Source organism: Flagellimonas sp. 2504JD4-2, assembly GCF_053642935.1.
In genome coordinates this window covers 1-57,671 of record NZ_JBSIOV010000003.1, presented here as the reverse complement: position 1 = coordinate 57,671, position 57,671 = coordinate 1, and the positions used below count along the sequence as shown (strand labels likewise).

The following is a 57,671-nucleotide window of genomic DNA, read 5'->3' as shown; positions in this document are numbered from 1 at the left end:
GCTCAAGTCCAATGGCCATGTCCAAAACGTTGTTCACATTAGCAACGGGAGCAGCTGAAGCGGTTATCAATATTGCCATGGACACAAACCCGCCCAACGCAATGGAAACTATGGTATCCCACTTTACATCTTTTAGTTCGGAGGCAGAATTCCATTTTTCCTTTGTCAATGAAGCATGTAGAAACAGATTATAAGGTACAACAGTTGTTCCGACCAAAGCGATTACGGTAAGTAGACCTCCTTCTGGTAAGTTTGGGACAAACATTCCTTTCAATATTCCACCTATCGACGGTTTGGTAATAATGGCACTAAGCACAAAACATACCCCCATTAGGCCAACGAGCCCGACGAAAACTTTTTCCAAGGTTTTGTAGTTACTCAACCATAACAATAGAAAAGCAAAAGCACCAATGATCAAAGGATAAAAGGGTTCAAAGGTTCCTTCTCCAAAAAGTCCCTGTAAGCCCAATGTGGCTCCACCTATATTGCCACCTTCATATGCAGCATTTCCAACTAAGATGGCGGCAAGCACAATGCCCAAAACAATGTTCCTTATCCATGGAGACTTGAGTTCGGTCTTAATGACATCCACTAGTCCAGTCTGTGAAACCACTCCTATTCTCCCAGCCATTTCCTGAAGTACAATTGTTGCCAAAATAGAGAGTAAAACGGCCCAAATAAGTGTGTATCCAAAGTTTACACCCGCTAGGGTACAGATAGTTATTGTTCCCGGTCCCACAAAGGCTGCTGCGACCAATACCCCCGGCCCTATTTTTTTAAACATGCATGTGTGTTTTTCATGGTTGAAATTAAAGTGTTTTGTTAGAAATAGTGCATTTCATCCAAAAAAATGTATTTCGTCTAAAAATAGGGTGTTTTACATCGAACATTTATACGATTACGAAAAAGTGAAAGTTATAATAGTCCCAAATCATATTATTGACCAAAACTTGACCTAATTCTCATGACTTGTAAAGATTGTGAAAAAAGTATCGGGCGTGAGCAATACAACGCATCCATGGACTCTTTGGGCGTTGCACTCTGCGAACGACATACCCGACTTATCAAAAAAATAATCCTAGATAACAATACTCCGCTAGAAGCGATACAGCTCTTCTATGCCCTTAAGGAAGCAGGAGCACACCCTATGCTCGAATGGTGGGATGGAAAAAAATCCGTGGATATAGCCATTTCACGTGTGAAGCTCAATATTGAAATAGACAAGGATTATGACACGATTACACACGAACAGGCCATCAGTGATCTAGAAGAAGCCATGCATTCCTTCAAAAATGGTTTTACCACCATACGCATACCACATTTGGCGGTTAAGTACTACTTGGAGGATACCGTACAAAATATTCTTGGAATCATTGCCGGTTTAAAAGCGAACATCAAGGCAATCTAGTTCGAATACAATAACTGCTCAATGTCAGTTTGCTTGTATTCCAGAATATTTATGGCAATAGTTCTATCACCAATGTTCTCTAGATCATTGGTGTAGTCTTTTCCTTTAAACTCCCAGTATTCGGTATCGCCAGGTTCCAGTTTGATCATGCTGATCTTACCGTTGCCATGACGGGTCAAAGCCAACCCGCCTGTAACGCACACCCAATTGTAATTGGTATTGTGCTTTCTAAAAGGAATACGCTCACCTGGTTCGAGTCGGATATCCCATAATTTAACCGATTCGTTTTCAAAAACTAAACGTTCTCCTAGGGACTCTTTTATTTCTTGATGAAGCAGCTCATCTATCATTTCTTGTTCCCATGGGTCAAAATTACCGGCAGGGTTCAACTCCACACATTGCATAGCTCAATTCTGTAAAAAACGGCCGCAAATGTACAATCAAAGCTATTTTAGAAATGTTTAATTGTAAGATTTAACTTAATTTTTCAAGTATTTTAAGTTTTTGGATGGTTTTTTTAACACATTGATTATTAATCCCTTAAATAAGGTGCTTTAACCTTGTCAATCATTGTTGATATCTCATCGTACGGATTTGATACTATGACGATTAGGTTACTCATCCAATAAATTGTGCGTCTGTCCATTATAATTTTCATCTCTCCCATTGCATTCTACTTTCGCCTTTACCAAACCAAAAAGTTATGTCAGAAAACCTAATTATCAATTTCACACCAACAGGTATGATTCCCACAAAGGAAATGACTCCTCATGTTCCTGTCAGTGTTCCAGAAATTGTGGAAAACGTATTGGAAGTTTCGGAAATAGGTATCACAATGGTCCATTTGCATGCAAGGGATGAAGCTGATGGAACCCCAACCTACAAAAAAGAAATTTACGGTCAGATAATCGAGGGGATACGAAAATATGCCCCAGACCTAGTAATCTGCGTATCGTTGAGCGGGCGGAACTTTTCCAAGCTTGAGCAGCGAGCTGACCCGCTGTTTTTGGAGGATAAGCTAAAGCCAGATATGGGCAGTCTAACCTTAAGTTCACTGAACTTTAACGCGACAGCCAGCACAAATTCCCCTAAAATGATTCAGGATTTGGCAAGTATTATGCTGGAACAAGGAATTGTTCCTGAATTGGAGGTATTTGATATAGGTATGATCAACTACGCAAAGTATTTACATAAAAAAGGATTGCTTAAACCTCCTTTTTATTTCAATTTGCTTTTAGGAAACATAGCTTGTGCGCAGGCGAATCTTCTGAACGCTGGGGTCATGCTGAATGATCTTCCCGAGAATTCCCTGTGGAGTTTGGCCGGTATTGGAAGCGAGCAATTGAAGATGAATTCAATCGCAATCGCGACAGGTGGAGGTGTTCGAGTAGGTGTCGAGGATAATATTTGGTACGATACCAAGAGAACAAAATTGGCTTCCAATCCTGATTTGATCAAAAGAATACATACCATCGCTGCAGCAAACGAACGTGAGGTTATGTCCCCTCATGAATTTAGAGAAAAGATGAACTTACAAAAATGCCTTTCCGAATATGGACGGCCATGTGTTAAAGTATGACGGTCAAGGAAGACACCAAGCTCTATAAGCTAAGGCTGTTATTTGTAAAATTTAAGCACGGGCTGTTTCTGCTCACTTGTAGAAATTTTCTCGCCCGGTTTGGGATAGACCTTGGACCATATTATTGGGTTCAAGAAGGGATAGGTGGTATAGAACCTCCTAAAATAAGAGGAAATGAAAGTGATTTCGAATTCAAAGTACTGTCTGTTGACGATGTAAAAAATCTTAAAAAAACGTCGTTTGTCAATGTAGAAAGCGGAATTAGTAGATTGGGCAATGGCCTAAGGTTCATCGGTGTCAAAAACAATGGCGAAGTAGCGGCATTTATGTGCATAGAGAACAATGACCTAACATTTAGGAAAAGAGTATTCCGCTTGGAAGATGATGAGGCTTATTTGCTAAATATGTATACATATCCCCCTTATAGAGGATTAAATTTAGCTCCTTATTTGAGATACAAAAGTTACGAGCTACTGCATGAAGAGGGAGTCAACAAAATTTACAGTGTTACGGACTATTTCAATAAATCATCCGCGAAATTCAAACGAAAGTTAAATGCCAAACCCCTGACCCTTTACTTTGCAGTGGTTTTGTTCAAGAGGTTCCACAGAACTTTCAAAATCAAGGATTATACCGGTAAGATCTCAACCTAACCAGCCTTCACGGTCCAAACTACGGTACTGTATGGCTTCCGATATATGGTTTTTGGTAATGTCATCACTGTTTTCCAAATCGGCAATTGTACGAGCCAATTTTAATATGCGGTCATAGGCTCTTGCAGAAAGGTTCAGTCGCACCATGGCTTTTTCGAGTAGATCCATGGATTCGTTGTTCAAAGCACAAAATTTTCTTATTTGCTTAGTATTCATTTGAGCGTTGTAATACACATTTTCAAGAGCTGAAAATCTCTTGGTTTGGATATTTCTAGCTGCCACCACTCTCCTTCTGATCATATTACTTGATTCTGCTCTCGTGGCATCAGTCAATTTCTCAAAAGGAACTGGGGCAACCTCTATGTGGATATCAATCCTGTCCAATAGAGGTCCTGAAATTTTGTCCATATACCGTTTCATGTCCGCTGGTGATGATGTCATTGGTGCGTCCGGGTCATTAAAATAGCCGGAAGGACTTGGATTCATGCTGGCAACCAGCATAAAACTGCTAGGGTATGTTACCGAAAATCTCGCTCTGGATATTGTTACCTCTCTATCTTCCATGGGTTGTCTCATAACCTCGAGAACCCTGCGTTCGAATTCGGGCAATTCATCCAAAAAAAGAACACCGTTGTGACACAATGAGATCTCCCCAGGTTGCGGATAGCTTCCACCACCTACCAAGGCAGCACTACTTATGGTATGATGAGGGCTTCGAAAAGGTCTTTGGGTCATTAACCCCGTATTCTTCAGTTTTCCAACAACACTATGGATTTTTGTCGTCTCCAAAGCTTCATCCAAAGTCATGGATGGTAAAATGGAAGGTAACCTTTTGGCAAGCATAGTCTTTCCTGCACCAGGTGGGCCAATCAGGATAATATTGTGACCACCGGCCGCGGCAATCTCCATACCCCGTTTTATACTTTCCTGACCCTTTACGTCGGCGAAGTCCAAATCAGGGAAGTCAAGTCGTTTATCAAATTGGGTTTTTGTGTCAATCTTTGTTTGAGGTAGTTCTTTTCCACGGTCAAAATAGCCTATCACCTCACTTATATTCTCGACGCCGTACACTTCAAGTTTATCCACAATAGCAGCTTCCTCCGCATTTTCTTTTGGAAGGATAAATCCTTTAAATCCCTCTTCCCTTGCTTTTATCGCTATGGGCAACGCTCCTTTTATCGGCTGCAGTCCTCCATCCAAGGAAAGCTCACCCATAATAATATACCTTTCAATATCTTCCGATTTGATTTGATCCGATGCTGCCAGTATTCCCAATGCCAATGTAAGATCATAGGCAGAACCCTCTTTTCGCAGGTCGGCCGGGGCCATGTTGATAGTTATTTTTCTTCCCGGGATTTTAAAACCGTTGTTTTGAAGGGCAGCAGCAATTCGGTAGTTGCTTTCCTTGACAGCATTATCAGGAAGGCCCACAAGATGGTAGCCAATTCCTTTGTCAACATTTACTTCGACAACAATGGTCTGGGCCTCAACACCAAATACGGAGCTCCCATACACTTTTGTAAGCATAGAAAAGTAGTTTACTATGCCTAAAAAGTATGATAGACTTATTTAACCATAAACCGCCGTTTGACGGATACTGGGTTTCCATTTGATGTAAACCCCTCCAGCACCAATTCGTACTCGCCCGCCACATCGGAGGTGTAAAAAACAACTTCCTCTTTTAAATTGGAAAGATGGAGATTAGGGTTCCAAAGCAACTGATTTCTAAAGTCTGGGGTTCGGTCTTGTTTATTACTTTCAGTGTAGCGCTGATTAAAGTAATTTTTTTGAGGTTGAGGTTTAAAAAGTTCCACATTTTTAATGTGCGGTGCATAGAATTCATTATAGAAACCGCCATCAATCGTTTTAAAAAACAACACTCCTTGAAAAACCTGGGAGCCAAGCATTACTTTATCCCTAGAAAAACTGATGCTCTCTATTTTTTTTGCACTGTAATCCATGAAATCTTCATGACGCTTTAGAAAAAGCCCATCGACAAAAACCATAGGTAACAGACTAAGATTGGTATAGCCCTCATCCGGTCTAATTTCAAAAACACGCTCGTCATTGTTCGACCTTCTAATGGAAACTTGATCAACAACCTCTACTATTGTTTCCTGGATGCTATTGAACCTGGTGTAATCGTCCAAATGATAGTTAGCAGAAAACTCCCTATAATATGGTGCCAAGTGTTGGGCGGGTAGAATGGAATCTGATCGCATTTCCCTATAGGCATTCTCAATTTGGTTTTGAATACTTTTTTGCAGGATATAGTCCCTCATTTTTTTGGAAAGTTTGAACTCTGTATAATCCATCTCAATAGATGCAAGTTGATGGGTGTCCAGGCTTATTTCATACTTGTCCCACTCATCCGAAAGTATCTGTATCGCTGCATTGGCATTATCGTACTCCCGTTCTGTTATAAACTTAAAACGTCCATTCGCATCCGAAGTGGCCACTTTCAACAAAAAACTATCCCCTGGTAAAGAAAGTGAAACCCGCTGTCCGGCAACCGGTTGCTTACTATCTTTATCAATTAGAGTTCCTGATATTACCTCTCCCCTTAACTCCGGCAAATGTGCAATTTTGGACCCTGACCCTGCACTATTGGTCCCTTTGACCACATAGTTGTTAAAAAACGAAAGGGAAGAAATCTTCTCTGGTGAAGGGAATGAGTCTACCTTTCTCACTGAAATGGCATAATCTCCCTGCTGCGCAACCAAGTTGGCCGAAGAAACGCTAACAACCACTTTTTCCCTAGTTCCAACCTCAGCGTTGTTCAATTTTACATCCAAAAATGGACTTTCAACCACATCATTATTGATAGTTTTTACACCCTGAACTAATGCTTGGGCTACCTGAGCTTCTTGCAAAGAATCTCTTTTTGGTTCCAAATAGGATTCCGAAGTACCTTGGTACGGGTTGATGACATGCACATTTGTTTGAAAAAAACCGGATGCTTCAAAATTTTTCATCCATTCTGAATATCCCAATAACTTGTAACTTCCTGTTGGCACCGAAGTTGGAATAAAGAAGTCGCCATATCCAGACCCATCATTTAACCTGACCTTATGGGTGAAAACGGATTTCCCATCTTTATCAATGAGGGCCACGTAACCAATTTTACTTATATCACTTGCTGCTTTTGTGCTTTTATTGATGCAATAGAGCTTATACCTAAGATATTCCCCGGAGAAAAGCAAAGATTCGTTATGGTGAACGTATACGCGCTCTTTAGGCATATTGGCAAAAGAACTTGCGCTTTCCAAATTGGAAAACTGGCCAAAACCGGCCAATGCACTTAACAACAGTATGGTTAATACAATTCTAGTTTTTTTCATAATTCATATTTATTCTGTCCAAAACTCAGGAATTTCGGAAGGGCCCAAAATTGTGCAGTCCCCGCAGACCTGCGGCACTGTAATATATGGTCCCCCCGGCTGAATTTCACCATTATTATCTTCGATATATTTTATTAAATCCCATCGGATAAGATCCAGTAAGCCAATAATTGGTGCATTTTCACGGCATGGATTTACATATGGGGGTAACGCCTCCCCTGGGTAAAAATCTTCATAGTTGAAAAAGATGCGTCTTTCATCCACAGCAGATACATTAAAGTAGCCCAACACTTTTTCGTCAGGATTGTCTACTGATGCGATATTGCCCTCCAAAAACCCTGGTTGCGTTTCCGAAAAGAGACTTTCATTGGATGAAAACTCGTTCAACGTCTCCAAGAAATTAAAAGCTTCGGGACTATGCGCAAATTGTCTCACCAAAATGGTATATCTATAAGAAAGGATAAAGTCATTACTTGCTATAAATCTTATCATGAAATTGGAAATCCTGCCCATTTCCAGATCTTCTGTGTCCGTAAGGATAAAATTATTTGAAATATTCGTGGGGTAACAAACACGCTCATCCAAAGAACGAGGAACAATTATTACACTTGGAGGCTCAGTAGTTTCCACTACTTCAAGTTCTTCTGGAATCCATCTAGGAGCAATTACCTTATAGGTTTCCTCATATTCATAACTGTAAAAATTATTTGTTTCCGAAGGATTTGAGGTATTTACGAATATTCCCATTCCATCTTCACCCAAGTCATTTGTGATGCGTTGGGCATAAAGACTATCGATGTCGTTGGCTGAAGGTAGCCTCATCAAAGATGAGCTATATCTTCTTCCCGTAGCGGACGTTATCAATAATTGGTAGTCGGTATCCGGAACAGTGGCAAAAGCAACGTTGGAGCGATAATTTCCTGAACCGGTCTCCACAAAAGCATACGTATTGCCGTTGCTATCCGAAACCGAAATTGATGCCCCGGACTCTCCAGATGGTCCATCATCCTGGAATCTGAAAGTTCTTGTCAATTTAATCTCCTGTTGCTTCATTTCATCTGTTATTGTGGCATTGACCACAAATGCATCTTCAAAATCAATAAACTCCGTATCAAAAGGTTCTATGCAACTGGTCAATGGCCAAGCTGCAAAAAGAATCAGTAATTTTCCATATTTCTCAAATCCATTCCTCATTCAATCCAAAAATCCGGGACCTCACTGGTCCCAAGAACACTGCAATCTCCACAAACCCTGGAGACAATAAGATAAGGTCCCTCGTTAGGGTCCTCCGAATCATTATCTCCTGCGTACACCCCTGCTCCGATTTCCAAAATTGGACGCAAAACACAGCCTCCCATGTTGGCTATAACAGGAGCACTCGGATCGCAAGGTTCAATGTAGGGTGGCAATGGTTCCCCTGGGTAAAAATCATTATAATTGAAAAAAATGCGTTCCTCCGAAACACTGCTTACGTCAAAAAAACCAAGCACGCGCTCATCTTCATTATCATTGGAAAACACATTACCCTGTAAAAATCCAGGTTGGATTTGTGAAAAAAGACTCTCGGAACTTGATAACTCATTCAGCCTTTCATAAAAAGTAAATGCCTCATTCGATTGCACATATTGTCTGACCAAAATACTATAGCGATGAGAGAGAATATAATTATCCCTTGGAATAAATCGAACCAGAAAATCACTTACCCTATCCTCTTCCAGATCATCAGTTGAAGTTAGAATTATGGTATTCGAAATGTCTGTTGGATAGCATATTTGTTCGTTAGTTTCATTTGGGATCTTAACCACATTACATCCACTATCTGGTTCAGGATCTCCAATTAATGCAATCAGATTCCACTCTGGTGCAATAACCCTATATGTTTCCTCATATTCGTAACGATAGTTTTGGGAATTGCCTGTAGGGTCGAAACTATTCACCAAGATTGCCATTCCATCTTCCCCATCGTCATTGGTTGTTCGTTCCGCCGACACTTGGTCGATTCCAGTTCCATGGGAAAACTCAACGGCATCGGATCTATAATTTCTTCCTCCCTGGGTGGTTATAGAGAGTTCGTAAGATACCCCTGATTCAGCTGCGAAAGCCTGGTTGGATAGGTAGATTCCGTTTCCCGTGTCTTGAAAAGTATAGGTGTTCCCACTATTATCCAGCACGCTAACATTTGCATTTGATTCAGGAGTAGGACCATCTACTTCGAATTCATAAGTCCGGGAAAGTTCAATTTTTTGCTGTTTGAGCTCATTGGTAATAGTCGCTTCAATTACCAAGGCATTTTCAAAATCAATAAAAGTTGTTTCAAAAGGTTCTATACAGCCATACAGTAAAACACCTATTATGATAAAAAATCCCTTTTTCAATTTGATCTCAAAATTTATCATTATTTCTATAATTCATTTAATCTTCCATCCAAAATTCCGGAGGTACAGGACTTCCTATTTCTGAACAGTCCCCACAAACATTGGACACCACCAAAAAGGGCCCTTCGCCCTGCCCAGGATTTGCATTGGTATCTACATATCCCACTAGACCAAGTTCCACCTGAGTACTTAAAACACATCTTGGAGGTACCGAACCAGAAACCAATGGTGGTGCATTTATGGTGCAGGGATCAACATAAGGTGGTAAATCCTCGCCTGGAAACAGGTCATCATAGTTAAAAAATATCCGCTGCTCACTTACCGAAACCACTTCAAAATAGCCTAGTACTTTTTCATTTCTGTCCAAATCCGAAACAACATTACCTTCTAAAAAACCGGGTTGGGTTTCTGAAAATAGGCTTTCATTGCCAGAAAACTCATTCAGAGTTTCATAAAAGGTAAATGCTTCATTGGACTGGACCAATTGACGAACCAAAATACTATATCGATGAGAGAGAATGTAATTGTCACTCGGAACAAACCTCACCATAAAATCATCTACCCTATCTTCAGCCAAATCTGCGGTGCTTGTTTGGATGATGTTATTTGAGATATTGGTTGCAAAACATATCTGTTCTGATCTTTCATCGGGTATCGTTCGAACCTCACAAAGTTGTGTCTGTTCTTCAGGCGGTACTTTTTCAAGATCGGTAAGTGTCCAAAAGGGAGCAATTATTTTGAAGGTTTCTTCGAACTCATATCTGTAATTTACCGAGCTTGCAGAGGGGTCAAAGCTATCTACAAAAATTGCGACGCCGTTAATACCTTCATCGTTGGTAATGCGTTCTGCGCTCAAATTATCTATTTGGGTAGTTGGTGGTAAAGTTGTCTCAGAAGAACTATAAGTACGACCGTCAGATGTTTCAATACGTAATTGATATGTCGTGTTTGGTTGAGCAGCAAAAACCTGGTTTGATGCATAAACTCCTGGTGTGTCCTCGGCAAAAATGTAGGTGTTACTTCCTGCTACTACCCGGACATTGGCATTTGTTTCAGGTAAAGGACCATCATCTTCAAACTCAAAAGTCCGTGTTATAAATATTTGTTGTCGCTGCATCTGGTTCGTAATTGTACCTTCCACAACTATAGCACTTTCAAAATCGGTAAACGTAGCCTCAAATGGTTCTATGCAACCATTGACGAAAAGCGCAAGCACTGCCAAAAACAAGGTATGTTTAATTCCCTTTTTCATTTTCTTGGCCTATTAAAACCTAAAGTTATACGTTATCGTAGGCACCGGAATTGCAAATATTGAGCTTTGATATGCCTTGATATCTCCTTCCTCGGTTACAAAAAACACAGAATAGGGATTATTTCTCCCCAACACATTATAGATTGAAAAACTCCAAAAGCTATGAGCAAACTTCTTTATCTTGTGGTTGCCTTCCATATTAAAACTTAGGTCCAGTCTATAGTAATCTGGAATACGGAACTTATTGCGGTCGCTGTAGAACACAAATTCTGAGTTGTTAAAGGCAAAACTTCCGATTGGAAAGGTCACTGGTCTTCCTGTTTGATAAACAAAGTTGGCAGAAGCACTGAACCTGCGGGTAAACTTGTAATTCGCCACCAAGCTAATATCATGTGGCTTGTCAAAATTTGATGGGAAGAATTCACCATTATTAACACGTTCTTCGTTGAATTCGCTATCCAACTTTACAAATGATCTTGAGTAGGTGTATCCCAACCATCCATTTAATTTCCCTTCATTTTTCTTGATCAAGAACTCCACACCATACGCTTTTCCATCTCCTTGTAAAACCTCAGTCTCAATGGCCTCATTCAACAACAATTGTGCGCCTACTTTATAATCCAATAAGTTCTTCTGTTGTTTGTAATATCCTTCGAGGCTCAACTCAAACTTATTGCCCTCAAAATTTTTGTAGAGTCCCACTGAAGCTTGATACGCTTCTTGAGGTTCAATATTTAGGTCCGACAGTTTCCACGTGTCTGTTGGTGAAACCGTGGTGTTGTTGGACAATGTGTGAATATATTGATAGGCATTGTTCAAACTTGCCTTGACCGAGAAATCAGGAGCCAAGAAATAGCGAGCAGACAGCCTTAATTCTGGTCCACCATAGGTTTCAATTACCTCATTTTTATCAAAATCCTGTGTTTCCACCAAAGTTCCATTGTTTCTGGGCGCATTGTCCTGATAAATACGTTGCTGTGAGGCACCAAGCGCGGCAAAGAAGGAATATCGTAGCCCAAGATCAATCAGCAATTTGTCGTTGACCTCGTAACTATCCGATAGAAATACGGCAGATTCCAGCCCGCGTTCCTCGGGAATAGTGAGTGACGAGACATCTGAACCAGCGCCCAAGGGAACAATATCCCCCGGGTTTACTACATATAGTTTGCTGGATATACCGTAATCAAACTTATGTTTGTCGCTATGCAGATATTTCATCTTGATTTTGAATTCGGTCTCGTTGTTTTTGTAACTCAAGTCAAAATCATCATTGGATTCCCCATCGAATTCAATACCAAATTTGTATTCACTGTTGGAAAGGATAAGACTACCCGTAGTTTTTTCACTGAACTTATGGTCCCATTTTAAAGAAACCAATCTGTTGCTATAGTCGAAGATTGAATCTGACGTGATACTAAACTCGTCACGGCTAAAGTATCCTGTAGCTTTGATCTCATTTTTGTCATTAATGGTGTGGTTGTATTTAGCCACCACATCAAAAAATGAAGCGGTGCTATTGCTCAATTGTTCATCATCCAAAGCCCTTAGGATCCAATCTGAATAAGTGGCTCTTCCTCCTACCAGTAATGCTGATTTGTCTTTGACGATGGGTGTTTCCAACACCACATTACTTGTAACAGGTCCTATTGAGGCCTCTCCAGAAAATTTTTCCGTGTTACCATCTTTGGTAGTGATATCAAATACCGAGGAAAGTCTTCCTCCAAACTCCGCTGGAATATTCCCTTTGTAGATTTCGGCAGAACCGGTACTAAAAGGGTTGATCGCAGAGAATATCCCAAAGAAGTGGGAAGGATTATAGATTACACCATTATCCAATAAAATCAGGTTTTGATCCGTTCTACCTCCACGCACATTATAGCCAGCAGCACCTTCTCCGGCTGTGGTAATACCTGGCAGCGTTATTGCCGCTTTCAAAATATCCCTTTCTCCAAGAACCAATGGAATATTTTTAATTTTTTCGACTTCGATCAGCGTAACCCCCGTGAGTGCAGTCTCCACGTTACGATCTATATTACCTTGAACGACAACCTCATCCAAAGCCTCCACACTTTCGTTAAGTTGAAAATTGTAAGTACCGTCATTGTACAAAATTACCTTGGTTCGTGAATCTTGAATACCGAGCCCCCTTGTTTGGATAATATTCTCACCTATCGGTAACTCCAAACTATAGTTTCCGTTGGCATTGGTCGAAGTCCCAATATCCTTGCCTTGAACTAATATGGCCAAATCGGGAATGGGCTGTCCATTTCTAGTATTGACCACTTTTCCGCGAAGCGTAAAGGTTCTTCTCCGATTATTTCGGTTTTCTTTCCCAATCTTCACAACCTGAAGCCCTCTATTTACTCCATCTTCCTCAGAGTTAACAAAAAGTGGTCCGTAATCTTGAAGGTCATCGTAGCTGGGTTCATCTTCCGCAATCTGCTCTTCTTTGCCAAAAAAGTCATCCGGTAGGCTGTCATAGATTTGGTTGTTCTGTAAAAGAAAAATCTTGTTGTCATTAGAGATATAGAAGTTGAGGATAGTGTCTTTGAACAAATCATCCAGAATAAGGCTTACCTGCTCGTTCTGATAACTTCCTGTAACTCTAATTCCTTCCACCCAAGATTCCAAATAATAAAATTTGTAGTTGGTCCTGCGCTCAATTTCATCTAGTGCTTGGGACACTTCGACATTGGCAAATGAAACAGAGATTTTGGGGATTTCTTGGGCCACGACAAATTGCATACTTGCAAGAAGTATGGCTGCTGCGAAAACTTTTTTCATTTTTCTGATTGGTTTGCTTTTTGGGATAGAAGTATTTCGATACGTTTCATTAGGCTGATTCGGAAACCATCAGGGTCTGATTTACGAAGCCCTCTTGCCACATTGTAAAACTTGTCTATTTCTCTCTTGAGGTCAGGAAATAAGGTGATTATGTCCTTTTTGGAATTGATAACGGAGTACGCGTTTTCATAGAGCAAAACATTTTCACTAGGGCCATCTAAAAATTCATAATAAACCGACCTTCGATCCTTTCTATCAAAATTCCTTTTCGTATACTTCGTAAACAGCGTAAAGCTCGTACTTTCCAAAGCAACTTCGTAAAACCCATATGCATTGAGCGTGGACGTATCTTCGGGAAGGATTTTTGTAAAACTATGTCCCTCAATCTCAAAACTTTCAATGTAGTTCTTGAACAATTTGAGAGTCCCTCCACCTACCCTGGTAACCAATCGTACCAAAACCTCATCCTCATAAACATCATATTTCAGATCCAGGTCATAATAGCATTGCCCATCATAGCAAACGCTTCCCGATTGAAACTCTCTTGTCTGGAAGAATTGGGTGTTCTCGTTTATGGTCCGGTACTTGTCCGTGTAAACGACTCCCTGGTATAGACCAGTATTTTCTATACCAATATTGCTGTCAAAGGAATTGTAGTAATCGATTTGAGCCTCATCCTGCCCATAGGACAGCAAAATTCCACTCAATACCAAAATCGGCATTAAAGCAGCCCTAAAATAATGTAACATAATATTAAACGGTCGTATTAAGGGTGTTTATTGATTAAATGAATTAGCTGAATCTAAAATACTATTAATAATCACGAATCCTAAAAAATTATCAGAAAATGATCAAAATATTAACGATATCGTTAGCTAACAGCGCATTAAAGCCCTTATTACAAGAAAAAATGCAAACCTTACCTAGGTCAAGGCGTTATGTTTCCGCCTCAATTTGGAAGAATTAAAGATTTAAATGGTGAGGATATGGTAGTTTGAATTATCTATTCGGTGTAAAAATCAATGTTGATTCGGCAGTCTCCTGAATTTCTTGTTTGTTCATCATCATTTTTCTGAACTCTCCGTTGATATAAAGCTCTGCCTGGTCTTCATAATGTTTGCTGAACGGGTTTCCAGACTGTCCGGTTGGAAGAATACTGATACTGTTCTCAATATCAGAGAAATCAATAACCCTTCTGGTGGATGGGCCAGAATTCACCTTGTAGTAACCTGTGCTATCATACGGAAAAGCCATATTATTGATAACCTCCCGAGTACCATTTACAGGAAACGGCCCCACATTAAAGAATTCCCTTAAACTTTCAACTTGACCAATGGGGTGTTGATGTTCCAAAGTATGGACCTTATCCCAGGTCCATTGTGTTGGGTCTTCGCCAAAATCGCTGACCAAGGATATCCAAGCATCCGCAAATGACTTTAGAACGATTTGGTCTCTTGTTTCCACAACATCAGGAGTGAGCACATTGTCCCACCATTTCCCCTCTTTCATTTTAGCGCCCCATGCTATTTGACGCTTTAGCATATGGGTGCCCAACAACTGATCGAACTGTTCTGGTCCGAGTTCATCTCCCATTGTGTTCTTAAGCATAAAATATTCACATCGATGAAAAAGCGTCGGGTTTGAACTGTCCAGTGAATAATTTCCATCCCAATTTTTAAGGGCATCGACCTGTACAAGTTGTTCGTCACTTAAGCTAGAGACATCCAAAAGTTTGATGAGTTCCGTAATCAGATCTGGGTTTACCGAAGAGGTCACATCCAATATCATTTGAGAAGTGGATTCCTGGTCCCAATCGTTTTTATTGTCAAGTAACTCCACAATTCTCTTTGCCCTGTTTTCTGGTAGATAATAACCTGGGTATACCATACCGGCTATCGAATCAGGCTGGTTGTTGGCAGAATACACATAATGCCATGGGGGGTTGATAGCGCTAGGATTCTCTGAAAAATCGAGAAACCTAACCATCTCATTCTCTCCACTTGCACCATCCATAACAAACTTGGTAGAAAGACTATCGGGCAGTTGGTAGAGCTTGGCGGTTGCCCACCATGCAACATTGCCCTCGGCATCACCATACATCACGTTAAGTCCGGGAGCATGTATTTTGGGTAATGCACTTTTAAAGTCCTCTATGTTAGCTGAATGACTGATGCCATAGAGCGCATCCATGATCTCGTTGTCGAGCTTGGTATATATCCATGACATTGAGATTGGGCGTTCACCAGTAATTTGTTTGGCAATATTATTCAGCACAGGACCATGCCTTGTTTTTTTATAGGAAAAAGAAATGGTTTCCCCATCTTTGACCTTAATCTCTTTGGATATAACCTCGTAGCTCTCCCATCCATTTTCCGTTTTGTACTTAGTGCTATCTAATGGATTGGATTCTTCATAGTAAAAATCAATATCGTCATTCTCGAACATGGTGAGTCCGTAGGCCAAGTTCCTATCATGTCCCAGCAAAGGAAATGGAACTCCCCCCAGATGATATCCATATTTTTCATAATTGGGAGTACTCACATGGGCCTCATACCAAACCGATGGTTGCGCAAAACCTATATGTGGGTCGTTGGCAAGGATTACCTTCCCATTTTTTGTTTTTTCAGGTGCCAAAACCCAGCTGTTACTGCCTTCAAATAGTGGTACAGGTAGATTTTTTAAAGCCTTTTTAAAATTCAGTGCTATAGTGTTGGTCAACGTATCCGTATCAGTGTTTTTGTAATTCTTTATCCATACCGTAGTGGTGTCCGAATCTATGGCAAGGTTGGAGATATATTCTTCTCCCAAGTTATTCTTGATGTTTGTCAACAAAGGGTCCGTCTTGTGGGCCATGGCAAAACTAAATGCCATATAACCCACCACATTATACATATCTTCTATGGAAAAAGGTTCCTTTTCAAGCCCTGTAAGGTAGAATTCCACAGGCGTAGGCCCTTCTTGGATGAATTTATTTATTCCATCCAGATAGGCATTGGATAACACAACCATTTCACTTTTGGAGTCCAGCCCAGCTACCGTTGCCGCCGTATGCTCGTCGATTCCCAAGGAAAGGAAGAACTTATCCGTTTCCACCAAATCTTGACCGAAGACTTCTGAAAGTCGGCCTTTTGCCAACCTTCTCAGCAGTTCCATTTGCCAGAGTCTGTCTTGGGCATGCACATACCCCAATGCTCTCAGGGCATCAGGTTCAGATTGAGCATAGATATGCGGGATGCCATAGGCATCAAAATACACATCTACCTTGTTTTCCAAGCCAGACATTGCTTTTTCTCCACTATAATCCGGTTTAAGGTGTTGAACAAAAAGAGTAAAACCAAGAATTACAAGTATAAGCAGGCCGGCAAGTACAAGAAGTACTTTCTTGAATTTCTTCACTGTGGGGATCTTTGGTTAATTATAAACAGTTAGTCTAAATTAAACTATTTTTCCAAAAAGCATGAAATTCTTCGACCCAAGTACTGCCTTTGATTCATGGAAAGTGAACCAAATAAGACTTAAAACTGCTACTCCACTGCAATGGTTTTTGTAATTGAAATGGGATGTCCGTTCGCGGTAAACCCTTCCAACAAAATCCCATATGTTCCAGAAACATCGCTTGTGTAAAATTCAAGTGTTATTTCTTCATCTGCAAGTGAAATATCAGGTTCCCAGAGCAACTGACTGCGAAAATCAGGGATACGTTCATATTTTGCCCTTAAATCACCTTGGTAACTCTGCTGGTAATATTTTTTTTGAAGCAATGGGCGAAGCAGTTTTTTCCTCACGATATAATCCTCATCGGTAGAAATGTTGAAATCTCCGTTTATGGTTTCAACAAGTATTGCACCTTGAAAGACTTCGGGGCCAATTCTGAATTTATCCCAGTATAATCCTATGCTCTGTATTTTTCTCGCTTCATAATCCACAAGTTGATTATGGTTTTGAACCATAGTTCCATCAACAATAACCAAGGGTAAGGTGACCAAATCCAAATAAGGGCCGAAGTATTTCACTTTAAAAACCGATTCTCCATTCTTGTTTTTCTCAATCCATGCATTATCCACGACTTCCACAATGGTTTCCTTTACCGTTGGGAATCGAGTATAGTCATCCAAATTGTATAACATCGACAGATTGGTATAAAAAGGCGAAGCCTGTTCCCTGAGGATTGTTGAATCGGCCTTCATTGCGGTGTAGGCGTTTTCAAACTGACTATTGATGCTCCTACTAAATATAGCATCCAATGATTCTGATGCGATTTCCACTTTTTCAAAGGAAAGTTTGTCATAATCTACATATTCCTCAGTATCCATTTGAAGAATGCAATTACTCCTACTCTCACCCAAAACTTGGACAATCACCTCATTTTGAGGGTTTTCTTCTTCCAGATTAAAGTAAAAAACTCCATCGTGGTTGGTGTCGGAAACTGAAAGTTGGAAGTTGTCTCCGATGGAAGACAGTGCTACTTGTTTTGATTGTAGGGGAAGTTTACTTTCTTTGTCGAGCACTTTGCCCCTGAAGAGTTCGCCTCGCAATTCAGGTAAAAAAATCGTTTTGTTGTTATTGGGTTCATTACGTTTGAAAGTCTTTGCAAAATTTTCTGCGTGTGCCGCTTTGTAATTTTCGGATACATCCATTTTCCGCACAGAAATTGAAAAATTGGCCAGGTCATTTTCTCCCAAAACACTTTTCAACCCCAACGAAACAGGTTCCCGTTTTCCATAGACTTTTGAATCGGTCTCTAGCGAGATGTATTTGCTCTTTTTGTATTCTGAAAATGCATAGTCCTTTTTACTGGATTGAACACCTACGGAATCTTTTGAAACGATAAGGATGTTATCCTGATTGTTCTGGTAGGGGTTAATTACCGTGATGTTACCTTGAAAGAAGGAATCTTGACCTTTATTGAGCATCCATCGGGTATAACCGATAATTTTATAGTGTCCGGAGGACACTTCGGCAGGAATGAAAAAATCCCCATTTCCAAGCCCGGATTCCAATCGTATTTTATGCTTGAATACGGTTTGATTGTTGACACCGACCAACTCCACATAAGCTGCCTTGCTTAAGTTACTGAATTTGTTTGTTTCCTCTTCCAAGCAATAGACCTTATAGTAGATGCGCTCCCCAACCAGGGCTAAAGAGGTATTATAGTGAATAAAAACTTTTTCTTGGGAAATATCCTTGTAACCTTCTAAAAGGCTATTGTTATTTAGGTACGTTTGTCCATGGGAGCTATGGATAGTCCCAATAAGAAAAATAATAAAGATGGTTCTAATTCTCCACATAGTATAAAAACTTACTCAATCCAAAATTCAGGCAGTTTATTTGTCCCCAAGACGGTACAATCCCCACAAACCCTGGGTACAACTATAAAGGGTCCCCTTGTAAGGGTAAGTTCAGGGTTTTCCTGAAGAAATAAGAGTGTCTCGGCTTCTATTAAAGGCCTTAGCACGCAATCACCCTCCCTGTCCTGCAAAGTAGGAGCAACCCTTGTACATGGGTCAGCGTAAGGCGGAAGTGCCTCTCCCGGAAAAAAATCGTCATAGTTAAAGAATATCCTTCTTTCGCTTACCGATGCAACTTCGAAATAGCCTAGAACTGTTTCGTCAACATCAGCGGTAGAAGCTATATTATTGATTAATTGCCCAGGCTGGGTATCCGAAAAAACACTTTCGTTTTCTGAGAAATCCTGTAAAGCTTCAAAAAAGGCATAGGCCTCGGGAGAAACCACATATTGTCTAACAAGAATAGAGTAACGATGTGAGATGATGTAATTGTCCCTGTTAATAAAACGCACTGGGAATCGCTGCACGCGATCTTCATCAAAATTATTGGTAGTCGTGATAATAACATTATTGGGGAAATCGGTTGGGTAGCAAATCCGCAAATCAGGACTCCTTGGCTCCAAACTGATCCTAACATTGCAATCCGGTTCAATAAGGAAAGGTGGAGCGGGCACTCCTTCCAAATCACCAGATATCCAGTCCGGTGCAATTACCCTATAGGTTTCCTCGTACTCATAACGGTAATACCGCGAATTTCCGGTAGGGTCGAAACTGTCTACAAATATGGCCATTCCGTCGTTGTTGTTCTCGTTGGTAATTCTCTCTGCGTACACATCTTCCATTTCCAAAGCCTCCCCCATTAATGCAGGGCTTGAAACATAGTCCCTGCCGTTACTTGTGGTTATATGAAGTTGATACGTACTTCCTGCAACAGCTTCAAATTCAACATCGGAAACATATTTACCTGCCTCCGTCTCAGTAAAAACAAACTCGTTCTGGGAATCATCGGTTACCCTAACCCTGGCATTTTCCTCTTTATTGGGTAGGTTGTCTTCAAAGGTTCGGGTTCTGCTCAAAAAGATTTCTTGCTGTTTAAGTTCATTGGTCAAAGTTGCCTCAACCACCAAAATCGACTCGAAGTTCTTTGTCTCCGGAGTAAACTCTTCAACACAGCCACTCAATATCAAAAGAAGTACTGGAAACCAGATGGTTTTCTCAATTGGAAATATGAAGCTAATTTTTCGAGTCATTTTCTAAAACTTGAAATTGTAGGTTATGGTCGGGATCGGAATAGCAAAAATGGAGCTTTGAAAAGCCTTTATTTCTCCTTCCTCCGTAACAAAAAATACCGAATAGGGGTTGTTCCTTCCTAAGACATTATAGATTGAAAAGTTCCAAAAGCTATGCGCGAACTTCTTGATCTTATGGTTTCCTTCCATATTGAAACTAAGATCGAGTCGATAAAAATCGGGTATTCTGAACTTGTTTCGTTCGCTGAAAGCGACGAACTCAGCATTGTTAAAATCAAAAGTTCCAATAGGAAAGGTGACAGGTCGACCGGTCTGGTATACAAAATTTGCAGAACCACTGAAACGTTTGGTGAATTTGTAGTTGGCAACTACACTAAAATCGTGGGGTTTGTCGAAGTTGGATGGAAAATAATCACCTCCATTAATCCTCTCCTCACTAAAATCGCTATCCAATCTCAGGAAAGATCTTGCATAGGTATATCCCAACCATCCGTTTAATCTACCTGCGAGTTTTCGCACCAAAAATTCCAAACCATAGGCTCTTCCATCACCCTGAAGGACATCAGCTTCAATGGTTTCATTTAGTAATAATTGAGCGCCTGTTTTATAATCCAGGATATTCTTGGAGCGCTTATAATAACTCTCCAAACTTACTTCGTACATACCCTCATTAAAATTCTTGAATAGACCTAGGGAAACCTGATACGCCTGTTGGGGTTCAATATTAAGGTCCGAGAGTTTCCATGTATCGGTCGGCGATGCCGTAGTGTTGTTAGACAGTGTATGAATGTATTGATAGGTGTTGTTGAACCCCGCTTTAATAGAAAAATCCGGGGTTATGGAATATCTCGCTGAAAATCTTGCTTCCGGCCCGCCATAGGTCTCTATAAATTCGTTGGTGTCAAAGTCCCGGACTTCTACAAGCGTGCCCTCGGTCCTCGGCGCATTGTCCTCATACACACGCTGCGAAGATGCTCCCAGAGCGGCATAAAAAGAATACCTTAACCCCACATCCAAGGCAAATTTTTCACTAATGGTATACGTATCCGATAAAAATAAGGCGGCTTCCAGTCCCCTTTCTTTCGGAATCTGCAAAGCAGTTATGTCCGATTCAGGATTTAGGGGATCAACATTGCCGGGTTGCACTTCATATAGTTTTCCAGAAAGTCCATAGTTCACAATATGGTCATCTCCCAAAATGGATTTCATTCGTAGCTTCAGTTCCGTTTCGTTTATCCGATAGCCCAAATCAAAATCACCGTTAGCGTCACCATCAAATTCAATATTGAATCTGTAAGAGCTATTGGATGCTATCACACTGGCCACATTTTTTTCGTTTTTAAACGTATGGTCCCACTTCAATGAAACCAATCTGTTGCTAAAGTTGAATATGGAATCTGAAGTGATACTGAAGTTATCCCGACTGTAGTATCCAGTTACCTCAAGATCATTTCTCTCGTTTATTTTGTCACTGTACTTCCCTACAACATCATAAAAAGAAGCTGAGCTATTTCGCAATTCCTCGGAATCAAGAGATCTTAATATCCAGTCAGAATAGGTTCCCCGCGCCCCAATCAAAAAAGAGGACTTATCTTTAACAATAGGGGTTTCCAATGTGATGTTACCTGTAACAGGACCTATAGATACTTCACCTGCAAATTTTTCAGAATTTCCATTTTTTGTCGTTACATCGAATACCGAGGAAAGTCTACCTCCGTACTCAGATGGTATATTGCCTTTGTAAATGGTCACGCCTCCTGTAGTAAATGGATTCAGGGCCGAAAAAAGACCGAAAAAATGTGCTGGATTGTAAATTACCGCATTGTCCAACAGAAAGAGGTTCTGATCTGTTCTACCTCCCCTTACATTGTATCCTGCTGCACCTTCCCCGGCATTCGAAATCCCCGGTAGTGTCAATGCCACCTTTAAAATGTCCCGTTCGCCAAGTACGAGCGGTATAGTTTTAATTTCTTCAACATCAATTTGGGTTACTCCTGTGATGGGTTGTTCCACATTGCTGATTTTATTCCCCTCAACAACAACCTCCTGCAGGGCTTCCAAACTTTCGTTCAATTCCAGATTTAACTCCCCATCATTATACATGATCACCCTGTACTGTGAAGTTTGGATACCTAATGCCCTTGCTTCCAATAAATTTAGGCCTGCAGGCAGGCTGATTTGATAGAAACCCTGGGCATTGGTAGATGTACCATTTTCGGATCCTAGAAGCACTAACGCCAAGTCCTCTATGGGCCGTCCTGTTTTACTGTTGCGAGCATACCCGGAAAGAACATAGCTTTGCTTTCCTCCATCATTATCTTCCTTTCCTATCCGTATGGTCCCGACAGCACGCGCTGCGACCACTTCCTGTCCTTGATAAAAAATTGGAGCTTTGTTTGAAGGACCTATTTCCACCGGTCTCTCAACCTCCGTTGAATCTGTACGGGTTGTATCAATTTGAAGAAAAAAGTCGGGTACGCTATCATAAATGGCGTTATTGCGGGTGAGTATGACTTTGCCATCATCAAGGACATAGAAGTTGATTTCGGTATCCCGGAAAAGAGAAGTCAATACCACTTCCAACGACTCTTGATTGAAGTCACCGGAAAGCGGTTCCGTGGTCAGCCATGATTCAACATAATAAAAGCGGAAGCTGGAAATCTGCTCTATATCCTGTAAAACAGCTTCCATCCTTTTGTTCTCGAAAGACAGCGATATTTTTTCGCTCCCTTGTTGGGCCATCAATGCTTGGGTCAAGAAAAAGGTCATTATTAAATACTTCTTCATCCCCATTTATCTTTTTGAAGCTATTAGCTTGTTATCGATTAGATTGATCAAACTTGACATAAAAGATTCCGCTCTTCTTTTCTCCTTGGTCTTGTTCCTTTTATAATGAGTTCTTATTTCGTCCTTATATTCTGGGAAAAGTTTGACCAAATCTTTTTTGCCCTCTATATGATAAAACTTCCTTTGGTACAGAATGAGGTGTTCGTTTTCCCCATCATTAAATTCGTAGTACAGATTTTTTTTGTCCCTGCGTTCTAGGGCATCTTTTTTGTACCTAGCATGTAATTCTAAATAGGTTCCGGTAAAAAGCTTTTCGTAAAAGCCTGAAAAGTCGACCCCTTCCTCATCTTTACCCTCAATAGCGCTAAAAGCATGTCCATCGATAGTAAAATCCTGTATTTCATCCTTGATCAGCATCAAAGTGGTGCCACCAATCCTATTGGGAAGTCTTACCAGTACGTTGCCTTCGTATAAATCATACTTCAACTGCAATCCTAAATAAGATTGGTTCTTATACGTTACGTTTCCATTTAAAAAATCACTGGATTTGAAAAACTTGGTTTTTTCATTTAGCACACGATGTTCCTCCTCGTATTCAATACCGTCTACAAGTGGGGTGTTCTCTATGCCGACAATCTCATCAAACCATTGATAAGTAGCATCATTTTTAGTGGAAGTTTGCCCAAAGGCGAAGAAAACGCTGGAAAGGGATATAAAAAAACAAAGTTGACAGCCAATAATGTTGCCTCTCATAAATCTCTTTTAGAGGGGTTCAAAAATTATTAGCTATCAACTCTCTAAAGATAACCAATTGGCTTTACTTATTGTAAGGGCAATACTATTATTTCCTTGAAAAAATCAACAATTCGCTTTATTAGTGTTATCAATTGATGGCATACTATGCTTAACTATTTCGAAATCAAATTTTTAAATAATTTGATCTGAAAAAGAAAAAATTGCTTTCAAGTACCTTTAGGATAACTTATGGGGCTATCTCATGGAAAGATGGTATTTCTCCAGACCAGATTTCAGCCATTTTTCGTAAACATCCGTGTCCACGTATTGCACTGCATCACTTAAAACCTCGAGGTTTGGAGACAACAATACATAATAGGGTTGTGAAGCTGCATTAAAGTTTATGGTCTGGAACGTACCCCACTTTTGCCCGATGGTCGCTATGGATTTAATTCGACCTGAATCATATTGGAAATCGAACTTTTGCCCTTCGGGAAGCTCTTTTCTATCATCTACATATAAGGAGATCAAAACGTATTCATCACGAATCAGCGGATAAATGCTTGAATCGCTCCATACATTTTCTTCCATTTTTCTACAGTTGACACATGCCCAACCGGTAAAATCGAGAAGTATGGGTTTGTTAACCTCTTGGGCATACGCTACTCCTTCGTCAAAATCCTTGAAACAATCCAAGCCCAACGGGCAATCACTTTCGGTTTCCACAACACTATAAAAATCAGGTGGCGGAAATCCACTCAATAGTTTTAGATGGGTAATGTTCAACAATCCTAAAATCAAATAGACAGAGAAACCTGCGCTTATCAATCCGATAAATTTTCGTGTTGGAGATAATTTTTGCTTTGGACCATCGTGTGGAAATCGGAACAATCCAAACAGGTACAATGCCATCAGAACGAAAATGACAATCCAAATCCCTAAAAAGATTTCTCTTTTGAAAATTCCCCAGTTACCCACCAAATCAGCATTGGAAAGAAATTTGAACGCCAAGGCGAGTTCCAAAAAGCCCAAAACTACCTTCACTGTAGTCATCCATCCTCCGGATTTGGGCAGCGAATTCAGCCAGGCTGGAAATAACGCGAAAAGTGCAAAAGGTAACGCCAAGGCAAATCCAAAACCTACCATTCCTGCGGAAAGATTGGTTGCCACATCTCCTTCGGCCAAGGTTGTACTTCCCAGCAATCCGCCCAAAATAGGCCCCGTACATGAGAATGATACAATGGCCAAGGTCAATGCCATAAAGAATATACCCAAACCTCCTCCAGCTTTGGTCGAAGCAGCATCCATTTTATTGGCCCAGGAACTGGGCAAAGTAAGTTCGTAGTATCCAAAGAAGGAAAAAGCAAAAAACACAAAGATCAGGAAGAAGAAAACATTCAACCAGATGTTTGTAGCTATGGTATTCAAAATTTGCGAATCCACCGAATCGAACAAATGAAAGGGCAGGCTCAGCAAGAAATAAATCAACACAATAAAGAATCCATATAAAATGGCGTTCACAATTCCCTTGGATTTATTTTGTGACTGCTTAGTGAAAAAAGACACTGTCAAGGGAATCATTGGGAACACGCAAGGGGTCAGCAAGGCGATAAGTCCGCCTAAAAACCCCAAACCAAAAATCATCCACAAACCGGATTTTCCCTTCGCTCCTTTTAACCCTCCTTGATTTAGCAGCTCTTTGTTCTTTAAATCCAATTTTAAGGATTGTGCTATAGCGATGCTGCTTTCATCTAGCTCTTTTTGGGTTTCCACAAAAGCACTGCCATCCAGGGAAATCTGGAACAGTTCATCCATAGGAATGCAAACTTCCTTGCATATTTGATAAAAAAGATTGACCGTAACCTGCTTAATGTCATGGTTTAGCAGTTTAATCTTTTGAGTGAAAACAGCCTCATGTTTGAAGAAAGTCTCCTCTACCTCAAAAATATCGCTGTATTCCTTTATGGTCTCACTCTCTTCAGTTTTACCTAACAATTCATAGTCCACCCCAGCTTTCTCAAATGTAAATTCACTAGGTAATGAGCCCCCTTCAGCTGTATACTGGGAATACACATGCCACCCTTCATGAATCTTACCCTTAAAGATCAATTCATATTCAGAATCGGAAAGTTTGTTGACCTCATGGCTCCAAACCGCGGGTTCCTCCTCCGATTGTGCCATTAGGGGAACTATGGCTAAAAAGAAACCAAATAAAATGGACAAGAATCTCATATTGAAAGTGTAACTTTTAAAATGTTCTTGGTTGAGCTATCTACTTTGAACCGTTCATCCAATCGTTTCCCAACCACCCATACTATGTCTTCATCCGAACAGAGCAACCATTGTTTTTCCTTGGAAAACACATCTACTTTTTCATCCTTGAAGTATTTGGATAACTTCTTTTTCCCCTGCATTCCAAAAGGATAAAAATAGTCGCCTTTTTTCCAATTCCTTAATATTAACGGATAGTTTAACTTTTCCTTATCCAGAAAAACCACATTTTTGGGGCTCTTTTCATAAGTTTTGACCTTTTCTATCTTCATATGAATAGGACAGTCAATTTGCAAAATACCCTCCTCAATAAAGAAAAAATCCTGTTTTTCCGTTTCAATGGCCGAAAGGATCAGGTGTCCCCTATCTTTTAAAAGCTTATGGGTCTCTGATAATACCTCCTTCCCGCTGGTAGCATGTAGCAATTCCCCAATGCTTTTCCAGTCGGTAAAGCCATATTCACGAAAAAGTTGATACAGATAGGCTTCGATGGGCTGATGTTTTAAGAGGTCGCTCAATTTAATTTTGATATACTCTTTCTCTTCTTCGAACGCTTCTTTTTTGATGGTATCCATATGGTTCTTTACCAAAGAAGCGATTTGCTCCAAATAGGTTTGGGTTTGCATAAAATTATCCAGGAAAGTTGGATGCATTTCCTTCAATCTAGGTACTATTTCATGTCTTACTTTGTTGCGCAGGTATTTATTTTCTTGGTTGCTACTGTCTTCCCTCCAAGTGATGTTCTCGGATTTTGCATAGGTCAAAATCTGATTCCGAGAAAAACCAAGCAGCGGCCTAACAATTTTGTCGTTTTGCTCTGGAATTCCGCGTAGACCCTCAATTCCAGAACCCCTGGAAAGATTGATCAAAAAAGTCTCAAGGTCATCATCGGCATGATGCGCTGTCAATACATAATCAAAATCCTTTGTTTCTATCAGTGACCCGAACCATTGATATCGCAAGGTTCTTGCCGCCATTTGTACAGACCCACCGTTTTCTTGGATATATTTCTTGGTATCAAATAATTTGGTGATGGAAGGGATTTTTAATGCTAAAGCAAGTTCTTTAACAAAGGTTTCATCTTCATCACTTTCAGGGCCTCTCAAATTAAAATTGCAATGGGCCAATGTGATATCCAGTTCAGATGCTACGCATAGCATCGTAAGGACAACACTATCCAATCCCCCACTGCATGCCAATAGCAACTTTCCTTTTATTAGAAAGGGGAAGTTTTTTTTAAGATGGCTTCTGAACTGCTCCAACATACTGCAAAAGTAACAATTAAGCTCAGCTGCTTTCCAACACGCTGCGCATTGCTTTGGCTTTTAGCAAACATTCTTGGTATTCGCTTTCGGGATTGGATTTTGAGGTAATAGCGCTTCCCACTGAAAAAGATACATATTTGCGACGGTTGTTATATAAAATACTGCGAATGACAACATTAAAATCAAAGTTTCCTTCGGGGTCAAAATAACCGACCGCACCGCTGTACAACCCTCGTTTGGTCTCCTCCAATTCCTCTATGATCTTCATTGCCGAAATTTTGGGCGCGCCCGTCATACTGCCCATGGGAAAAGTTTGCTTAATCAAATCCAACGGCCTTGTGTCGCTAGAAACTTCAGCAATTACCGTAGAAATCATTTGGTGTACTTGCTTAAAAGAATACACCTTGCACAATTCATCTACCTTAACGCTGCCCTTAACAGCACTTTTGGAAAGATCGTTACGCACAAGGTCTGTAATCATTATATTTTCTGCCCTCTCCTTTTCGTCGTGCTCCAGTTTATGTTGGAGCTCATCATCCTGCAAAGTGTTTTCACTTCGAGCTGCGGTTCCCTTTATGGGTTGTGAGATAACAGTTTGTCCATGCTTTTTGAGATACCTTTCTGGTGAAGCGCATAGCAGGTAGTTATCTCGTATTTTCATATAGGTTGCAAAGGGAGCCTCTGAGATTCGGTTCAAGTTCTTGTAAGTTTCCAAGGGGTCAATTGTGGTGTCCTCGGCATAAAATTCTTGACAGAAATTCGCTTCATAAATATCACCGCGATGGATATGTTCCAAAAAATTTCGAGCTTTTTCAAAATAGGCATCTTTATGAATGCGCATCTTGATCCGAACGGATTGTTCAGGCTTTGATTTAAGTGCTTCAGTCTCGGAAAGGGCACTGATTTTTGCAAAATCATTATCTATTTGATGTTCTACTTCCCTCAAATACAGAAAGTTCAATTGCCCATCTTTAATGGTAATCAGTTTCTCCGGAGAAAAGAAGAAAAGTTCTGGAAAATACAAGCCATCAAAATTGTCGGAACTTAACGCTTCTATTTCATTTTTTATATCGTACGAAAAGTATCCGAACAGCCAATCCTTCGTTTTATCGATGGTTTTACTCAATTCATCGACGTTTTTTAAGTTCAATTGAGACTTATCGGTCTGTCCAGAAATTGCCAAAATAGCATCATATGAACTGTACTTATCTTGATGTTCATTGCTATCCATCCAAGCAACAATTTCATAGTCTTTTGACCAATCTAGCAGCGCTTCTTTGTAATTTGAAGGGGACGGAATTTGGAAAGAACAGTGCCTTCGCAATGGGTAATTACTTTAATGTTTCCAAAAGTGCATTCAATGCTTCCAGATGCTGGTCCCTTAGGGCCTCATCTGTAATTCCCTTGTCCTCTTCGAAGTTTTGATAGAAGGAAGGCAGTGAAAATGTGGCAACTATCTCGGCTCCAAACCTGGGCAACATATTCTGGACAACATCAAGTGCGCCTATTCCCCCACGTTTTCCTGGTGAACAGGACATCAACAGCACCTTTGAATCCTGCAGAAAACTGCGGTCCAATCGGGATAACCAGTCCAAAATGTTTTTAAAGTAGGCCGAAGGATTACTGTTGTGTTCATTTACGGAAATTATAATCGCATTTGCTTTCTGAAAATCGTTCTTCAGTTCGACCAGCGAATTTGAATACCCATTTTGTTTTTCCTCATCTTCACTGTACATCGGAAAAGGATATTTTACCATGTCAAGTAACTGTACGTCATAGCCTTGTATCAAAGAAGTCGTATGTTTTACCAGTTTGTAATTGACGGATGTTGAAGAATTGCTTCCAGCCAGTGCCAAAATTGCAGCCATAAGGGAAAAACTTTAATTGTTTCGCTAAAATACCGCAATTGGGTCTTACTTGCGAGTATTTTGGCTAATTTTGGCTCACAAAACATCCAAACTTACTGTCCAACAAGTATATAGGGTGATTATCAATGTAATCAATGAGTGCCAAGACCGCCAGATTGTTCTTTATCGATGCCATGAGGGCATGGGCCATTTTAATGATGCTCCAAGGTCACTTCATTGATGGACTTCTGGAGCCTGTTTTCAGAGACAAGGAAAACATGGTGTTTAAGATTTGGCTATACTTTAGGGGAATTACAGCCCCCGTTTTCTTTACGGTCTCCGGTTTTATCTTTACATATCTTTTGATACGGGTGCCGCAAAAAGGGTTGGAAAATCCTCGTGTGAAAAAAGGGATTCGTCGTGGACTCCAGCTTTTACTTATCGGTTACCTCCTTCGAATGAATATTTTCGGACTCCTCAGCGGTAGTATCTACAATTCATTTTACTTGGTGGATGTGTTGCATTGTATTGGACTTTCCATATTGGTGTTGATTGGGGTCTATCTTTTTGCTGCCGAAAGAAAAAAATACCTCTTTCCAGCCTTGCTTTTGGGAATTACAATAGTGCTTTTCCTTTTCGAACCCTTATACAAACAATGGTCATTTGCCTTTTTACCTGATGCTTTGGCCAATTACTTCACCAAAGCAAATGGATCGGTATTCACTATAATCCCATGGTTAGGCTATGCGACCATTGGGGGATTTATCTCCATTTTGTTTACCAGGTTTAAAGATTTCAAATACTTATACCCTGTCGCAATTTCAATCGCAACAATTGTTGGATTGACCTTGATATATTATTCTTCTATCGGGTTTATAAATCTGTATCACTTCAGTGGTTTGGAGTTGTTTAAATTGATAGAAAGCAACAATTATCTCTTTATCCGCCTAGGTGATGTTTTTGTGGTATTTGCAATTTTCATGTTGTTCCGTCAATTCTTGACCAATAAGACCATCTTGAAGGTAGGTGCCAGTACCTTATCTATTTATGTAATCCACTTCATCATTCTCTATGGAAGTTTTACAGGACTGGGATTGTACCGCTTTATGCACCATTCGTTGGAACCCACTACGGTGATTCTTGGGGCAATCGCGTTTATGGTGGCGTGCACCTATTTGGCATTAAGCTATAACAAGCACGAAACCGAAATCAAAGCGCAACTTTCACATGCATTTGGCTTCGTTAAAAACCAAAGCTTGGAGCTTAAAAAAGCATCTACTCCTTTTTTACGTGAAGTTACAATTAGAGCGAAAGTCTTGGTCAGAAGATTTCTTAGAACCGTACGCGGTTAAAATGGAATTATTCTCGGCGAGATGGATTATATAAATACTTGTCAGGTCGAGCGGAGTCGAGACCTAATTAAAGTAGGTTGAAGTTTAAAACTTCTCGACTGCGCTCGAAGTGACAATTGTCAAATTTTCAAATCCGATTAAATATGAATAGGCCTATCGTCTGTAGCAGCTAAAGCAGCTTCCTTAACGGCCTCAGCGTAGGTCGGATGCGCATGGCTCATTCGTGCCATATCTTCGGCAGATGCCCTGAACTCCATTGCTGTCACACCTTCGGTGATCAAATCGGCGCAACGCGCACCTATCATGTGAACGCCCAATACTTCATCTGTAGCTTTATCCGCCAATATTTTTACAAAGCCATCGATGTCCATACTTGCTCTGGCTCTTCCCAATGCCCGCATTGGAAACTGACCCACTTTGTATGCAACACCGGCTTCTTTAAGTTCTTCCTCTGTTTTTCCAACAGCAGCAACTTCGGGCCAAGTGTAAACCACCCCGGGAATAAGGTTATAATTGATATGTGGCTTCTGACCAGCAAGTAATTCAGCTACCATGGTTCCTTCTTCCTCTGCTTTATGCGCCAACATAGCTCCTTTGACCACATCACCGATAGCATAAATGTTGGAAACGCTGGTTTGAAGGTGTTCATTTACCTCTACCCTGCCCTTGTCATCCAGTTTCACCCCGGCAGCTTCAGCATTCAATCCATCAGTATAAGGTCTTCTACCTACGGATACAAGGCAGTAATCTCCTTTAAAAACAACTTCCTGTCCCTTTTTATCATCAGCCTTTACCACAACTTCGTCACCAACACGCTCTACAGACTTCACCTTATGGGACAGATTGAATTTCACCTTTTGCTTTTTCAGAGACCTCATGAGCTCTTTAGAAAGTCCTCCGTCCATTCCGGGAATGATTCTGTCCATAAATTCGATTACCGTAACATCGGCACCAAGGCGTTTGTATACCTGACCAAGTTCCAATCCGATTACCCCTCCTCCAATTACGATCATATGCTTGGGAATTTCTTTTAACCCCAATGCTTCGGTTGAAGTAATAATTCGCTCTTTATCTATTTTGATGAAAGGTAAGGTCGAAGGTTTGGAGCCTGTTGCTATGATAATGTGCTTGGCTTCAATAGTCTCGGTTTTTCCTTTTTCATTTTTGATATTCACATGGGTGGCATCTTTAAAACTTCCCAAACCGTGGTAAACATCAATCTTGTTTTTATCCATCAGAAATTGAATCCCTTTGGTGGTTTGATCCACAACACCCTGCTTGCGATTGATCATCTGTTCCAAATTGACCTTGACCTCTCCGGGAATATCAATTCCGTGCTCTTCAAAATGCTTGATGGCATCTTCATAATGATGTGAAGAATCCAGCAACGCCTTGGATGGAATACAACCTACATTTAGGCAAGTCCCCCCAAGAGTATCATACTTTTCAATTATTGCGGTCTTCATTCCCAATTGGGCACAACGAATTGCCGCTACATATCCTCCAGGTCCAGAGCCAATAACGGCCACATCATATTGATTCATATTTCTATTTTAGAGCTACTATTTAGTTCGATAATCGGAACAAAAATAACAATGTTTATTCTAAAAGGACTGCTTCTTTTTAGTTTTGATTTTCTTTTTGTTTCGGCGACTTATAATTCTATCATAAAGTTGATTTCCACTATGCGGAACATCACGATTTTCTGATTACATTTGAGTGATGCGTACATTGAAATTGGACAAAGAAATGGAAGTGTTTATCGCCGGTCTGGGTGCGGCACAAAGTCTGTTGTTGTCCGTTTATAGCTTCCTTGAAAGAAAAAGGGATTTCAGGAATTTACTTTTGGGGCTGTTCTTCTTGGCCATCACAATCCGATTGGGAAAGTCAATACTGTGGGTCTATCTCGATACTTCCCCTCTTTGGTTGATCAACATTGGGTTTATAGCACATAGCATTTCGGGGCCTGCCCTCTTTTTATACATCCTTCATTTTTTGTTTTCCAAAAAATGGTCCAATTGGAGCCTCATACATTTTGTTCCCAGCCTTATGTTGGCTTTCTATATTGGCATGTTAACATTGGATGGTTTTTGGTATGTAGGTGGTTATTCGGCCCTGCTTTTTCAACAAATAGGTTATAGTTTGGCAGGGGTCGTTGTATTGGGCATCCATTTTAGGTCAAGGGACAGGAATGTGTCGCTTAGTAAATCGACAATCATTTGGATAAGTTCTTTGGTGTTGGGTACAGCGGTGCTGCAGTTTTTATATTTCTCCAATTATATCCTTGGAATAACTCCTTATTTACTCGGTCCGGTCAGTTACCTTCCTTTTGTATACTTTTTGGCTTTCCTGCTATTTAAAAATCCGTCATTGTTAAAAAATTCCAATCAGAAAAAGCAACGGAACATTCGTTTGGAAGCACATCAACTAAAAGATTTTGCAAACCAAATGGAGCGCTTGATGGAATCTAAAAAATTATATCTTGACCCTAATTGCTCCCTCAATAAGGTTGCCAAGGAGATGAAATTACCACCCTATTTAATTTCCCACGTGGTAAACAATGCTCTCGACAAAAACTTCCCCGATTTTTTGAACGGCTACCGCATTGAAGAGGTCAAGATTAGATTGTTACAACCTGAAGGCAAACAGATTAAGATAGCCAGCCTTGCCTATGACTGCGGGTTTAATTCATTGTCCTCCTTCAACATTGCCTTTAAAAGATCCACTGGGGTCACACCAAGTAAATTTCTTAGGAACAATACTTCTTCTTAGGTTTTTATAAATCCATCAGACCTATTCTTCAATCAAAAAGGCCATTATTTAAAATGTGTCCATTTTCGATTTTGAGCAATTCAGTTCACTATTGTTATGATACATTTTAAAAAAAATTAATGCAAAAATCAGCCAAGTCATATAACACAAAACTTGTTATTTGTTCCTTTTTCTGTTTCTTCTGTCTGCTTTGTTCCTATTTTATTTTAAGACCCCTGCGGGATGAAATGGGGATTGTGAATGGAGCGGTCAACATGCAATGGCTGTTTACCGGAACTTTTGTCGCCATGCTTTGTATAGTTCCCATTTTTGCCCTATTGATGGCCAAAAACTCCATAAAAAGAGTCTTGATTATTTCCTGCTCTTTTTTCATAGCGACAATCTTCGTTTTTTATTTTCTAATCAATGTTGAGGGAATCACAAAACCGATTGCCATTGCCTTTTTTATCTGGTTAAGTGTCTTTAACCTTTTTGTGGTTTCACTTTTCTGGAGTTTTATGGCTGATTTGTTCTCTGGGCCGACTTCCAAACGTTTTTTTGGCATCATCACAGCTGGCGGCAGTCTGGGCGCATTGACCGGACCCCTTATCGCAAATTATCTGGGCAAACAGTCCTCCATGGATGTCTTGTTACTAACAGCTGCCTTGTTTCTTATTTTGGCACTTTGCTTCATTTCCATAATTTTTTCTTTATCCAGCAATATGTATGATACGAAAGTCCCAACGGGAAAGGCATTAGACTTAAAAAGTCTTTTCGCTGGAGTCCATAACATCGGAAAATCCAAATACCTTATGTCCATTGTGGCATTTATGCTGCTGTACACCTCAATTTCAACGGTACTCTATTTTGAACAGGCCCATATTGTGGAGGACACTTTAAAAGAGCCCAGTCAACGCATTGATTATTTTTCCAGCATCGATTTTACAGTAAATGCAATTGCGATTTTTGGTCAGCTGTTATTGACCGCGAGCGTCATCAAAAAATTCGGATTGGCGAAGGTACTTGCTTCCGTTCCCTTTTTGATGGGACTGGGCCTGTTCTTCTTAGGAACGAATTCATCATTATGGGTCATAGCTGCTTTAATGGTGTTGCATAGGGCCGGTAATTTTATGCTGCTCCGTCCCTCACGTGAAATTTTATATACCGTTACTTCCATGGAAGAAAAATACAAAGCCAAAAACTTCATAGATACGGCCATTTATCGAGGAGGTGATACCCTTGTGGGCTGGTTGTTCGCAGGACTAGTGGCCATCGGATGGGGATTGGGAGCCATCTCATTTTTAGCGATTCCCCTTGCTTTTCTATGGAGTTTTGTAGGCCATCGTCTTGGAAAACAACAGCAAGAAAAGGAGAAAGTTTTAACTTTAAACAACAAGATTTATGAAAACAGCATTTAACCGTAGGGAAGCACTAAAATTGTCCGTATTGGGCGGACTTGGTCTTTCTTTTGGCCAAGTTCCAAATTCTTTGATTGCTATGGATAAAATTCAAACCAGATCAATTCCCTCCTCAGGAGAGGCTTTGCCCATAGTTGGGGTTGGGACTTGGCAAACTTTTGATGTTGGCGGTTCTTCAGAAAAACGAAAAGTTTTGACCCAGGTACTTTCAGAATTGCATCGTTTTGGTGGGCGTGCCATTGATTCCTCCCCTATGTATGCTTCCTCCGAACGTGTTGTGGGAGATCTTACTAGTAATCTTGCCTTTCAAAATGAACTCTTCTATGCCACCAAGGTCTGGATATCAGGCAAACAAGCTGGAATACGGCAGATGGAGGCTTCGATGCAAAAAATGCGACGAAAAAAAATGGATTTAATGCAAATTCATAACCTGGTCGATTGGAAAACCCATGTAAAAACACTCAAAGCCTGGAAAGAAGAAGGTAAGATCAAATATTGGGGCATTACGCACTATGTGGATTCCGCCCACAGTGCTTTGGAAAAAATTATCATGTCGGAACGTCCAGATTTTGTGCAGTTCAATTATTCCATACGGGGGAGACACGCAGAGAATTCGCTATTCGACACTGTTGAAAAGTATGGCGTAGCGACCCTGATCAACCAACCTTATGAGAGCGGCTCGTTGTTCCGACGTGTTAAAGGAAAATCGATTCCAGATTGGGCCAAGGAATATGACATAAACAGTTGGGGGCAGTACTTTTTGAAGTTTATTCTTTCCAACAAACAGGTAACCTGTGTAATTCCCGGCACGTCAAAACCCCATCATATGATTGATAATATGAAAGCTGGACTTGGTAAAATGCCTGACCAAAAGGCAAGGCATAAAATGGCCGATTATCTCAGGTCTCTTTAGGATGATTATACCGGAGCCAACGGAAACTTATTGGCGCCGTGATAGCCTAGCCAAACTCCGGCTAGAAGTGTCAAATGTAGTCCAGACTCAAACCAGAATGGACCGCTCCATTGGCCACAGAGCACTGCAAAGGACATTTTGCCCACAATAAAAGCAGAAATGGCCAAATGCGGCCAATAGTTGTCCCGTACCACGATCAGCGAAGCAAGAAAACCTGCCACAACAGCTGAAACAAAGGTGGCCAGGCAACCAACAAACAATTCTGAGCTGGTAGAAGTGCAAAAACTAAGACCATCCAATAAAATTTCTTGTGATAAAGTGGTGTACAGTATAAGGGACAATCCCCCTATGATAGTTGCTGTCACCGTGAGCAAAACTCGCGTACGGGAACTCATTGGTTATAAACGTTTTTTGATTGTTGTTCGTTTTTTGGTAACGAAAAATTAGAAAGATTAGCTCAAAGCACCCGTCCTTTTAACACGGATTTACGTTAAACTTTGCTAAATATGCACTGAAGGGCTGCTTTTGACCTCGCGAATGGAAAAGGAACTCTGCGTACTCCCAATATTGCTTATGGCAGTTAGTTTGGTTACCATAAACTCCCGATATTCCTTCATGTCACGGACGTTTACTTTCAAAATATAATCGTAATCCCCACTTACATGAAAACATTCGGATACCTCATCCAACTTTAAAACCTCCCGTTCAAACCTCAGTACATTTTCCTTGGTATGTTGCACCAGTCGTATGTGACAGAGAACTGTGAAATTACGCTGCACCTTCTCCTTGTCGATAAGAGCAACATAGTTGGTGACGATACCGGTTCTTTCTAACCGCCGAATACGTTCATACACTGCAGTTTTGGATAAATCCAGACTATCAGCATACTGTTTGGTGGTCTTCTTGCAATCCTCCTGCAGCAGTTTTACAAGCTGTTTATCAATTTTATCCAATTCCATACCGATAATTTTTCAGGCTATCAACTCATTTTCAATATAAATATAGACAAATAATCTAATATTTATTAGAATTTAGATTTATAATCTATAATCTGTTAATTTAATTGACTTTATACCCGTATATGTAGAATTTTATCGAAAAATCAGACCAATGGACTACAAAGCATCAGAACAGATTCAAGATCTTCAATATTTTGGAGAATTTGGTGGGGTCAACCCATCTATTTCGGATTCGTCGACCTATACTTTCCTTTCTGCAAAAACAATGTTCGATACCTTCGAGGGAAACACGGAAGGATGTTACCTCTACAGCAGACATTCGTCGCCATCAAATCTTTACCTAGGAGAAGCCATGGCGCAATTGGAGGGTACGGAATCTGCCAATGTGTATGCCAGTGGTATGGGCGCAATCAGTGCGGTAATCCTTCAATTGTGCAATGCCAACGAACACATCGTCTGTAGTAGAACCATTTATGGGGGGACCTACGCCCTCTTGAAGAACTTTTTGAAAAAATTCAACATTGCAACTTCCTTTGTTGACATTACGGATATTGATGCTGTGGAGCAATCCATCACTCCAGAAACCAAAATGATCTACTGCGAAGCTATCAGTAACCCTTTACTGGAAGTGGCAGACATTGAAGCATTGTCCAAACTAGCCAAGAAATATGATATTCCGTTGGTGGTGGACAATACTTTTTCTCCCTTAAGTATCAATGCAGCTAAGCTGGGGGCGGATATAGTGGTTCATAGCCTTACCAAATTCATTAACGGTAGCAGCGACTGTGTAGCCGGGGCTGTTTGTGCTTCTTCAGAATTTTGCCTTAGCCTTAAGGATGTAAATGATGGTGCTGGGATGTTATTGGGAAGCACTTTGGACAGCCTGAGGGCAGCTTCTATTCTTAAAAACATGCGAACCCTTCATATCAGAATAAAAAAACATAGTGAAAATGCACAGTTTTTGGCCGATCAGTTTCAAAAAGATGGCTTGAGAGTGGTATATCCTGGATTAAAAAACCACTCCGGACATGAAGTCATGACATCGCAAATGAATCCAGAGTATGGTTATGGCGGATTACTGACTTTGGATGTTGGTTCCTTGGATAAAGCTAATGCGCTGATGGAACTGATGCAAAAAGAAAAATTAGGGTACTTGGCGGTAAGTTTAGGATTCTATAAAACCTTGTTCAGTGCCCCAGGCACTTCCACCTCTTCCGAAATTCCTTTGGAGGAGCAGGAACAACTGGGGCTCTCGCAAGGGCTTATTCGTTTTTCCATTGGTTTGGACAACGATATCTACAAAACCTATTTGGCAATGCGTTCCTGTATGGAACAATTGGGAATCATGGAAAGTACGACCACTTTGGTCTAAAGCAACTCAATTGCAGGTTTGGAGAACAAGCCTCAAAGTTGTAATATTACCTTCAAACTAAACCAGATTCCATGCCTAAAAAAGAGGAAGAAACCAAGTACAGACAAGCTGAGAATATCGTAGAAAATAAAGAGTTAAGTATTTGGGAAGCACTGATTCCTGTTTTTGCCTTGGTAGGGATGCTCGCCTACAACGTTTATGTTTTTGGTGATGATGCTTTAAGCGGTTCCAATCAGTTTATCTTATTGCTTGGTGGTGCGGTTGCCGCCATCGTCGGTTTTTTCAATAAGGTCTCTTACAAACAAATGATAGCCGAAGTGGCCGAAAATGTCCGGTCCACAACAGGTGCGTTGTTGATTCTTTTAATGGTAGGAGCATTAGCGGGTACTTGGTTGATCAGCGGAATCATCCCTGCAATGATCTATTACGGACTTCAAATATTGAATCCGACCATATTTTTAGGTGCCTGTGTCATTATTTGCGCCATTATTTCCATTGCCACAGGTAGTAGCTGGACAACCGCGGCAACTGTGGGTATCGCTCTTATCGGTATTGGAGAAGCCCTTGGTGTTTCCCTGGGCATGACAGCAGGAGCGGTGCTCTCTGGAGCCTATTTTGGCGATAAGATGTCCCCATTAAGCGATACGACCAATCTGGCACCTGCAATGGCTGGTGGAGAATTGTTTTCCCATATTCGATATATGGCATTTACTACAGTGCCAACGATATCGGTCACTTTGGTGGTTTTCATCATTCTTGGATTTACCATTGATACATCGGGTGTAGCAGATACTGAGTCGATTCTTAAAAATATAAGCACTGCCTTCAATATTAATGGTTGGCTCTTTATAGTTCCCTTGGTGGTGATTTTTATGATTGTAAAGAAAGCCCCACCCCTATTGGCGCTATTGATCGGAACATTATTGGGAGGAGCTTTTGCTTTGATTTTTCAACCCGATGTGGTTACCACTTTAGGTGGCGGAGATACATTAACTTTTGAATCTGCATATAAAGGCATTTTGAATGCCATTACGGTGGACACGTCAATTGCCACTCCAGATCCTGCATTAAACGATTTGTTTTCCTCTGGCGGTATGGCCGGAATGTTGGGCACCATTTGGTTGATTGTCTGCGCCATGGTTTTTGGAGGGGTTATGGACGGTATTGGTGCTTTGGAACGTATAACTGAATCCCTATTGAAAATGGCAAAGACGACTTTTGGACTTTTTGCAAGTACCGTAGGAAGCTGTTTGGCATTGAACGTTACAGCTTCAGACCAATATTTGGCTTTGGTGGTGCCGGGTAAAATGTTTTCAAAGGCTTATCAGGACCGCGGACTGGCTCCTGAAAATCTAAGTCGAACCCTGGAAGATTCGGGAACAGTGACTTCTGTGCTGGTACCTTGGAATACCTGCGGAGCCTACCATAGTGGGGTTTTGGGTGTTAGTGTGGCCGAGTACTTTGTATACGCCATTTTTAACTGGTTGAGTCCGTTCATGACCTTGCTCTTTGCTGCGTTCAGAATAAAGATCAAGCAACTTACCACGAAATAGAGTTGCAGCTGCAACCACCAAAATAAAACGCTTTTACGGTCTTAATCATATTAGGGCGATTAAGAAAACTAGTCGTACATTTTATTGTTCTCGTCTCCACCAGCGACAAGGAACGCCATTAAATCACTTAGTTCTTTCTCGTTTAAACGATTTATTAAACCTGCTGGCATCGTAGATTGTGAAGATTCTTCAACTTTAACTATATCGGTTCTTTTAATTTTTCTTGTAATATCAGGAGAGAAGGCATTTACGCTTACTATGATATCGTCGTCCGTTTCTTCCACTACTCTTCCGCTAACGGTAGTGCCATTGTTTAAATGATAAACGGTGTTTCGGTATCTGTCCGAAACCGTTGTCGAAGGGTTAACAATAGCTTCGGCTATGTCTTTAATTGAAAAACGCGTTGCTATTTGTGTCAACTCTGGCCCTGAATTACCTCCAACGCCTTTTACACTATGGCATGAAACGCACAATGATGCTCTAAAAAAGTTTTCTCCCTTGGCAAAGTTTGCGTCCTTTTTATTTTCGGCAAATGCTTTTTCCACCATAGCAACCGTATAGTTGTTTCCTGGACCAACTGGCATACTCACATCTTTCATCAAATCCGCTTGTTGAACCATGGATTCACTTGCCAAGGACTCAAAATACGCTCTTTCCTCATCAGGAACATTTTCCAAGGCTTTACGTTGAATGGCCTTAATAAAATTAGCATACTGTTTTCCTCCAGACTTTTTTAACGCCCTGTTATACCATCTGAAATAACGTTCACGCAGTGCTTTTGTCCAACCAGATTTTACTTCGCTTAGGCTTTTGGCATAACTGATATTTTGCTGATTGGGCATATTTTTGAGCATATTTTCCACATCTTTCCCATACTGATCACTTCTTTTGGTAATATCGCCTGATAAGTAAATTGATTTTAGATTGGACGTAATGGTGTCATTCTCCATTTTATAAATGGTAGGCTCCAAAATTTCAGCTGCATCCAGATAACTTAATAATTTGGTTATTTCCTTATTAAGATAGTCTGATTCCTTTAAGTGAAACGGCAATAATTTAGTAGCAATAACACTTTTGAAAGATTCATCAGTGTTTTGATCGCTTCGGATCATCAATAATTCCACGGCTCTTAAAAAGTCTATCTTTTCCAATGAAGTCAAAACGGTCCAATCCAATTCCATTAAAGCTTGTAATGCCACTACTCTATCGCTGTCTTCACCTTGATGAGCTATGGCAATCGCGAGGGCAATTTTTCTTAAAACACTTTCTTCTTTGGTTATTTTATGTTTCCAAATAGCAACGTCCTGATTTTCCAATGCTACCCGAGATGAAAATCTAATATATCTATCCTCATGATCTAAATTTTCAACAAGGAAGTCTATTTGATTCGGATTTTTTAAGGTTTGATAGCTCTCAATTTTTTTTCTAAGATTTCTTTCGCTTTTCCCTAATTCGTTTTGAGTCGGCTTCTTAACTTCATTATCCAACTTTCCGGTATAGGTCAGTTTATATAAAGCGGACTCCAAACGCCTTCCTCCTGTCAAGAAATACATGGCTCCATCATTTCCCACGATTCCATTGGTCAACGGTAAGGGCACACCTGAAATAAACTCAGTAACCTCAGCCGTATAACTACTTCCCTTGGGTGTCAAACTTGCAAAATACATCGTGCCATAACTCCAATCAAAAAGGTAAAATCCATTCTGATAATATGCCGGAAATTTCAACCCTTCGCCTTCTAAAAGTCCTGTTGGAGATCCTTGTCCTAAATTTGCGACACCAGGCAAATTATCAGGAAAGTCGGCATCAAACTTACCTGTTCCTGTACGCCAACCAAAATCTCCCCCGCTGGTTAAATGGCACAATCGAATAGGCCTATACCATGGCATTCCCATATCATATTCCATATCAGAATCAAACCCAAACAGTTCTCCATCGGTATTAAAAGCGATATCGTAAGTATTTCTTAGTCCTACATTTAAAAGTGTCCAATCCTTACCTTCAAAATCAGTTTTGACCACCCAACCACCAGGAGCTTTTATATTATTGGCGTGACCACTGGGGTCTTTGATAACTGGCAATAAATTATCTTCTCCCCAGTTCGTAGGTACAACACTTTCAATATCTTCGGGAATATCGGTATGGTTTCCTAAAACCATAAATAGTGACTGTCCGTCCGGTGCCAACGTTATGTTATGTGGACCATGTTCTCCCCAACCATTGAATAATCTTAATGGGGTAACTGTGTCGAATTCATCGTCATTATTTGCATCGTTAATTTTGTAAAAACCACTTTGTATGTTTAAGTCGTTCTCACTGCTTGCGTTTACCAAGGCGAATAATGTATTCTTATGCCAAAGTAAACCTTGCGCCATACCTAGTTTAACATCAATCGTCTTAACTGCAACGCTATCTAATTTGTTTTCTGCATCAGGTAAGGTTACGCTATAAATAGTTCCAAATTGGTCTGAAGCGTACAAACGTCCCTGATCGTCTTTGGTTATGCTCACCCAAGATCCTTGCTCATGCATCCCTGGACTATATAATTTCTCGATTTTAAAACCATCGGGAATAGTTATATCATTCATTGTGATTTGTTCTGTGATAGGTCCAGAGAACTCTTCTTTACAGGAAACGGTACAACCTAAAACCAAGCTAAGTATGGAAACCTTAAATAATTTTAGAATAAGACTTTGACCGTTAGTCCTTTTTTGATGATTATGCATGTGACGATTTGTTTTTTCAGTGTTTAAGCTGTTGTGCAAACTGTGCTATGCAGTAAATTGAAACATCCTCGCTTTACTTTAAGTACAAGTTTGAATCAAATTACAAGAAAATAATGGGGTATCGACAAACTAGATCTAAAATCGATTTTTTGGAACATATAACATTGGCGAAGTGAGCCTCCGGTTTAGCATATGCTTTCTTTAAACGTTAATACGCTTAAAAAATAATCAGAAATAGCATTGATACATTATCAGTTCATATTTCTATTTGCCTTATTCTTTTGATTCGTTCAATAATTTTCCTCCTTTTTTAAGCAAATGGAAATACGTGTTTTTGTCAGCAAATTAAGATTCATAAATGGACAAGTTTTAATGTGCAAAGTCTAAATTTGTCGTCCCAAAAAAGTAGATAAATTATGACATTAGTTGGTAAAAAATTTCCAAACCTAGAGGTCAATGCCATTGACAAATCCGGTCTTACTTTCAAATTGAACATCCTGAAAAAGGCCCAAGAATCAAACAAAAAAATAGTACTGTTCTGGTACCCAAAGGATTTCACTTTCGTTTGTCCAACAGAATTGCATGCGTTCCAAAGTGCTTTGGAAGAGTTCGAAAAAAGGAACACCATTGTAATTGGTGCTTCTTGTGATACTGCCGAAGTACACTTTGCATGGTTGGGTACAGAAAAGAGAAATGGCGGAATCGAAGGCATTACCTATCCCCTTTTGGCAGACAGTAACAGAAACTTGGCCTCCATCCTGGGTATTTTGGATATTACCAACGAAAAATACGATGAGGAGACCAAGGTTTTCACTGTTGAAGGAGACAATGTAACCTATAGGGCAACCTATCTCATTGATGAAGAAGGGACCATATTCCACGAAAGTGTAAACCATATGCCCCTTGGGAGGAACATTGATGAGTTCTTGCGACTTATTGATGCCTACACCCACGTACAAGAAAAAGGTGAGGTTTGTCCAGCCAACTGGCAGACTGGCAAAGAAGCAATGCATGCAGACCGAAGCGGTGTTGCCGAATACTTGTCAAAACACGCCAACTAGGTTATAGCGATATACAGCGAAAACAAACTGTTTTTTAAAGTAGATTAGACCCATTTGAAAAAAATCAAATGGGTTTTCTTTTCTATACGCGCTACGTCTGGAATATTTAGTAATTTCAGCTTCTTAAAAACTAAGACTATGGCATCAATCAAATTGGGTGGCAGCCCAGCAAATACAATAGGCGAATTGCCCGCTATAGGAACAACGGCTCCTAGCTTTACCTTAACAAAATCTGACCTTTCCGAAGTTTCATTATCCGATTACGCAGGAAGCAAATTGGTCCTAAATATATTTCCAAGTGTTGACACGGGTACCTGTGCGCAGTCGGTCAGACAGTTCAATCAGGAAGCTGCCGAGCTCGAAGGCACAAAAGTCCTATGTATTTCCAAAGACCTTCCCTTTGCACAAAAACGTTTTTGTGGAGCCGAAGGCATCGAAAATGTTGACATGCTTTCCGATTACAAGACAGGCGAGTTTGGAAAGGCCTATGGCCTCACTTTCGCAGATAGCGCTTTTGAATCCTTACTTTCCCGATCTGTAGTGGTCATCAACGCAGATGGAAATGTCATCCACACCGAACAGGTACCGGAAACAGGTGATGAACCCAATTATAAAGCTGCTCTGGAAGCATTAATGGATGCCTAAAGAATCTTTTCTAATAAATAGAATACGTAGTATAGGTTACGCATTTAAAGGACTGTTCCTTTTATTGCGTACCGAAGCCAGCATTAAGATCCAATTTGTAATTGCATTGATAATGACCGGCGCAGGCTTCTATTTTGAGATTTCACAAACGGAATGGATCGTTCAGTTATTGGCCATCGGTATGGTCATGGGTATTGAAGGACTCAATACCGCCGTGGAGAAAATTGCGGATTATATCCAACCGGAAAATGACCCCAAAATAGGTTTTATCAAAGATGTTTCGGCCGGTGCCGTTATGATTGTGTCCATAATCGCAAGCATTGTGGGGCTTATCATTTATATCCCAAAATTTACATAAGTAACATCCAGGGGCGTCCCAAGCATCGTAAATTTGTAAATTAGCCCCCATATTAGAACTTGAATGGCAAAAAAAAGGACTAAATCCAAAAAACCTACGACCGCCAAAAAAAAGGGTTTTTCGTTTCGATTCTCAAAACAAAACAGAATTATTCTTGGTAGTCTGTTGATTGTCCTCAGTATTGCATTGTTTTTCTCTTTCATGTCCTATTATTTTACCTGGCAGGAAGATCAGAGCATTCTTTCAGAATTTAAGGATAGAAATGCCCAAGCCAGTAATTTGCTGAACAAATTTGGAGCAAGTGTGAGCCACTTTTTTATGTACAAGGGCTTCGGCTTGGCTTCGTTTGCCTTTCCCCTACTATTGGCGATAACCGGTTTGTATCTTTTTTTGGGACTTCCTACCAAAGGGCTTATCAGCAAATGGATATGGGGATTGACAGGAATCATTTGGACCTCAATAGCCCTAGGTTTTTTCGCTATTGAACAACCGCTTTTGGGTGGGTTGATTGGTTTTGAAATGAATGATTTTCTGCAGGATTACGCGGGGAAAATTGGAGTGTTTCTTTTACTCGTTTTTGTGCTGATGGTCATTCTGGTTCGACTTTTCAATTTTACGCCCGAAGGGATCGCCAACTTTTTCCGTTCCCAGAAAAAACAGCTCGCGGCCGATCTTGGAAAAAAGAAACCCGCTGTACAAGTGGCAACTGAGGATGTAAGCATAGAACTTAGCACGGAAGATGAAACCCCAATAACTGTTGATACCTACACACACAAGAATGATATTCCCCCATTGCAAAATGAAGCAGGCTTGGATGTCAATTTACCGCAAGAAGAAGAGTCGGATATCGACTTGAAAGTCGAAAAGATAACTGAGGAGAAAGAAGAAAAGGATGTAAAGGCCGCCAAGCTGGTCAAGGATTTTGGTGAGTTTGACCCAAAATTGGAACTGGGGAACTATAAATTCCCTCCATTGGACCTTTTGGACCAACACGGAGCTACCGGAGGGATTACCATCAACCAAGAAGAGCTGGAGGAAAACAAGAACAAAATTGTAAGCACCCTTAAAAATTACAAAATTGGTATTGCCCAAATCAAAGCAACCATTGGGCCAACAGTCACCTTGTACGAAATTGTTCCAGAAGCAGGTATTCGAATCTCCAAGATCAAAAATCTGGAGGACGACATTGCACTTTCGTTGGCTGCGTTGGGCATCAGAATAATTGCCCCCATTCCCGGCAAGGGAACTATTGGTATTGAAGTCCCAAATAAAAATGCCACCATAGTTTCCATGCGTTCCGTCATCGCTTCCAACAAATTTCAAAAGGCGGAGATGGAACTTCCCATAGCCTTCGGAAAGACGATCAGCAATGAAACTTTTGTTGTAGATCTTGCCAAAATGCCACACATGCTTATGGCCGGTGCTACAGGTCAGGGAAAATCTGTGGGATTGAATGCCGTACTTACCTCCCTCCTCTACAAAAAACATCCAGCAGAAGTCAAGTTTATACTGGTAGATCCCAAAAAGGTGGAACTGACCCTCTATAACAAAATTGAACGGCACTTTTTGGCCAAACTTCCGGATTCCGAAGATGCCATTATCACGGACAACACCAAGGTAATCCATACCCTGAACTCACTGTGTATAGAAATGGACAATCGCTACGAATTGTTGAAATTGGCCATGGTTCGGAATATCAAGGAATACAATGTTAAGTTCAAGGCAAGAAAACTAAATCCTAACGACGGACATAAGTTTCTACCTTACATTGTTTTGGTCATCGATGAGTTTGCCGATTTGATCATGACAGCTGGCAAGGAGGTTGAGACCCCAATTGCAAGGTTGGCACAATTGGCCAGGGCGATTGGAATTCACTTGATTATCGCTACACAAAGACCATCGGTCAATGTGATCACGGGAATCATAAAAGCTAACTTCCCAGCAAGAATTGCATTTAGGGTAACTTCCAAGATAGATTCAAGGACCATTTTAGATGCCCAGGGAGCTGATCAGTTGATTGGTCGTGGGGATATGCTGTTCACCCAAGGAAATGATGTCACCCGCTTGCAGTGCGCTTTTGTGGATACCCCAGAAGTTGGTAAAATAACGGAATATATAGGCTCGCAACGCGCCTATCCCGACGCCCACCTACTGCCAGAATATGTAGGTGAAGAATCTGGCACGGGTCTTGATTATGACATTGCGGACAGGGATAGTATGTTCCGCGAAGCGGCCGAGGTAATTGTTACAGCCCAACAAGGTTCGGCTTCTTTGATCCAAAGAAAATTAAAATTGGGATATAATAGAGCGGGAAGAATTATCGATCAATTGGAGGCCGCCGGAATTGTCGGTCCTTTTGAGGGCAGTAAGGCCCGCCAAGTATTGGTCCCGGATATTTTAGCCTTAGAACAACTTTTACAAAACGAAACAAAATAGAATGATACCAAAAAAATATATACTCTTCATCGGACTTTTTACCATTGGCATTTTTTCATATGCGCAAAACTCTTCCAAAGCAAAAGCACTATTGGATGAAGTTTATTCGAAAGCTACGAGCTACGACAACATTTATATCAACTTTCAGTCCACTTTGGAAAATACCGAAGCCAATATCAAGCAAGAGACCAATGGAAATGTCACTTTAAGCGGGGATAAATATCTGCTTGACTATTTGGGAGCCCAACAATTGAACGATGGTAGAAAAGTATACACCATTGTTCCTGAGAATGAGGAAGTGACCATTGAAGATGTTACGGAAGATGACAATACCGTTACTCCATCAAAAATGCTGACGTTTTATAGGACTGGGCATAATTACAAGTGGGATATCCTTCAAAATGTGGGAGGACGAAAAATTCAATATGTAAAATTGACTCCTATTGATTCCAATGCAGAGATCACATCCATTTTGTTGGGTGTAGATACGCAGACCAAACACATCTATAAATTGATTCAAACAGGAAATAATGGTACAAAAACCACGCTAACTGTTAATTCTTTTAAAACCAATCAGCCCCTCTCAAGTACACTTTTTACCTTTAGCGAGAAAAAATACGAGGACAAAGGGTACTACATCATAAGAAACTAATGCATTGAAAATACTAGACCGGTATATATTATCCCGATTTCTGTACAACTTCTTCAGCGCCTTTTTCATCCTGATCGTGATATTCATATTTCAGGGAATTTGGCTCTTTATCGATGATTTGGCCGGGAAAGGTCTGGGTATTGTCATCATAGCAAAATTCATTTTTTACTTTATTCCTACCCTGGTGGACAAGGTGTTACCCTTAACGGTGCTCTTGTCCTCCATACTTACCTTTGGTACGTTTGCCGAGAACTATGAGTTTGCCGCCATGAAGGCCTCGGGTATATCGCTACAAAGAGGTATGCGAAGTTTGATTGTCTATGTCATTTTTTTGGGAGGGGTAACTTTTTTCTTTGCCAATAATGTGATACCGAAATCGGAACAAAAAATGTTCAACCTTCGTCGAAACATTGCCAAAGTAAAGCCCGCAGCGGCAATCACCGAAGGGGTGTTCAGTGATTTTGAAGGGACCGGTGAAGGAATGAACATTAAGGTGGATAAAAAATATGGCGAGCAAGATCGCTTTTTGGACAATGTAATCATCCATAAAAAGACCAAGCAAAGTGTCAACAACACAGTAATCAAGGCTAAAACCGGTGAACTTATTAGTAGTGAGGATTCCGATATTATTCAATTGGTGTTGAAAGATGGCAACTATTACGAGGAATTGAAACCTAAAAGTTCTAAAGAAAAGAGGAAGCACCCGTTTGCAAAATCTAAATTTGAGACCTACACCATCAATATTGATATTTCAGAGCTGAACAATCAAGACTTGGAAGAGGATGGAAATATTACCACCGACAAAATGAAAAATGTGGGTCGCTTGATCAAGGATATTGATTCACTAGGAAAAAATAACGTTGAAAAGGTTCAAGCCTTTTCCAAAAATATCACGGGTCGAATGGGAGCCTTTCCTATCGTCGCCAAAAAGGATAGTCTAGAGGACAAAGCTGCCCGGATTCCGGCGCAAAACAGAAACTTGGCCAATACAATAAAGAAAGTTGATAGTATAAAAACGGTGGAAGACCTATTGCAAAGCCTTCCGGAGTGGCAGCGGACCCAAGTAATCAAAGGTGCCCACAACTCTGTCTCTGCCATTAAGAATAGCGTGGTTGCCAAAAAAGATGAGCTACAAAAACGGTTCAAATTCTATCGGAGCCATATATTATCGCTACACAAAAAATATGCCCTGGCATTTTCTTGTATTATCCTATTTTTTGTTGGAGCTCCATTAGGTGCCATTATCAGAAAAGGTGGACTTGGCCTGCCCATGGTTGTTGCCATTATCTTATTTTTGGCCTATTATTTTATCGGTGTTTTTGCCACCAATTATGCCAAGGAAGGAAATATCAATGAGATATTGGGAGCATGGTTGCCCACAATGATCATGTTACCGCTGGGAATTTCCTTAACGCGAAGGGCCACTGCGGATAAAGGTCTTTTAGGTTTTGGGCATATATTTGACGCCATTAAAAACATCTTTAAAAAGAAAGAAACCGATTCTGAAAGTTAATGACGACTGCTAAAGAAGAAAAAATAACACTCGACGCCATTGAGGATGCCATTGAAGACATCAGGCAAGGAAAGGTCATCATTGTAGTGGATGATGAAAACCGTGAAAATGAAGGAGATTTTGTGGCCGCTGCCGAGCTGATTACTCCCGAGACCATCAACTTTATGGCCAAACATGGTCGTGGGCTTATCTGTGCCCCACTGACCGAAGGCCGTTGTGAGGATTTGGGACTGCATAAGATGGTATCGCATAATTCCGATCCCTTGGAGACTGCTTTCACCGTTTCTGTGGATTTACGAGGAAATGGGGTGACGACCGGTATTTCCGCTGCAGATCGGGCCAAAACCGTCATTGCCTTAACGGAACCCAATACAAAACCGCACGACTTGGCACGACCAGGGCATATTTTTCCCTTGATTGCCAAAGAAGGTGGTGTATTAAGGCGGACTGGCCATACGGAAGCTGCTATTGATTTTGCGCGATTGGCGGATTTAAAACCTGCCGGAGTGATTGTGGAGATTATGAACGAGGACGGAACCATGGCGCGCTTGCCGCAACTTATGGAAGTGGCCAAAAAGTTTGATCTGAAGATAGTTTCCATAGAGGATTTGATTGCTTACCGCATGGAGCATGACAGCCTTATCGAACGCAAGGAAGCCTTTGACATTAAAACCCGCTTTGGGGATTTCCGTTTGCGTGCTTACAAACAGACAACCAATGATCAGGTCCATATCGCCTTGACCAAAGGTACTTGGAAAGTTGGCGAACCTGTTCTTACCCGTATTAATTCGACCTTGGTCAATAATGATATGTTGGGCACTTTGACCAATAACCCTGATGAGACGTTGCAACGAATGTTTGATGCCCTAAACGCTGAGGAAAAAGGTGCCATGATCTTTATCAACCAAGGCAATCAGCATATGAATCTATTGGGGCGCTTGGCAGAACTGAAAAAACTACAAGCCCAAGGGATTATGAAAGCTCCAAAAATTGATATGGACACCAAGGACTTTGGTATCGGGGCACAGATTCTGCATGACCTTGATATTTCCAAAATACGATTGCTGACCAATTCCGGTCAAACTCGTCGTGTCGGTATGGTCGGATACGGCTTGGAGATTGTGGAGTACGTACCCTACTAAAGCGATTGCTGAATCGCCTCTACCATTTTTTGAGCCCGTTGATCGACTTCATCTTGCGTCCAACCCAATTTAATTAAGCAAGAAATGTTTCTACCTACCCAATGGTCAGAAGCGGAAAAATCCGATTTGGAATAATCTGGAAGCGCTTCCATGACATCCTTTGGTAGCTTGCCCAGAGATTTTAATTCGGTTAGGTGTTCCCATTTCCGATAGTAGTGCCAGTTGTTGTCATACCAGTAAAAACATCCATCCACACCTACTTTACCAAGATTTTGTTGGGCATTTTTGGCAATCTCATTGGAGGGAAGGAAAAAGTTCAAAAAGGAATAGTTCTCCTCTCCCCCTTCAGGAACGCTTCTAAAGGTTACCTCTGGAATTTGCGATAAAGCATCCCTCAAAATGCCATAGTTTCTTTTCTGGATGCCAATAAATTCGTCCAAACGCCCAATTTGGGCCAACCCAACTGCTGCATTCAATTCAGAAATGCGAAAATTATACCCTAAAAAAGGATGTTGCTCCGCTCCCCTATCATTTCCAATATGATCATGGCCATGGTCGGAATATTTATGGGCATTTTCGTAGAAAGTTTCATTGTTGGTAATCACGGCTCCCCCTTCACCACAGGTAATCGTTTTTACATAATCAAAAGAAAAGCAACCCAAGTCGCCTATACTTCCCAAGGGTTTTCCTTTGTAGCTGCCCCCAATGGCCTGACAGGCATCTTCCAACAACAACAGGTTGTGCTTCCCGCAAATGGATTGCAAAGCGCCTAAATCAGCCATTGAGCCACACATATGCACGGGCATAACGACCTTTGTCTTCTTGGTAATTGCGGCTTCCACGGCTTTGGAATCCAACGTAAGGGTATCATCCACATCAACCAAAACAGGCACAGCACCTAAGGCCAAAATGGACTCAAAGCTCGCCACGAAGGTAAAAGTGGGCATAATTATTTCGTCCCCAGCGCCGATTCCAGCACTTGCCAATGCTATGGTCAAAGCGGCGGTTCCGCTGCTTACCACATGGGTATGTTTGGCCTTCATCTTTTGGGAAAGGGCGGTTTCCAATGCTTTGGCTTTCCAATTACCATTGCGCATACCATCGAAACCGTAGCGCATCAACACTCCGGAATCCAGTACATCCTGCACTTGATTTCTTTCCCGATCTCCAAAAAGTTCAAATCCTGGCATTTTTTATCTTTTTATTTCCGCTATGCGGAGCTATCACGTTGTTATGTAAAAAACCATAGTTTAATCGCCATGGCAATCACCATGACCACCAAAAAAGTCTTGATAAAACCGTCTCCCTTTTTAACCGAAAAACGGCTGGCCACCCAAGCACCCGTTCCATTGCCTATAGCCAAAATAAATCCCAATTTCCAATTGACCTTATCGTTGAAGGCAAAAACGGCCAAAGCAGCTAGCATATAAATAAATACAACTACCACCTTGGTGGCATTTACCCGAACCAGATTCATCCGGTTTACAAAGTGCATAAAGAGCATCATTAAAAATCCGAGGCCTGCATTGATGAATCCACCATAAATTCCAAAAAAGAAAAATGCGATCAAACTTACCCATAGGTATTTTCCTGTCAACCGTTCTTCCATTTCATGAAGCTTCATTTTGGGTTTAAATATGATGATCAATACTACGGCGAGCATCACCATGGCCAAAATCCGGTTAAAGGTCTCCCCGGTGACATCTACAGCAATTCGAGCCCCAATCAAGGATCCCAAAAAAGCGGCAATACCCAAATACATATTGAAGGGATACGTGGACACCCCCTTACTTTTGAATCCAGCGGTGGCCATAGCGGTCTGAATTACAATGGCCACCCTATTGGTACCATTGGCCACATTTGAGGGCAATCCCAAGAAAATCAAAGTGGGTAAGGATAGCAGGGAACCGCCGCCCGCAATGGTGTTGATTACCCCCACGGCGAAACCCACAACTACTAAAAGCACGTAATGGTACCATTGATCCATGGGCGCAAAAGTAGCAGGTAATATTGGAATCCAAGCCCTAAAAAAAATAAAGTCGAGAGGCTTTTTTAGAAATAAAAAAGGTTAGTATATTTGCACCCGCCTTAGGAGGGCAAAAAACCACAAAGGGCGGGCAAGCCCGCAAATATTGGAGGAATGGCAGAGTGGTCGAATGCGGCAGTCTTGAAAACTGTTGAGGGTCACACCTCCGGGGGTTCGAATCCCTCTTCCTCCGCAATCAAGTGCAAAGCTTGAGATACGAAAACCGCAGAATTTATTCTAGCGGTTTTTTGTTTTTTAAGGTTTTGGCTTTACAAATTGCCAATAAAGGATTTTGGAACATAATCACTCTTCCTTTTCCAGATCTGATCCAATATTTTTATCTTTTCACTCATTTATTTCCCAACCTCATTTTTTTGTCAACCTCTTTGGTCACGATTTAATACACCTTTTCATGGGAAAGCCGGTTGTCATATTCTCAAAATCCAACTATGAAGGGCAGGAAGTTCTGCTTGCGAAATTTCCAAGCAATTTGAAATTGCATGAATATTTAAAAAAGTTTAATGGTATTGTTTGGAGTAAATCTCTTGGGGCATTTTACCTGCCTTTTTCCAAGGCAATAACCAATGATTTGTTCCAATATCTAAGAGCTGAAAAGTATTATATTGACTATTCTGCGTTAACTACTAGAAAATCATCCAACATAAATACTGAAAAAATTAAAAAAGTTGATGCTGGCCACCGTATCGTCAAAAATGTCAAACTCAGTATTGATTACTTTAAAACTTGGATGAGCCAAAAACGCTATAGTGAGAATACAATTAGAACTTATGAAGGGATGCTTCTTATATTCTTTCGGTTTCATTTCCCAAAGACTGAATCCGAAATAACAGAAAAAGATATTATCAGATTTAATTATGATTATATTTTGGCCAATGGGTATTCATATACTTATCAAAACCAAGCAATCAATGCCATTAAACTTTTTTACCGCCAGCAGGGGAAAACACATTTATTGCCTGAAAATTTGGAACGTCCTAAAAAATCTAAGAAGCTCCCCGAGATATTGAGTGTTGAAGAAATCAAGTTAATAATTCAGAATACATTCAACCTAAAGCACAAAACCTTAATCAGCTTGCTTTATTCCTGTGGTCTTAGAATTGGGGAAGCATTAAAACTCAAGATCAATGATATTGACATCAAAAGAAGGTTTATGCATGTCAAATCTGCCAAAGGCTCGAAGGATAGGTATGTTCCGATTCCAATTCGGATGATTGATTTACTAAATAAATACATGGTCCACTATACTCCCAATGATTTTGTTTTTGAAGGCCAAAATGGTGGAAAATATTCAGCTGTTAGCGCACGTCAGATTTTAAAACGCTCCTTAGATTTATCCGGAATTGAGAAGTCAATTACCTTGCATACTTTACGTCATAGTCATGCTACACATTTATTAGAGAACGGTACAGATATAAGATATATACAAGAGCTCCTTGGCCATAACAGTCCCAAAACCACCATGATATATACTCATGTTAGCACAACAAGTTTAGACAAAATAAAAAATCCATTTGATGAGTTTGAGATTTGATATAGAAAACAACCCAAATCATCAGTTTTATTCCTAATTTGGGTGTATAGAGATGTATATTACGTTTCTATAAACAAGTTACCCAACATTTGAAATGAACATCAGTTTTGACCTTGATAGTACGTTAATTCCAAATGGAAAAGAATTCGAAACCGAAAAAAGAAACGGAATCGCAAAGCTGCTTGGAATTGAAGAAATGCGCAAAGGAACAGCTGAATTGATTTCTGATTTACAACGTCAAGGGCATAAAGTTCATATCTATACAACATCATTTCGGACAAAGGGAAAAATAAGACGGACTTTGAATTATTATGGTATAAAAGTCAACCGAATTGTAAATCAAACGGAAAACCAAAGAGTTTTAAAGTCTCGAAATATTAATTCGTCGAAATTCCCACCGGCATTTGATTTTGATTTACATGTTGACGACTTAAAAGGTGTTGGAATTGAAAGTGAAAGATTTAATTTCAGAGCAATTATTGTTGAACCGACTGACAAAAATTGGAGTGAAAAAATAAAAAGTAAAATAAAAACGTTGGGTAACAAAGTGTAAAAATAATTGCTTGGTTCTAGCCTACTCGGAAAATCCGCAGGATTTTCCTCTGGTTCATTCCACTTTTATTAAGTTAGTTGCTTAACCACGCAACTATCCTTACACAAACCGTTAGGTAACATTTGAAATATGACTGAAAACCAAAAAAAATCTGACCGACAATACGCTGCTTATGTAGCTCGGAAATTTTTTAGTGGACAGATTTCAAAACATCAGATTTTGGATAGTTTTCCTGACTATGAAAATGATTTCAAAATTCGACTTCTCTACAATCGGATAATGAAAAAACCGAAAAAAGGTTGGTTTTTTGGGGTTAAAAAAGAAACATATGAAAAATTCTTAACTGAGACTTACGAGATAATTGAGGACTTGGAAACTGATAAGCTGAGATTAAAGACAATGAAAAGACTCTTAGAGGAATTATGGCTTAAATCAGTTAATTGTACTGAACCGATTGCAAATATGTGGTTTCCGATTCAAGAGGTGGCGAAGTCCACTATGAATTCTAGAAAAGAAATTCGAAGATATTTTTATGTCTTAGTTGAAAACGGATATATCAAAAGGACATCTGACGAACCATTACTTTACGAGTTCACTGAGAGTGGGAGAAAAATAAAATCAGAATCTGATATTGAAAAAATAATAACAAACGTTGCCTAACAATGGCTATAACTCATAGCTAAGCTACGAAGTCATAGCCGATACCGTTGTAAGCAATGTGACCAATCAAAATGGAAAACCAAGAAATAACAGAAATACAACCTAATATAATTATTGGAGAAGATTATGATGGTTGGATTAATCTGTCTGCTTGGAAAGGGTTCGAAAGTCGAAATGGATTTTATGGCTCAAAAGATTCTGACAAGAAATCAGACGGTACAATTAAAGCACACATAATTGGAGAATCGGTTGACTATGTCCACATCTTATCACAATCTCAATTCAATGCGATTAAATTCTTAAAAGAAAACTCTGAAAAAGTTCGTGACTCTTTATTAAATGGACTTTTGGCAGATTATCCAAATGCTAAAGATATTTACGAGGATTTAATGCCTGAAATAAACACAACGGCTGACTATAAAGACAATCTTGGAGTTGCCTTTATTCACGTTATGGATAGCGACAAAGATAATCACGCGTACATTGGATTCGAATTAGGCTGTTCTTGGGACGATGAACACGGAGTTGGTGTTATGATGCATAAAGACAGAGTTGTGAATATCGGACTTGCGGAGGAATCGTTTAACCATTGGAATTGTTATCACGATAATGGAACAGCGGAATACGAACAAATGAAATGGGAAAAGACGAATAAAATAATAAAGGAACACCAAAAAAAGTGGTGGGAATTTTGGAAATAAAAACTGCTTACAACAATGGCTATAATTCATTGCTAGCCATGTAAGGGACACTCAAGAAATTCTAACGAATTTCCACTGCGCTGTGCTCTTTTTGCTAAATTGGGTTCCAATCGCAACGAAATCATAGCCGAGACCGTTACCACACATAAAAATAAAGAATGAAAGAAAAAATAATTACAAGAATCCCAAGAGTTGAAGTTGTTGATGCTCTGCGCGGATTAGCTGTTATGGCAATAGTTATCATACACAGTTTAGAGCATTTTATTTACCCTGTTTATCCTGATAAAATTCTACAACCAGACTGGTTGGTTACTCTTGACTCTATAGTGTTTAACGTGATTTTTTCGCTTATTGCAGGTAAAGGATATTCTATTTTTGCTCTTTTATTTGGCTTTACCTTCTACATTCAATTCATGAATCAACAGAATAAAGGATTTGATTTCAGAGGGCGTTTTATTTGGAGGCTCATGCTTTTGAGTGTTTTTGCAACAATTAATGCCGCATTTTTTCCTGGAGGCGATGTACTTTTACTATTTGTAGTTACAGGACTCGCTTTGGTATTGGTGTGCAAAATGAGCAACAAAGCAATACTTATAATAACTGCCATTTGCTTTTTACAGCCTATTGAATTGTTTCACTTTATAAGCAGCCGTTTTAATGAATCATACACAATGCCAGATTTAAATATTGGAGGTTTATATAAGATTGTACAAGAAGGTGTTAAAAGCGGTAATTGGAAAACTTTTTTAGTTGAAAATGTTACTACTGGACAAAAAGCCAGCTTATTATGGGCCGTTGGTGGCGGACGCTTTGTTCAAACCATTGGGTTATTCTTGCTTGGGCTTCTCCTAAGTAGAAAAAACTTGTTTGTTAATTCACAAGTAAACACTCGATTTTGGATAAAAACACTTATAGTTTCGTCACTAATGTTTGGCGTATTGTATCCTTTAAAAGTAGAATGGTATGATAATGTAGATAGTGCAATTATTAAAAACAGTATCGGTGCCGCTCTGGATATGTGGCAAAAACTGGCTTTTACACTAGTTATTGTATCCTCATTTATAACGGCATATTACAATAGTTCATTTAAAATAAGGGTTTCTAAACTAAAAGTGTATGGAAAAATGAGTCTTACAAACTACATTTCACAATCAATAATTGGTGCATTTATATTTTTCCCAATAGGATTGCACCTCTCTCCATACCTAGGTTATACTGCTAGTTTACTTATTGGAATATTCATTTTTATGTTTCAATTGTATCTTAATCACATATGGATTAAACGTTATAAACAAGGCCCATTAGAAAAACTATGGCACAAAGCAACTTGGATTGGGAAACAATAGCTTGTTGTATTATAATTTATGGAGACGTGGCTTTAATGAGTAAAAAACAATTACGTGTGGTAACAATAAATATACGTAATGCGGGGCGATTTGGTAAATTTGAAGTTTAGAGCATTTAATAAACAACGTAACGGCTTGATAGTAAAGTGTCTTGAAATCCCGCACTACGCATATTCGAGCCGTTGAGTGTAATTAGAAAAAATGATACTAGGTAACATTGAAAAACATAAAGGACAGGGTCTTGTTGCCTTCATTGATATTCTAGGATTTTCGAAAGAAATAATCGAAAAATGGGAGAAAATTGAAGACAACCCTTTGGATAAGCTTCTTGAATTAAAAGAACATTTACCCTTTCATTCCAATAGAGAATTAGAAGAAGCAGATTCAGAAACTAAAGGAAAACGGATTTATCCATGCCGTGTTCAAACAATTTCTGATAGTATAGTCGTGTCCTTTGGATTTGATGAAGAACCTAAATATGGAGATGTATTTCTAGCCACAATTTCGTTTTTCGATACTATCTCTGTAATATGGAGAAATGCACTTGAAGCCGGATTCACGGTAAGAGGGGCAGCAGATTGGGGTCCCATTTTTTGGAATGATAAAGAAATAATAGGTCCATCATTTATTAATGCTTATTCCCTTGAAGAAAAACAAGCTAAATCCTCTAGGATAATCATTTCATCTTCACTTAACCGAAACCTAGCCAAAGTTTATTCCGAGGTAAAAACCTTTTGGAATGAGGAAATTTTAAAAATTCTCAGAAAAGATAATGACGGATATTTGATTCTAAACCCTCATTCCCTTTATACAAAAGACGACCAAAAAGATAAAGCTAGAGTTGTAGGTATACTAACAGAGCTTAGGTCAAAGGCTAATCACATAAACAAGGAAAAATATAACCCAATATTGACAGCATTAAATTCGGACGAGTATTCCCTTTTAGAAGATGACCTAGGAAAATATTAAAAACTACACACAACAACATCTAAGCCACATTAAAACGATGGCTTAGCTGCAAAACGTTGTAAAACATTTCTTTCACATTAAATGATAAAGAGATTTTTATCAGACTTTTTCAGAATCTCCACTTATGAGTTGAATACTCGGGAAAAAGAAATTTACAATTACTTCTTGGAAATCGCAT

At 40.1% G+C, this 57,671-nt stretch carries 46 protein-coding genes and 1 tRNA gene (1 of these 47 running past the window's edge); 23 read left to right on the top strand and 24 right to left on the bottom strand.

What is annotated here, in order from left to right; translation table 11 throughout:
• Positions 1–784 carry the 5' portion of an Nramp family divalent metal transporter gene (locus tag ACULLH_RS11460; RefSeq protein ID WP_454088881.1) on the bottom strand. Its footprint begins 413 nt before the window's first position, so 784 of the gene's 1,197 nt are visible here — the first part of the coding sequence; it begins with the start codon at positions 782–784; its stop codon lies beyond the left edge, outside the window.
• Between the two features lie 180 nt (positions 785–964).
• On the opposite strand from ACULLH_RS11460, the gene ACULLH_RS11455 reads away from it, so the two are divergent.
• The gene (locus ACULLH_RS11455; protein ID WP_454088880.1) at positions 965–1,408 is read left to right on the top strand and encodes a hypothetical protein; all 444 of its coding nucleotides are present in this window, start codon (positions 965–967) and stop codon (positions 1,406–1,408) included.
• Here ACULLH_RS11455 and ACULLH_RS11450 read toward each other — a convergent pair.
• Positions 1,405–1,812 (bottom strand): hypothetical protein, encoded by a 408-nt coding sequence (locus ACULLH_RS11450; RefSeq protein ID WP_454088879.1) that lies wholly within the window; start codon positions 1,810–1,812, stop codon positions 1,405–1,407. The two genes, ACULLH_RS11455 and ACULLH_RS11450, sit on opposite strands and share 4 nt — an antisense overlap.
• 299 nt (positions 1,813–2,111) lie before the next feature.
• Here ACULLH_RS11450 and ACULLH_RS11445 point away from each other — a divergent pair, with 299 nt between their 5' ends.
• The gene (locus ACULLH_RS11445; RefSeq protein WP_454088878.1) at positions 2,112–2,987 is read left to right on the top strand and encodes a 3-keto-5-aminohexanoate cleavage protein; all 876 of its coding nucleotides are present in this window, start codon (positions 2,112–2,114) and stop codon (positions 2,985–2,987) included.
• Positions 2,984–3,640: a GNAT family N-acetyltransferase gene (locus ACULLH_RS11440; protein WP_454088877.1), complete on the top strand. Its 657-nt coding sequence runs from the start codon at positions 2,984–2,986 to the stop codon at positions 3,638–3,640. The genes ACULLH_RS11445 and ACULLH_RS11440 overlap by 4 nt, the downstream gene beginning before the upstream one ends.
• Here the strand turns inward: ACULLH_RS11440 and ACULLH_RS11435 are convergent.
• The 16 genes from ACULLH_RS11435 to ACULLH_RS11360 form a co-directional block, all read right to left on the bottom strand.
• Positions 3,632–5,167: a YifB family Mg chelatase-like AAA ATPase gene (locus ACULLH_RS11435; RefSeq protein ID WP_454088876.1), complete on the bottom strand. Its 1,536-nt coding sequence runs from the start codon at positions 5,165–5,167 to the stop codon at positions 3,632–3,634. The genes ACULLH_RS11440 and ACULLH_RS11435 overlap by 9 nt on opposite strands.
• Positions 5,168–5,205: 38 nt before the next feature.
• Positions 5,206–6,981, bottom strand: a complete 1,776-nt coding sequence (locus ACULLH_RS11430) for a hypothetical protein (protein ID WP_454088875.1) — start codon at positions 6,979–6,981, stop codon at positions 5,206–5,208.
• Positions 6,982–6,990: 9 nt separating this feature from the next.
• Positions 6,991–8,175, bottom strand: a complete 1,185-nt coding sequence (locus ACULLH_RS11425) for a DUF4249 domain-containing protein (protein ID WP_454088874.1) — start codon at positions 8,173–8,175, stop codon at positions 6,991–6,993.
• Positions 8,172–9,377: a DUF4249 domain-containing protein gene (locus ACULLH_RS11420; protein ID WP_454088873.1), complete on the bottom strand. Its 1,206-nt coding sequence runs from the start codon at positions 9,375–9,377 to the stop codon at positions 8,172–8,174. Before ACULLH_RS11420 ends, ACULLH_RS11425 begins: the two co-directional genes overlap by 4 nt.
• 16 nt (positions 9,378–9,393) lie before the next feature.
• Positions 9,394–10,608: a DUF4249 domain-containing protein gene (locus ACULLH_RS11415; protein WP_454088872.1), complete on the bottom strand. Its 1,215-nt coding sequence runs from the start codon at positions 10,606–10,608 to the stop codon at positions 9,394–9,396.
• A 12-nt stretch (positions 10,609–10,620) separates the two neighbouring features.
• Positions 10,621–13,392, bottom strand: a complete 2,772-nt coding sequence (locus ACULLH_RS11410) for a carboxypeptidase-like regulatory domain-containing protein (protein WP_454088871.1) — start codon at positions 13,390–13,392, stop codon at positions 10,621–10,623.
• Entirely contained in the window at positions 13,389–14,141 is a 753-nt protein-coding gene (locus tag ACULLH_RS11405) for a hypothetical protein (protein WP_454088870.1), read from the bottom strand. The genes ACULLH_RS11410 and ACULLH_RS11405 overlap by 4 nt, the downstream gene beginning before the upstream one ends.
• A gap of 250 nt (positions 14,142–14,391) precedes the next feature.
• A complete protein-coding gene (locus ACULLH_RS11400; RefSeq protein WP_454088869.1) occupies positions 14,392–16,788 on the bottom strand; it encodes a penicillin acylase family protein in 2,397 nt (798 codons plus the stop codon).
• Between the two features lie 128 nt (positions 16,789–16,916).
• Positions 16,917–18,680 carry a hypothetical protein gene (locus ACULLH_RS11395; RefSeq protein ID WP_454088868.1) on the bottom strand — a complete coding sequence of 588 codons (1,764 nt, stop codon included), beginning with the start codon at positions 18,678–18,680 and terminating at the stop codon, positions 16,917–16,919.
• Between the two features lie 11 nt (positions 18,681–18,691).
• The gene (locus ACULLH_RS11390) at positions 18,692–19,930 is read right to left on the bottom strand and encodes a DUF4249 domain-containing protein (protein ID WP_454088867.1); all 1,239 of its coding nucleotides are present in this window, start codon (positions 19,928–19,930) and stop codon (positions 18,692–18,694) included.
• 3 nt (positions 19,931–19,933) lie between these two features.
• Positions 19,934–22,717, bottom strand: a complete 2,784-nt coding sequence (locus ACULLH_RS11385; RefSeq protein WP_454088866.1) for a TonB-dependent receptor — start codon at positions 22,715–22,717, stop codon at positions 19,934–19,936.
• Positions 22,718–22,723: 6 nt separating this feature from the next.
• Positions 22,724–23,470 carry a hypothetical protein gene (locus ACULLH_RS11380; RefSeq protein ID WP_454088865.1) on the bottom strand — a complete coding sequence of 249 codons (747 nt, stop codon included), beginning with the start codon at positions 23,468–23,470 and terminating at the stop codon, positions 22,724–22,726.
• A 237-nt stretch (positions 23,471–23,707) separates the two neighbouring features.
• The gene (locus tag ACULLH_RS11375; RefSeq protein WP_454088864.1) at positions 23,708–25,684 is read right to left on the bottom strand and encodes a cytochrome c biogenesis protein CcdA; all 1,977 of its coding nucleotides are present in this window, start codon (positions 25,682–25,684) and stop codon (positions 23,708–23,710) included.
• Positions 25,681–26,988, bottom strand: a complete 1,308-nt coding sequence (gene tilS, locus ACULLH_RS11370; protein ID WP_454088863.1) for a tRNA lysidine(34) synthetase TilS — start codon at positions 26,986–26,988, stop codon at positions 25,681–25,683. Before tilS ends, ACULLH_RS11375 begins: the two co-directional genes overlap by 4 nt.
• A gap of 22 nt (positions 26,989–27,010) precedes the next feature.
• Positions 27,011–28,219, bottom strand: coding sequence for an anthranilate synthase component I family protein (locus ACULLH_RS11365; RefSeq protein ID WP_454088862.1), 1,209 nt, complete (start codon positions 28,217–28,219; stop codon positions 27,011–27,013).
• A 100-nt stretch (positions 28,220–28,319) separates the two neighbouring features.
• Entirely contained in the window at positions 28,320–28,856 is a 537-nt protein-coding gene (locus ACULLH_RS11360; protein WP_454088861.1) for an NADPH-dependent FMN reductase, read from the bottom strand.
• Positions 28,857–28,990: 134 nt separating this feature from the next.
• Here ACULLH_RS11360 and ACULLH_RS11355 point away from each other — a divergent pair, with 134 nt between their 5' ends.
• Positions 28,991–30,187, top strand: coding sequence for a heparan-alpha-glucosaminide N-acetyltransferase domain-containing protein (locus ACULLH_RS11355; RefSeq protein WP_454088860.1), 1,197 nt, complete (start codon positions 28,991–28,993; stop codon positions 30,185–30,187).
• 137 nt (positions 30,188–30,324) lie between these two features.
• On the opposite strand, the gene lpdA is transcribed toward ACULLH_RS11355, so the two are convergent.
• Positions 30,325–31,731 carry a dihydrolipoyl dehydrogenase gene (gene lpdA / locus ACULLH_RS11350; RefSeq protein ID WP_454088859.1) on the bottom strand — a complete coding sequence of 469 codons (1,407 nt, stop codon included), beginning with the start codon at positions 31,729–31,731 and terminating at the stop codon, positions 30,325–30,327.
• Positions 31,732–31,909: 178 nt separating this feature from the next.
• Between lpdA and ACULLH_RS11345 the strand changes: the two genes are divergently transcribed.
• The 3 genes from ACULLH_RS11345 (at position 31,910) to ACULLH_RS11335 (ending at position 35,269) form a co-directional block, all read left to right on the top strand.
• Positions 31,910–32,959 (top strand): helix-turn-helix domain-containing protein, encoded by a 1,050-nt coding sequence (locus ACULLH_RS11345; protein WP_454088858.1) that lies wholly within the window; start codon positions 31,910–31,912, stop codon positions 32,957–32,959.
• 119 nt (positions 32,960–33,078) lie between these two features.
• Entirely contained in the window at positions 33,079–34,356 is a 1,278-nt protein-coding gene (locus ACULLH_RS11340; RefSeq protein WP_454088857.1) for an NTP/NDP exchange transporter, read from the top strand.
• Positions 34,340–35,269: an aldo/keto reductase gene (locus ACULLH_RS11335; protein ID WP_454088856.1), complete on the top strand. Its 930-nt coding sequence runs from the start codon at positions 34,340–34,342 to the stop codon at positions 35,267–35,269. The genes ACULLH_RS11340 and ACULLH_RS11335 overlap by 17 nt, the downstream gene beginning before the upstream one ends.
• Positions 35,270–35,274: 5 nt before the next feature.
• Here ACULLH_RS11335 and ACULLH_RS11330 read toward each other — a convergent pair whose 3' ends face one another.
• Both ACULLH_RS11330 and ACULLH_RS11325 read right to left on the bottom strand, forming a co-directional pair.
• The gene (locus tag ACULLH_RS11330) at positions 35,275–35,664 is read right to left on the bottom strand and encodes a hypothetical protein (protein ID WP_454088855.1); all 390 of its coding nucleotides are present in this window, start codon (positions 35,662–35,664) and stop codon (positions 35,275–35,277) included.
• A 105-nt stretch (positions 35,665–35,769) separates the two neighbouring features.
• Positions 35,770–36,228 (bottom strand): Lrp/AsnC family transcriptional regulator, encoded by a 459-nt coding sequence (locus tag ACULLH_RS11325; protein ID WP_454088854.1) that lies wholly within the window; start codon positions 36,226–36,228, stop codon positions 35,770–35,772.
• A gap of 151 nt (positions 36,229–36,379) precedes the next feature.
• Here ACULLH_RS11325 and ACULLH_RS11320 point away from each other — a divergent pair, with 151 nt between their 5' ends.
• Positions 36,380–37,600 (top strand): aminotransferase class I/II-fold pyridoxal phosphate-dependent enzyme, encoded by a 1,221-nt coding sequence (locus ACULLH_RS11320; RefSeq protein ID WP_454088853.1) that lies wholly within the window; start codon positions 36,380–36,382, stop codon positions 37,598–37,600.
• Between the two features lie 71 nt (positions 37,601–37,671).
• A complete protein-coding gene (nhaC, locus tag ACULLH_RS11315) occupies positions 37,672–39,153 on the top strand; it encodes a Na+/H+ antiporter NhaC (RefSeq protein ID WP_454088852.1) in 1,482 nt (493 codons plus the stop codon).
• Between the two features lie 68 nt (positions 39,154–39,221).
• Here the strand turns inward: nhaC and ACULLH_RS11310 are convergent, their stop codons facing one another.
• On the bottom strand, positions 39,222–41,741 hold the full coding sequence (locus ACULLH_RS11310) for a c-type cytochrome (RefSeq protein WP_454088851.1): 2,520 nt from the start codon (positions 41,739–41,741) through the stop codon (positions 39,222–39,224).
• Positions 41,742–42,295: 554 nt separating this feature from the next.
• On the opposite strand from ACULLH_RS11310, the gene ACULLH_RS11305 reads away from it, so the two are divergent.
• The 7 genes from ACULLH_RS11305 (at position 42,296) to ribB (ending at position 49,686) form a co-directional block, all read left to right on the top strand.
• Positions 42,296–42,940, top strand: a complete 645-nt coding sequence (locus ACULLH_RS11305) for a redoxin domain-containing protein (protein ID WP_454088850.1) — start codon at positions 42,296–42,298, stop codon at positions 42,938–42,940.
• 138 nt (positions 42,941–43,078) lie between these two features.
• Positions 43,079–43,585 carry a thiol peroxidase gene (gene tpx, locus ACULLH_RS11300; protein ID WP_454088849.1) on the top strand — a complete coding sequence of 169 codons (507 nt, stop codon included), beginning with the start codon at positions 43,079–43,081 and terminating at the stop codon, positions 43,583–43,585.
• Positions 43,578–43,943 (top strand): diacylglycerol kinase, encoded by a 366-nt coding sequence (locus ACULLH_RS11295; RefSeq protein ID WP_454088848.1) that lies wholly within the window; start codon positions 43,578–43,580, stop codon positions 43,941–43,943. The genes tpx and ACULLH_RS11295 overlap by 8 nt, the downstream gene beginning before the upstream one ends.
• A gap of 63 nt (positions 43,944–44,006) precedes the next feature.
• Entirely contained in the window at positions 44,007–46,379 is a 2,373-nt protein-coding gene (locus ACULLH_RS11290; RefSeq protein WP_454088847.1) for a DNA translocase FtsK, read from the top strand.
• 1 nt (position 46,380) lies between these two features.
• Positions 46,381–47,031: a LolA family protein gene (locus tag ACULLH_RS11285; protein ID WP_454088846.1), complete on the top strand. Its 651-nt coding sequence runs from the start codon at positions 46,381–46,383 to the stop codon at positions 47,029–47,031.
• Positions 47,032–47,035: 4 nt separating this feature from the next.
• Positions 47,036–48,544, top strand: coding sequence for an LptF/LptG family permease (locus ACULLH_RS11280; RefSeq protein WP_454088845.1), 1,509 nt, complete (start codon positions 47,036–47,038; stop codon positions 48,542–48,544).
• Positions 48,544–49,686 carry a 3,4-dihydroxy-2-butanone-4-phosphate synthase gene (gene ribB, locus ACULLH_RS11275; protein WP_454088844.1) on the top strand — a complete coding sequence of 381 codons (1,143 nt, stop codon included), beginning with the start codon at positions 48,544–48,546 and terminating at the stop codon, positions 49,684–49,686. The genes ACULLH_RS11280 and ribB overlap by 1 nt, the downstream gene beginning before the upstream one ends.
• Here the strand turns inward: ribB and ACULLH_RS11270 are convergent.
• Together ACULLH_RS11270 and ACULLH_RS11265 are read right to left on the bottom strand one after the other, a co-directional pair.
• Complete coding sequence (locus ACULLH_RS11270) at positions 49,683–50,876, bottom strand: DegT/DnrJ/EryC1/StrS family aminotransferase (RefSeq protein WP_454088843.1); 1,194 nt, start codon at positions 50,874–50,876, stop codon at positions 49,683–49,685. The genes ribB and ACULLH_RS11270 overlap by 4 nt on opposite strands.
• A 41-nt stretch (positions 50,877–50,917) precedes the next feature.
• Entirely contained in the window at positions 50,918–51,673 is a 756-nt protein-coding gene (locus ACULLH_RS11265) for a sulfite exporter TauE/SafE family protein (RefSeq protein ID WP_454088842.1), read from the bottom strand.
• 147 nt (positions 51,674–51,820) lie between these two features.
• Here ACULLH_RS11265 and ACULLH_RS11260 point away from each other — a divergent pair.
• The 7 genes from ACULLH_RS11260 (at position 51,821) to ACULLH_RS11230 (ending at position 57,493) form a co-directional block, all read left to right on the top strand.
• A tRNA-Ser gene (locus ACULLH_RS11260) sits at positions 51,821–51,905 on the top strand.
• A 219-nt stretch (positions 51,906–52,124) separates the two neighbouring features.
• Positions 52,125–53,264: a tyrosine-type recombinase/integrase gene (locus ACULLH_RS11255; protein WP_454088841.1), complete on the top strand. Its 1,140-nt coding sequence runs from the start codon at positions 52,125–52,127 to the stop codon at positions 53,262–53,264.
• A 94-nt stretch (positions 53,265–53,358) separates the two neighbouring features.
• A complete protein-coding gene (locus tag ACULLH_RS11250; protein ID WP_454088840.1) occupies positions 53,359–53,817 on the top strand; it encodes an HAD family hydrolase in 459 nt (152 codons plus the stop codon).
• Positions 53,818–53,946: 129 nt separating this feature from the next.
• Positions 53,947–54,477 carry a hypothetical protein gene (locus ACULLH_RS11245; protein ID WP_454088839.1) on the top strand — a complete coding sequence of 177 codons (531 nt, stop codon included), beginning with the start codon at positions 53,947–53,949 and terminating at the stop codon, positions 54,475–54,477.
• 71 nt (positions 54,478–54,548) lie between these two features.
• Entirely contained in the window at positions 54,549–55,178 is a 630-nt protein-coding gene (locus tag ACULLH_RS11240; RefSeq protein WP_454088838.1) for a DUF6985 domain-containing protein, read from the top strand.
• A gap of 158 nt (positions 55,179–55,336) precedes the next feature.
• A complete protein-coding gene (locus tag ACULLH_RS11235; protein WP_454088837.1) occupies positions 55,337–56,524 on the top strand; it encodes a DUF418 domain-containing protein in 1,188 nt (395 codons plus the stop codon).
• Between the two features lie 201 nt (positions 56,525–56,725).
• On the top strand, positions 56,726–57,493 hold the full coding sequence (locus tag ACULLH_RS11230; RefSeq protein WP_454088836.1) for a hypothetical protein: 768 nt from the start codon (positions 56,726–56,728) through the stop codon (positions 57,491–57,493).
• Positions 57,494–57,671 lie beyond the last annotated feature (178 nt).

Bases quoted from the DNA above. Each gene is read 5' to 3' on its own strand.
- ACULLH_RS11455 (WP_454088880.1), top strand. From the start codon at position 965: ATGACTTGTAAAGATTGTGAAAAAAGTATCGGGCGTGAGCAATACAAC.
- ACULLH_RS11450 (WP_454088879.1), bottom strand. From the start codon at position 1,812: ATGCAATGTGTGGAGTTGAACCCTGCCGGTAATTTTGACCCATGGGAA.
- ACULLH_RS11445 (WP_454088878.1), top strand. From the start codon at position 2,112: ATGTCAGAAAACCTAATTATCAATTTCACACCAACAGGTATGATTCCC.
- ACULLH_RS11440 (WP_454088877.1), top strand. From the start codon at position 2,984: ATGACGGTCAAGGAAGACACCAAGCTCTATAAGCTAAGGCTGTTATTT.
- ACULLH_RS11435 (WP_454088876.1), bottom strand. From the start codon at position 5,167: ATGCTTACAAAAGTGTATGGGAGCTCCGTATTTGGTGTTGAGGCCCAG.
- ACULLH_RS11430 (WP_454088875.1), bottom strand. From the start codon at position 6,981: ATGAAAAAAACTAGAATTGTATTAACCATACTGTTGTTAAGTGCATTG.
- ACULLH_RS11425 (WP_454088874.1), bottom strand. From the start codon at position 8,175: ATGAGGAATGGATTTGAGAAATATGGAAAATTACTGATTCTTTTTGCA.
- ACULLH_RS11420 (WP_454088873.1), bottom strand. From the start codon at position 9,377: ATGATAAATTTTGAGATCAAATTGAAAAAGGGATTTTTTATCATAATA.
- ACULLH_RS11415 (WP_454088872.1), bottom strand. From the start codon at position 10,608: ATGAAAAAGGGAATTAAACATACCTTGTTTTTGGCAGTGCTTGCGCTT.
- ACULLH_RS11410 (WP_454088871.1), bottom strand. From the start codon at position 13,392: ATGAAAAAAGTTTTCGCAGCAGCCATACTTCTTGCAAGTATGCAATTT.
- ACULLH_RS11405 (WP_454088870.1), bottom strand. From the start codon at position 14,141: ATGTTACATTATTTTAGGGCTGCTTTAATGCCGATTTTGGTATTGAGT.
- ACULLH_RS11395 (WP_454088868.1), bottom strand. From the start codon at position 18,680: ATGTGGAGAATTAGAACCATCTTTATTATTTTTCTTATTGGGACTATC.
- ACULLH_RS11390 (WP_454088867.1), bottom strand. From the start codon at position 19,930: ATGACTCGAAAAATTAGCTTCATATTTCCAATTGAGAAAACCATCTGG.
- ACULLH_RS11385 (WP_454088866.1), bottom strand. From the start codon at position 22,717: ATGAAGAAGTATTTAATAATGACCTTTTTCTTGACCCAAGCATTGATG.
- ACULLH_RS11380 (WP_454088865.1), bottom strand. From the start codon at position 23,470: ATGAGAGGCAACATTATTGGCTGTCAACTTTGTTTTTTTATATCCCTT.
- ACULLH_RS11375 (WP_454088864.1), bottom strand. From the start codon at position 25,684: ATGAGATTCTTGTCCATTTTATTTGGTTTCTTTTTAGCCATAGTTCCC.
- tilS (WP_454088863.1), bottom strand. From the start codon at position 26,988: ATGTTGGAGCAGTTCAGAAGCCATCTTAAAAAAAACTTCCCCTTTCTA.
- ACULLH_RS11365 (WP_454088862.1), bottom strand. From the start codon at position 28,219: ATGGATAGCAATGAACATCAAGATAAGTACAGTTCATATGATGCTATT.
- ACULLH_RS11360 (WP_454088861.1), bottom strand. From the start codon at position 28,856: ATGGCTGCAATTTTGGCACTGGCTGGAAGCAATTCTTCAACATCCGTC.
- ACULLH_RS11355 (WP_454088860.1), top strand. From the start codon at position 28,991: ATGAGTGCCAAGACCGCCAGATTGTTCTTTATCGATGCCATGAGGGCA.
- lpdA (WP_454088859.1), bottom strand. From the start codon at position 31,731: ATGAATCAATATGATGTGGCCGTTATTGGCTCTGGACCTGGAGGATAT.
- ACULLH_RS11345 (WP_454088858.1), top strand. From the start codon at position 31,910: ATGCGTACATTGAAATTGGACAAAGAAATGGAAGTGTTTATCGCCGGT.
- ACULLH_RS11340 (WP_454088857.1), top strand. From the start codon at position 33,079: ATGCAAAAATCAGCCAAGTCATATAACACAAAACTTGTTATTTGTTCC.
- ACULLH_RS11335 (WP_454088856.1), top strand. From the start codon at position 34,340: ATGAAAACAGCATTTAACCGTAGGGAAGCACTAAAATTGTCCGTATTG.
- ACULLH_RS11330 (WP_454088855.1), bottom strand. From the start codon at position 35,664: ATGAGTTCCCGTACGCGAGTTTTGCTCACGGTGACAGCAACTATCATA.
- ACULLH_RS11325 (WP_454088854.1), bottom strand. From the start codon at position 36,228: ATGGAATTGGATAAAATTGATAAACAGCTTGTAAAACTGCTGCAGGAG.
- ACULLH_RS11320 (WP_454088853.1), top strand. From the start codon at position 36,380: ATGGACTACAAAGCATCAGAACAGATTCAAGATCTTCAATATTTTGGA.
- nhaC (WP_454088852.1), top strand. From the start codon at position 37,672: ATGCCTAAAAAAGAGGAAGAAACCAAGTACAGACAAGCTGAGAATATC.
- ACULLH_RS11310 (WP_454088851.1), bottom strand. From the start codon at position 41,741: ATGAATGATATAACTATTCCCGATGGTTTTAAAATCGAGAAATTATAT.
- ACULLH_RS11305 (WP_454088850.1), top strand. From the start codon at position 42,296: ATGACATTAGTTGGTAAAAAATTTCCAAACCTAGAGGTCAATGCCATT.
- tpx (WP_454088849.1), top strand. From the start codon at position 43,079: ATGGCATCAATCAAATTGGGTGGCAGCCCAGCAAATACAATAGGCGAA.
- ACULLH_RS11295 (WP_454088848.1), top strand. From the start codon at position 43,578: ATGCCTAAAGAATCTTTTCTAATAAATAGAATACGTAGTATAGGTTAC.
- ACULLH_RS11290 (WP_454088847.1), top strand. From the start codon at position 44,007: ATGGCAAAAAAAAGGACTAAATCCAAAAAACCTACGACCGCCAAAAAA.
- ACULLH_RS11285 (WP_454088846.1), top strand. From the start codon at position 46,381: ATGATACCAAAAAAATATATACTCTTCATCGGACTTTTTACCATTGGC.
- ribB (WP_454088844.1), top strand. From the start codon at position 48,544: ATGACGACTGCTAAAGAAGAAAAAATAACACTCGACGCCATTGAGGAT.
- ACULLH_RS11270 (WP_454088843.1), bottom strand. From the start codon at position 50,876: ATGCCAGGATTTGAACTTTTTGGAGATCGGGAAAGAAATCAAGTGCAG.
- ACULLH_RS11265 (WP_454088842.1), bottom strand. From the start codon at position 51,673: ATGGATCAATGGTACCATTACGTGCTTTTAGTAGTTGTGGGTTTCGCC.
- ACULLH_RS11255 (WP_454088841.1), top strand. From the start codon at position 52,125: ATGGGAAAGCCGGTTGTCATATTCTCAAAATCCAACTATGAAGGGCAG.
- ACULLH_RS11250 (WP_454088840.1), top strand. From the start codon at position 53,359: ATGAACATCAGTTTTGACCTTGATAGTACGTTAATTCCAAATGGAAAA.
- ACULLH_RS11245 (WP_454088839.1), top strand. From the start codon at position 53,947: ATGACTGAAAACCAAAAAAAATCTGACCGACAATACGCTGCTTATGTA.
- ACULLH_RS11240 (WP_454088838.1), top strand. From the start codon at position 54,549: ATGGAAAACCAAGAAATAACAGAAATACAACCTAATATAATTATTGGA.
- ACULLH_RS11235 (WP_454088837.1), top strand. From the start codon at position 55,337: ATGAAAGAAAAAATAATTACAAGAATCCCAAGAGTTGAAGTTGTTGAT.
- ACULLH_RS11230 (WP_454088836.1), top strand. From the start codon at position 56,726: ATGATACTAGGTAACATTGAAAAACATAAAGGACAGGGTCTTGTTGCC.